The 55,250-nt window shown below is 72.8% G+C and carries 58 protein-coding genes and 1 tRNA gene (2 of these 59 cut by a window edge); 19 read left to right on the top strand and 40 right to left on the bottom strand.

What is annotated here, in order from left to right:
- On the top strand, positions 1–52 hold the final stretch of the coding sequence (locus M3185_RS09700) for an amino acid permease (RefSeq protein WP_251333463.1). 1,400 nt of this gene lie to the left of the window's left edge; the window shows 52 of its 1,452 coding nt (coding positions 1,401–1,452); the start codon falls outside the window, past its left edge; the stop codon is at positions 50–52.
- A gap of 86 nt (positions 53–138) precedes the next feature.
- Here the strand turns inward: M3185_RS09700 and M3185_RS09705 are convergent, their stop codons facing one another.
- The 3 genes from M3185_RS09705 to M3185_RS09715 all read right to left on the bottom strand — a co-directional run bounded on the left by M3185_RS09705 (position 139) and on the right by M3185_RS09715 (position 3,027).
- The gene (locus tag M3185_RS09705) at positions 139–666 is read right to left on the bottom strand and encodes a peptidase A24 (protein ID WP_374238491.1); all 528 of its coding nucleotides are present in this window, start codon (positions 664–666) and stop codon (positions 139–141) included.
- A 90-nt stretch (positions 667–756) separates the two neighbouring features.
- Positions 757–2,136, bottom strand: coding sequence for a PhoH family protein (locus tag M3185_RS09710; protein ID WP_251333465.1), 1,380 nt, complete (start codon positions 2,134–2,136; stop codon positions 757–759).
- 129 nt (positions 2,137–2,265) lie between these two features.
- Positions 2,266–3,027, bottom strand: coding sequence for an isoprenyl transferase (locus M3185_RS09715; RefSeq protein WP_251333466.1), 762 nt, complete (start codon positions 3,025–3,027; stop codon positions 2,266–2,268).
- 162 nt (positions 3,028–3,189) lie between these two features.
- On the opposite strand from M3185_RS09715, the gene trhA reads away from it, so the two are divergent.
- Positions 3,190–3,900 (top strand): PAQR family membrane homeostasis protein TrhA, encoded by a 711-nt coding sequence (gene trhA / locus M3185_RS09720; protein ID WP_251333467.1) that lies wholly within the window; start codon positions 3,190–3,192, stop codon positions 3,898–3,900.
- Here the strand turns inward: trhA and M3185_RS09725 are convergent.
- From M3185_RS09725 to mca, 3 genes are read right to left on the bottom strand one after another with little or no spacing between them, the layout of a single operon-like run.
- The gene (locus M3185_RS09725) at positions 3,890–6,049 is read right to left on the bottom strand and encodes a thioredoxin domain-containing protein (RefSeq protein ID WP_251333468.1); all 2,160 of its coding nucleotides are present in this window, start codon (positions 6,047–6,049) and stop codon (positions 3,890–3,892) included. The genes trhA and M3185_RS09725 overlap by 11 nt on opposite strands.
- 59 nt (positions 6,050–6,108) lie before the next feature.
- Positions 6,109–6,489: a hypothetical protein gene (locus M3185_RS09730; RefSeq protein WP_251333469.1), complete on the bottom strand. Its 381-nt coding sequence runs from the start codon at positions 6,487–6,489 to the stop codon at positions 6,109–6,111.
- A gap of 8 nt (positions 6,490–6,497) precedes the next feature.
- Positions 6,498–7,376, bottom strand: coding sequence for a mycothiol conjugate amidase Mca (gene mca / locus M3185_RS09735; protein ID WP_251333531.1), 879 nt, complete (start codon positions 7,374–7,376; stop codon positions 6,498–6,500).
- A 204-nt stretch (positions 7,377–7,580) separates the two neighbouring features.
- On the opposite strand from mca, the gene M3185_RS09740 reads away from it, so the two are divergent.
- The 3 genes from M3185_RS09740 to M3185_RS09750 all read left to right on the top strand — a co-directional run bounded on the left by M3185_RS09740 (position 7,581) and on the right by M3185_RS09750 (position 8,997).
- Positions 7,581–8,006: a DUF4307 domain-containing protein gene (locus tag M3185_RS09740; protein ID WP_251333470.1), complete on the top strand. Its 426-nt coding sequence runs from the start codon at positions 7,581–7,583 to the stop codon at positions 8,004–8,006.
- 270 nt (positions 8,007–8,276) lie between these two features.
- Entirely contained in the window at positions 8,277–8,780 is a 504-nt protein-coding gene (gene greA, locus M3185_RS09745; protein ID WP_251333471.1) for a transcription elongation factor GreA, read from the top strand.
- A 7-nt stretch (positions 8,781–8,787) separates the two neighbouring features.
- Positions 8,788–8,997: a hypothetical protein gene (locus M3185_RS09750; protein ID WP_251333472.1), complete on the top strand. Its 210-nt coding sequence runs from the start codon at positions 8,788–8,790 to the stop codon at positions 8,995–8,997.
- Positions 8,998–9,082: 85 nt separating this feature from the next.
- Here the strand turns inward: M3185_RS09750 and ilvA are convergent, their stop codons facing one another.
- Both ilvA and M3185_RS09760 read right to left on the bottom strand, forming a co-directional pair.
- Positions 9,083–10,330, bottom strand: a complete 1,248-nt coding sequence (gene ilvA, locus M3185_RS09755; RefSeq protein WP_251333473.1) for a threonine ammonia-lyase — start codon at positions 10,328–10,330, stop codon at positions 9,083–9,085.
- Between the two features lie 97 nt (positions 10,331–10,427).
- Positions 10,428–11,849: an AI-2E family transporter gene (locus M3185_RS09760; RefSeq protein ID WP_251333474.1), complete on the bottom strand. Its 1,422-nt coding sequence runs from the start codon at positions 11,847–11,849 to the stop codon at positions 10,428–10,430.
- 103 nt (positions 11,850–11,952) lie between these two features.
- Between M3185_RS09760 and M3185_RS09765 the strand changes: the two genes are divergently transcribed.
- Complete coding sequence (locus M3185_RS09765; RefSeq protein WP_251333475.1) at positions 11,953–12,549, top strand: nitroreductase family protein; 597 nt, start codon at positions 11,953–11,955, stop codon at positions 12,547–12,549.
- Between the two features lie 130 nt (positions 12,550–12,679).
- Here the strand turns inward: M3185_RS09765 and M3185_RS09770 are convergent, their stop codons facing one another.
- The 4 genes from M3185_RS09770 to M3185_RS09785 form a co-directional block, all read right to left on the bottom strand.
- On the bottom strand, positions 12,680–13,579 hold the full coding sequence (locus M3185_RS09770; RefSeq protein WP_251333476.1) for a Bax inhibitor-1/YccA family protein: 900 nt from the start codon (positions 13,577–13,579) through the stop codon (positions 12,680–12,682).
- 383 nt (positions 13,580–13,962) lie between these two features.
- Complete coding sequence (locus M3185_RS09775) at positions 13,963–15,063, bottom strand: FAD-dependent oxidoreductase (protein ID WP_251333477.1); 1,101 nt, start codon at positions 15,061–15,063, stop codon at positions 13,963–13,965.
- Between the two features lie 255 nt (positions 15,064–15,318).
- A complete protein-coding gene (locus M3185_RS09780; protein ID WP_251333478.1) occupies positions 15,319–15,846 on the bottom strand; it encodes a hypothetical protein in 528 nt (175 codons plus the stop codon).
- A 521-nt stretch (positions 15,847–16,367) separates the two neighbouring features.
- Complete coding sequence (locus M3185_RS09785) at positions 16,368–16,829, bottom strand: ester cyclase (protein WP_251333479.1); 462 nt, start codon at positions 16,827–16,829, stop codon at positions 16,368–16,370.
- Between the two features lie 263 nt (positions 16,830–17,092).
- Between M3185_RS09785 and M3185_RS09790 the strand changes: the two genes are divergently transcribed.
- Entirely contained in the window at positions 17,093–17,677 is a 585-nt protein-coding gene (locus M3185_RS09790; RefSeq protein WP_251333480.1) for a cupin domain-containing protein, read from the top strand.
- A 56-nt stretch (positions 17,678–17,733) separates the two neighbouring features.
- Here the strand turns inward: M3185_RS09790 and M3185_RS09795 are convergent, their stop codons facing one another.
- Together M3185_RS09795 and M3185_RS09800 are read right to left on the bottom strand one after the other, a co-directional pair.
- Positions 17,734–18,432, bottom strand: a complete 699-nt coding sequence (locus tag M3185_RS09795) for a hypothetical protein (RefSeq protein WP_251333481.1) — start codon at positions 18,430–18,432, stop codon at positions 17,734–17,736.
- Between the two features lie 65 nt (positions 18,433–18,497).
- Positions 18,498–18,848: a hypothetical protein gene (locus M3185_RS09800; RefSeq protein WP_251333482.1), complete on the bottom strand. Its 351-nt coding sequence runs from the start codon at positions 18,846–18,848 to the stop codon at positions 18,498–18,500.
- 532 nt (positions 18,849–19,380) lie between these two features.
- Between M3185_RS09800 and M3185_RS09805 the strand changes: the two genes are divergently transcribed.
- The gene (locus tag M3185_RS09805; RefSeq protein WP_251333483.1) at positions 19,381–20,418 is read left to right on the top strand and encodes a Fic family protein; all 1,038 of its coding nucleotides are present in this window, start codon (positions 19,381–19,383) and stop codon (positions 20,416–20,418) included.
- A 30-nt stretch (positions 20,419–20,448) separates the two neighbouring features.
- Here the strand turns inward: M3185_RS09805 and M3185_RS09810 are convergent, their stop codons facing one another.
- The 4 genes from M3185_RS09810 to M3185_RS09825 form a co-directional block, all read right to left on the bottom strand.
- Positions 20,449–20,856: a hypothetical protein gene (locus M3185_RS09810; RefSeq protein WP_251333484.1), complete on the bottom strand. Its 408-nt coding sequence runs from the start codon at positions 20,854–20,856 to the stop codon at positions 20,449–20,451.
- Positions 20,853–21,305, bottom strand: a complete 453-nt coding sequence (locus tag M3185_RS09815; protein WP_251333485.1) for a hypothetical protein — start codon at positions 21,303–21,305, stop codon at positions 20,853–20,855. The genes M3185_RS09810 and M3185_RS09815 overlap by 4 nt, the downstream gene beginning before the upstream one ends.
- Before the next feature lie 378 nt (positions 21,306–21,683).
- Entirely contained in the window at positions 21,684–21,971 is a 288-nt protein-coding gene (locus tag M3185_RS09820; RefSeq protein WP_251333486.1) for a hypothetical protein, read from the bottom strand.
- Between the two features lie 422 nt (positions 21,972–22,393).
- On the bottom strand, positions 22,394–23,173 hold the full coding sequence (locus tag M3185_RS09825; RefSeq protein WP_251333487.1) for a hypothetical protein: 780 nt from the start codon (positions 23,171–23,173) through the stop codon (positions 22,394–22,396).
- Positions 23,174–23,354: 181 nt separating this feature from the next.
- On the opposite strand from M3185_RS09825, the gene M3185_RS09830 reads away from it, so the two are divergent.
- The 3 genes from M3185_RS09830 (at position 23,355) to M3185_RS09840 (ending at position 25,833) form a co-directional block, all read left to right on the top strand.
- Complete coding sequence (locus M3185_RS09830) at positions 23,355–24,188, top strand: hypothetical protein (RefSeq protein ID WP_251333488.1); 834 nt, start codon at positions 23,355–23,357, stop codon at positions 24,186–24,188.
- Positions 24,189–24,364: 176 nt separating this feature from the next.
- Entirely contained in the window at positions 24,365–25,183 is an 819-nt protein-coding gene (locus tag M3185_RS09835) for a hypothetical protein (protein ID WP_251333489.1), read from the top strand.
- Between the two features lie 221 nt (positions 25,184–25,404).
- Entirely contained in the window at positions 25,405–25,833 is a 429-nt protein-coding gene (locus M3185_RS09840; RefSeq protein ID WP_251333490.1) for an Hsp20/alpha crystallin family protein, read from the top strand.
- 355 nt (positions 25,834–26,188) lie between these two features.
- Here the strand turns inward: M3185_RS09840 and M3185_RS09845 are convergent, their stop codons facing one another.
- Positions 26,189–26,383 (bottom strand): hypothetical protein, encoded by a 195-nt coding sequence (locus tag M3185_RS09845; protein ID WP_251333491.1) that lies wholly within the window; start codon positions 26,381–26,383, stop codon positions 26,189–26,191.
- A 111-nt stretch (positions 26,384–26,494) separates the two neighbouring features.
- On the opposite strand from M3185_RS09845, the gene M3185_RS09850 reads away from it, so the two are divergent.
- From M3185_RS09850 to M3185_RS09870, 5 genes are all read left to right on the top strand, one after another.
- The gene (locus tag M3185_RS09850; RefSeq protein ID WP_251333492.1) at positions 26,495–27,070 is read left to right on the top strand and encodes a hypothetical protein; all 576 of its coding nucleotides are present in this window, start codon (positions 26,495–26,497) and stop codon (positions 27,068–27,070) included.
- 145 nt (positions 27,071–27,215) lie between these two features.
- Positions 27,216–28,055, top strand: a complete 840-nt coding sequence (locus M3185_RS09855) for a hypothetical protein (RefSeq protein ID WP_251333493.1) — start codon at positions 27,216–27,218, stop codon at positions 28,053–28,055.
- Between the two features lie 251 nt (positions 28,056–28,306).
- Positions 28,307–28,579, top strand: coding sequence for a hypothetical protein (locus M3185_RS09860; protein WP_251333494.1), 273 nt, complete (start codon positions 28,307–28,309; stop codon positions 28,577–28,579).
- 93 nt (positions 28,580–28,672) lie between these two features.
- On the top strand, positions 28,673–29,335 hold the full coding sequence (locus M3185_RS09865; RefSeq protein WP_251333495.1) for a pentapeptide repeat-containing protein: 663 nt from the start codon (positions 28,673–28,675) through the stop codon (positions 29,333–29,335).
- Positions 29,336–29,379: 44 nt separating this feature from the next.
- A complete protein-coding gene (locus M3185_RS09870; protein WP_251333496.1) occupies positions 29,380–29,610 on the top strand; it encodes a hypothetical protein in 231 nt (76 codons plus the stop codon).
- Positions 29,611–29,641: 31 nt separating this feature from the next.
- Here the strand turns inward: M3185_RS09870 and M3185_RS09875 are convergent, their stop codons facing one another.
- The gene (locus tag M3185_RS09875; protein WP_251333497.1) at positions 29,642–29,821 is read right to left on the bottom strand and encodes a hypothetical protein; all 180 of its coding nucleotides are present in this window, start codon (positions 29,819–29,821) and stop codon (positions 29,642–29,644) included.
- A gap of 2,445 nt (positions 29,822–32,266) precedes the next feature.
- On the opposite strand from M3185_RS09875, the gene M3185_RS09880 reads away from it, so the two are divergent.
- Complete coding sequence (locus tag M3185_RS09880; RefSeq protein WP_251333498.1) at positions 32,267–32,485, top strand: hypothetical protein; 219 nt, start codon at positions 32,267–32,269, stop codon at positions 32,483–32,485.
- Positions 32,486–32,595: 110 nt separating this feature from the next.
- Here the strand turns inward: M3185_RS09880 and M3185_RS09885 are convergent, their stop codons facing one another.
- Positions 32,596–32,829 carry a hypothetical protein gene (locus M3185_RS09885; RefSeq protein ID WP_251333499.1) on the bottom strand — a complete coding sequence of 78 codons (234 nt, stop codon included), beginning with the start codon at positions 32,827–32,829 and terminating at the stop codon, positions 32,596–32,598.
- A 531-nt stretch (positions 32,830–33,360) separates the two neighbouring features.
- The gene (locus M3185_RS09890; RefSeq protein WP_251333500.1) at positions 33,361–33,612 is read right to left on the bottom strand and encodes a hypothetical protein; all 252 of its coding nucleotides are present in this window, start codon (positions 33,610–33,612) and stop codon (positions 33,361–33,363) included.
- A gap of 135 nt (positions 33,613–33,747) precedes the next feature.
- Here M3185_RS09890 and M3185_RS09895 point away from each other — a divergent pair, with 135 nt between their 5' ends.
- Positions 33,748–34,014, top strand: a complete 267-nt coding sequence (locus tag M3185_RS09895; protein ID WP_251333501.1) for a hypothetical protein — start codon at positions 33,748–33,750, stop codon at positions 34,012–34,014.
- A 592-nt stretch (positions 34,015–34,606) separates the two neighbouring features.
- Here M3185_RS09895 and M3185_RS09900 read toward each other — a convergent pair.
- The 18 genes from M3185_RS09900 to M3185_RS09985 form a co-directional block, all read right to left on the bottom strand.
- Positions 34,607–34,680 (bottom strand) — tRNA-Leu (locus M3185_RS09900).
- 70 nt (positions 34,681–34,750) lie between these two features.
- Positions 34,751–36,160 carry an NAD(P)/FAD-dependent oxidoreductase gene (locus M3185_RS09905; protein ID WP_251333502.1) on the bottom strand — a complete coding sequence of 470 codons (1,410 nt, stop codon included), beginning with the start codon at positions 36,158–36,160 and terminating at the stop codon, positions 34,751–34,753.
- 105 nt (positions 36,161–36,265) lie between these two features.
- Entirely contained in the window at positions 36,266–37,693 is a 1,428-nt protein-coding gene (locus tag M3185_RS09910; protein WP_251333503.1) for a S8 family serine peptidase, read from the bottom strand.
- A 39-nt stretch (positions 37,694–37,732) separates the two neighbouring features.
- Positions 37,733–38,683, bottom strand: coding sequence for a Ppx/GppA phosphatase family protein (locus tag M3185_RS09915; RefSeq protein ID WP_251333504.1), 951 nt, complete (start codon positions 38,681–38,683; stop codon positions 37,733–37,735).
- 53 nt (positions 38,684–38,736) lie between these two features.
- Positions 38,737–39,339 (bottom strand): DUF501 domain-containing protein, encoded by a 603-nt coding sequence (locus M3185_RS09920; protein WP_374238492.1) that lies wholly within the window; start codon positions 39,337–39,339, stop codon positions 38,737–38,739.
- 8 nt (positions 39,340–39,347) lie between these two features.
- Positions 39,348–40,001, bottom strand: a complete 654-nt coding sequence (locus tag M3185_RS09925) for an FtsB family cell division protein (RefSeq protein WP_251333505.1) — start codon at positions 39,999–40,001, stop codon at positions 39,348–39,350.
- Positions 40,002–40,113: 112 nt separating this feature from the next.
- Positions 40,114–41,397, bottom strand: coding sequence for a phosphopyruvate hydratase (gene eno, locus M3185_RS09930; RefSeq protein WP_251333506.1), 1,284 nt, complete (start codon positions 41,395–41,397; stop codon positions 40,114–40,116).
- 114 nt (positions 41,398–41,511) lie between these two features.
- A complete protein-coding gene (locus M3185_RS09935; RefSeq protein ID WP_251333507.1) occupies positions 41,512–42,252 on the bottom strand; it encodes a MazG family protein in 741 nt (246 codons plus the stop codon).
- Complete coding sequence (locus M3185_RS09940) at positions 42,249–43,373, bottom strand: adenosine deaminase (protein ID WP_251333508.1); 1,125 nt, start codon at positions 43,371–43,373, stop codon at positions 42,249–42,251. The genes M3185_RS09935 and M3185_RS09940 overlap by 4 nt, the downstream gene beginning before the upstream one ends.
- Before the next feature lie 7 nt (positions 43,374–43,380).
- On the bottom strand, positions 43,381–44,835 hold the full coding sequence (locus tag M3185_RS09945; protein WP_251333509.1) for a hypothetical protein: 1,455 nt from the start codon (positions 44,833–44,835) through the stop codon (positions 43,381–43,383).
- Positions 44,836–44,948: 113 nt separating this feature from the next.
- Positions 44,949–46,256 (bottom strand): thymidine phosphorylase, encoded by a 1,308-nt coding sequence (locus M3185_RS09950; RefSeq protein ID WP_251333510.1) that lies wholly within the window; start codon positions 46,254–46,256, stop codon positions 44,949–44,951.
- 20 nt (positions 46,257–46,276) lie between these two features.
- Positions 46,277–46,642: a cytidine deaminase gene (locus M3185_RS09955; protein WP_251333533.1), complete on the bottom strand. Its 366-nt coding sequence runs from the start codon at positions 46,640–46,642 to the stop codon at positions 46,277–46,279.
- 94 nt (positions 46,643–46,736) lie between these two features.
- Complete coding sequence (locus tag M3185_RS09960; protein WP_251333511.1) at positions 46,737–48,101, bottom strand: ABC transporter permease; 1,365 nt, start codon at positions 48,099–48,101, stop codon at positions 46,737–46,739.
- Positions 48,098–49,348 carry an ABC transporter permease gene (locus M3185_RS09965; protein WP_251333512.1) on the bottom strand — a complete coding sequence of 417 codons (1,251 nt, stop codon included), beginning with the start codon at positions 49,346–49,348 and terminating at the stop codon, positions 48,098–48,100. Before M3185_RS09965 ends, M3185_RS09960 begins: the two co-directional genes overlap by 4 nt.
- Positions 49,345–50,898 carry an ABC transporter ATP-binding protein gene (locus tag M3185_RS09970; protein WP_251333513.1) on the bottom strand — a complete coding sequence of 518 codons (1,554 nt, stop codon included), beginning with the start codon at positions 50,896–50,898 and terminating at the stop codon, positions 49,345–49,347. Before M3185_RS09970 ends, M3185_RS09965 begins: the two co-directional genes overlap by 4 nt.
- A 118-nt stretch (positions 50,899–51,016) precedes the next feature.
- Positions 51,017–52,123, bottom strand: a complete 1,107-nt coding sequence (locus M3185_RS09975; RefSeq protein WP_251333514.1) for a BMP family lipoprotein — start codon at positions 52,121–52,123, stop codon at positions 51,017–51,019.
- A 143-nt stretch (positions 52,124–52,266) separates the two neighbouring features.
- Entirely contained in the window at positions 52,267–53,526 is a 1,260-nt protein-coding gene (locus tag M3185_RS09980) for an amidohydrolase (protein ID WP_251333515.1), read from the bottom strand.
- Between the two features lie 50 nt (positions 53,527–53,576).
- Entirely contained in the window at positions 53,577–54,692 is a 1,116-nt protein-coding gene (locus M3185_RS09985; RefSeq protein ID WP_251333516.1) for a mannose-1-phosphate guanylyltransferase, read from the bottom strand.
- Between the two features lie 235 nt (positions 54,693–54,927).
- Here M3185_RS09985 and sdhC point away from each other — a divergent pair, with 235 nt between their 5' ends.
- Positions 54,928–55,250, top strand: partial view of a succinate dehydrogenase, cytochrome b556 subunit gene (sdhC, locus tag M3185_RS09990; RefSeq protein WP_251333517.1) — the 5' portion only. Its footprint extends 70 nt past the window's final position; the window shows 323 of its 393 coding nt (coding positions 1–323); it begins with the start codon at positions 54,928–54,930; the stop codon falls past the right edge of the window.

Raw genomic sequence — 55,250 nt, forward strand, 5'->3', positions numbered from 1 at the left:
GCTCAACCCCGACAGCCCCAACTACCAGCACGACCTCGCCTCGCGCGGCTGATCCGCCCCAGCCCGCCCGACCCGGGCTACGGCCCGGCGCACCCCGTGCGCCGGGCCGCGGCCGTCCCCGCGACGCCGCCGCCGCGCTCACCGCACCAGCAGCAGCACCCCGAACGCTCCCGCGAGCATGGCCGGGCCGAAGGCCACCCGGGAGTCCGGGCCCGCCCGCCGCAGGGCCAGCAGCACGGCCGCCGCCAGCCCGCCCACGACGAAACCGGCCAGGGCGCCGAGCACGGCGTGCCCCACGGAGACGAAGCCCAGGCACAGGCCCAGCAGCCCGGAGAGCCGCACGTCGCCCATCCCCAGCCCGGCGGGGTGCAGCACCCGCAGCAGGACGTAGGTCCCGCCCACGAGCACCAGTCCCCACAGCATCCACAGCACCCGCACCGGCTGCCCGCCCAGCAGGGCGCCCGCCCCCAGCAGCGCCCCGCACACGGGGTAGAGCGGGCGGACCACCCGGCCCGGGAGCAGGTGCTCCCGCACGTCCACCGCCCACAGCCACGCGCCCGCGACCGCCAGCACCACGAAGCCCGCCGCCGCGAGAACCCCGGCGGCCCACCCGGCGGCGTCCCCGCGGGCGAACTGCTCGCTCAGGAAGGCCGTCACACCCGGCATCGTAGCGGCCGCGGCCGCCGCGGCGCCCTTCCGCGCCCGGTCCTGGGGAGGCCGCCGGCGCAGTGCCCGCCGGCGGCCCCCGGCCCGCGCTCAGCCGTCCAGGTCGCCCAGCACCTCCGTGACGAGGGCCGCGATCGGCGAGCGCTCGGACCGCGTGAGCGTGACGTGCCCGAACAGGGGGTGGCCCTTGAGCGCCTCAACCACGGCGGTCACGCCGTCGTGGCGGCCGACCCGCAGGTTGTCGCGCTGGGCGACGTCGTGGGTCATGACGACCTTCGAGTTCTGCCCGATCCGGGACAGGACGGTGAGTAGCACGTTCTTCTCCAGCGACTGCGCCTCGTCGACGATCACGAACGCGTCGTGCAGGGACCGGCCGCGGATGTGGGTCAGCGGCAACACCTCAAGCATCCCGCGGTCGAGCACCTCCGCGACGACCTCCTGCGAGACGAGCGCGCCCAGGGTGTCGAAGACCGCCTGTCCCCAGGGGTTCATCTTCTCCTCCTCGGAGCCCGGCAGGTAGCCGAGCTCCTGCCCGCCCACCGCGTAGAGGGGCCGGAAGACCATGACCTTGCGGTGCTCGCGGCGCTCCATGACCGTCTCGAGGCCCGCGCACAGGGCGAGCGCGGACTTGCCCGTGCCGGCGCGCCCGCCCAGCGACACGATGCCTACCTCGGGGTCGAGCAGCAGGTCGATCGCGAGCCGCTGCTCGGCGGAGCGGCCGTTGACGCCGAAGACGTCCCGGTCCCCGCGCACGATCCGCGACCGGCCGTCCGCGCGCACCCGGGCCAGGGCGTTGCCGCGCACCGAGTGCAGGGTCAGGCCCGTGTTCGCGGGCATCCGCTCCGTGCCGGGCACCGGGACGGGCTCGCCGTCGTAGAGGCGGGCGACGACCTCGTCGTCCACGTCGAGCTCCGCGGTGCCGGACCACTCGACGTCCGAGCCGACCCACTCGGCCCGGTACTCATCGGCCTCCAGGCCCAGGGCGGAGGCCTTCACCCGCATGGGCAAGTCCTTGGACACGACGCACACGTCCCTGCCCCCGTTGGCGAGGTTCAGGGCCACGGACAGGATCCGGGAGTCGTTGTCCTTGAGCCGGAAGCTCACCGGCAGCACGGAGTCCGAGGAGTGGTTGAGCTCGACGACGAGGCTGCCGCCCTCCTCCCCGATCGGCACCGGCCGGTTGAGCCCGTGGTGCTCCAGGCGCAGGTCGTCCAGCAGCCGCAGCGCCTGGCGGGCGAAGTAGCCGAGCTCGGGGTCGTGGCGCTTGCCCTCCAGCTCGGTGATGACGACGACGGGCAGCACGACCTCGTGCTCGGCGAAGCGCAGGATCGCCCGGGGGTCGGAGAGCAGGACCGACGTGTCGATCACGTAGGAGCGCACCCCGGTGCGGGGTTCGGCGTCCGCGCTGACCTCGGCGCCCAGGGGGGAGGCGATGTCGACGATGCGCTCCGGGTTCTTCGAGATGCTCATGGCGGCCCTTCCGACTCGGTCCGGCGGGCGGCGTCCTCGCCGTCCGCCTGAGGCCAACGTACGCAGACGGGACCCGCCGCGCGAGGGGAAACGGCGAACAGCGGGGAAATTGGCCGTGACCTGAGAGGGTCAGCCGCCGAAGCGGCGCTGCCGGGAGGCGTAGTCGCGCAGGGCCCGCAGGAAGTCGACCCGGCGGAAGGCCGGCCACAGGGCCTCGCAGAAGTAGTACTCGCTGTAGGCGGACTGCCACATCAGGAAGCCCGAGAGCCGCTGCTCCCCGGAGGTGCGGATCAGCAGATCCGGGTCCGGCTGGCCGCGGGTGTAGAGGTGCTGGGCGATGTCCTCGACCGACAGGCCCTGCGCGAGCTCCCGCAGGTCGGCGCCGGCGTCGAGGGCGTCGGTGAGGACCTCCCGGACGGCGTCGACGATCTCCTGGCGGCCCCCGTAGCCGACCGCGATGTTCAGGTGCGGGCCGGGATTGTCCGCCGTCCGGGCGGTGAGCTCGGCGAGGCGCGCGGCGAGCTGCGGGGGCAGCAGCTCGAGGGCCCCGACCGGCTGGACCCGGTACACGCCGGTCTCGGTGAGCGTGTCCATGAGGTCGGAGATGATCTCGAGCAGCGGCTCCAGTTCCGCGGCCGGGCGCTTGAGGTTCTCGGTCGAGAGGATGTAGAGGGTGACCACCTCGATGTCGAGCTCCCGGCACCAGCCCAGGAACTCCACGATCTTCTGGGCGCCCGCCGCGTGCCCGGCCGCGGTGGTCGTGCCGCACTGCCGGGCCCACCGGCGGTTGCCGTCGACGAGCACCCCGACGTGCTTGGGCAGGGTCCGCGGGTCGAGGCCGGCGGCGAGACGGCGCTCGTAGAACCGGTAGAGCGGATGCGGCTTCGCCATCCGTGGTTCCTCCCGTGCTGTCGGTGGTGGGGGCGTGGTCCCCGGCGCCGGGGCCGGCGGGGGCACGGCGTCCAGCGGGCGGTCGGGGACCTCTCCTAAACTACCCGGTGGACGGTGCGGAGGACTGACACCGGGCGCAGGCACAGGAGGCGGGCGGGCACCATGGAGCGCAGGCAGGGCACGGTCGGGCGGGCGGTCGAGCACCTCGAGGGCGCCGTCGAGCAGCGGATCGAGGACTTCCTCGAGCGCAAGCCCGCCTGGCGGGGATGGATCCACGCCAGCTTCACGCCCGTCGTCGTCGTCCTGGGCCTCGTGGCGATCCTCGTCGCCCCGACCACGGAGCTGCGCCTCGCGGCCGCCGTGTACGGCGTGACGGGGATCCTGCTCTTCGGCGTGTCGGCCATCTACCACCGCGCCTACTGGCCGCGGCGGCTGCACATGGTGCTGCGCCGGATGGACCACTCGAACATCGCCCTGCTGATCGCCGGGACCTACACCCCGCTGGCGGTCGCGCTGCTGTCCCCGGGACAGTCCCGGGTGCTGCTGACCGTGATCTGGGCCTGCGCCGCGGGCCTCGTGCTGTTCCGCCTGCTGTGGACCCTCGCGCCCCGCTGGCTCTACACCCCCCTGTACGTGGTGATGGGCTGCCTCGCGGTCGGCTACCTCCCCCAGTTCTGGCAGGCCAGCCCCGCGGCGGCCGTGCTGACCGCCGCCGGCGGCGCCGCCTACATCGCCGGGGCGGTCGTCTACGGCACGAAGCGGCCCCGCCTGCTGCCCGAGGTGTTCAGCTTCCACGAGGTCTTCCACGCCTGCACGGTCGTGGGCTTCCTCCTGCACTACGCGGCGATCCTGCAGGCGGTGCTCAGCCGTTGACGCCTCCGCCGGTCCCTCCGCCGGGCCCGTCGCCCGGAGCCCCGCGCAACTGCGCCGTGAGCTCCCCCACGCTGTGCACGGGGGCCCGGCAGGCGAAGTCCCGGCACACGTAGACCGTGAACCGCCCGCCGGGGGCGTCCTTGCCCCGCGCGCAGCCGGGAGCCCCCGGCGCGTCGGCGTCCACGACGTACGCGTCCAGCACCGCTGCGGCCCCGACGGCCCGGCGCGCCTCCAGCTTGTCCTCGGCGGTCCCGCCCGCGAGCACCACGTGCCTGGGGGACGTGTCCAGCGCGGCCCGCACGGTCAGTCCCCACCCGGCGCTGCGCGGTGCGCGCCGGGCCAGCAGCTCCAGCGGCCCGAGCAACGACGGCACGAGCTGCGCCCAGCGCTCGTCCTCGTCCAAGGCCCACAGGTGCGCGAGCACCGCGGCGAGCACGGACGTGCCCGCGGGGGTGACGCTGTCGAGCTGGTCGGCGCGCCCCGAGCTGCCGGCCGCGAGCAGGGGGGCGGGGACGTCCGCCAGGTCCGACCAGAGCCGCTGCGCGGTCCCCTGCCCGGTGCCGTCCCCCGGGCCGCCGCCCGGTGCCGGGCGCGAGAAGCGCTCCGCGGCGACCTCGGCCAGCCGGCGGGCCCGCTCGTACCACGGTGCGGCCCCGCCGGCCCGGTAGAGGGCGAGGAAGCCCTCGGCGACCATGGCGTAGTCCTCCAGCAGGCCCTCGATCGAACGCTCCGCCGACCCCCCGTGGCTCGTGCGGGCCAGCCGGCGGCGGGCCCCGTCCCAGTGCACCTCCCACAGGTGGGCGGCGGCCTGCTCGGCGGCGAGCGCGAGGGCGGGGTCCTCCAGCAGGACGCCCGCCTCCGCGAGGGCCGCGACGGCCATCCCGTTCCAGCCGGCCACGACCTTGTCGTCCCGCGCCGGCGCGGGCCGGCCGGCGCGGGCCGCCAGCAGCTCGGGGCGCAGCGCGTCCCACAGGGCCTGCTCCTCCTCGTCGAGGACGCGGCCCGGGTGCAGGGGCTGCGCCGCGCCCGCGGCGACGCCCATGAGGTCGGCGGCCGCCGTCCCGCGGTCGGGGCCGAGGACCTCCCGCAGCCCGGCCCGGGTCCACACGTAGAAGGCGCCCTCGCCGCTGTGCACGTCGCCGCCGGCGGCGGGCGTGTCGGCGTCGAGGGAGGACGCGAACGCCCCGCCGGGCAGGCGTAGCTCGCGCAGCAGGAACGCCGCCGTGTCCGCGGCCGCGTGCTCGTAGCCCCGGCCCGGTTCGACCGCCGCGGCGCGCGCGTACGCGCGCAGCAGCTGGGCGTTGTCGTAGAGCATCTTCTCGTAGTGGGGCAGGGACCACTCCCGTGTCACGGAGTACCGGTAGAAGCCCCCGCCGAGCTGGTCGAAGAGGGCGGAGCCGCGCATGGCGTCCAGGGTGCGCACCAGCAGCCTGCGCGCCCGCCGGGCGGCCTCGGACCCGGTCCCGGCCGCGAGCCGCTCGAGCAGGGGCAGCACGGTGGAGGGCGGGAACTTCGGCGCCCCGCCGAAGCCGCCGTGCCGGGGGTCCTCCTCCTGCGCGAGGACGTCGAGGGCCGCGGCCACGAGGCCGTCCTCCTCCTGCGCGGCCGGCGCCACGGGCGGGGTCCCGAGCGCGGCGCGCAGGTCCTCGGCCTGCCCGGCGACGGCGCGGGCGACCGCGTCCGCCGCCTGCTCGAGCTCGGGGCGGCGGGCCGCCCACGCCTCGGTCACGGCCTCGAGCACCTGCCGGAAAGACGGCATGCCGTGGGCGGGCCGGGGCGGGAAGTAGGTCCCGGCGTGGAAGGTGCGCCCGTCCGGGGTGAGGAACGCGCTCATGGGCCAGCCGCCCTGGCGGGTGAGCAGCTGCGTGGCCGCCATGTAGGCGGCGTCCACGTCGGGGCGCTCCTCGCGGTCCACCTTGACCGGGACGAAGTGCTCGTTGAGGTAGGCCCCGATCGCGGGGTCCTCGAAGGACTCGTGGGCCATGACGTGGCACCAGTGGCAGGCGGCGTAGCCCACGGAGAGGAACACCGGGACGTCGCGGCGGGCGGCCTCGGCGAAGGCCGCGTCGTCGAAGGGCTGCCAGTCCACCGGGTTTTCCGCGTGCTGGCGCAGGTAGGCGGAGGACTGTCCGGTCAGGCGGTTGGGCACGGGGCGCTCCTTCGGGCTCGGGTCCTGCTCGCGGGCCCCCGGGGCGAGGGCCCCTCGTCTCAGCGCTGCCGGTCCCGCTCCTCGGGCCCGGCGGGTCCGGCCGCCTCGCCGGGTCCCGCCGGTGCAGCGGGCGGCGCCGGGGCGGCGGGGCCGGCGGGGGCCGGGCCCGCCCCGGCCCCCGCACGGCCGCCCAGCCCCTCCTCGGCGGCGCGGCGCTCGGCGTACTCCGCGCGGTAGCGCAGCCGCCGGTTGCGGCGGTTGAAGTCCAGGACGAGGAGGATCACGGCCACGGCGAGCAGCAGCGACATCAGGAACCCGACCAGCCCGGGCGTCACCTGGCTCGGGTCCAGGCCGGGCCGCAGGGTGCCCTCGTCGACGGGGTTCGGGGCGATCGCGGGCACCAGGGCCAGCAGGGTCATCGGGATCGGCACGGCGGTCATCTCCTCGCTCAGCCCACGATCCCGGCGAACAGGTCGCTCTCCGGCAACTCGGTCGGCACCCGCGACTCGGCCAAGACGTAGTCCTCCCACGGCCAGACCTCCGCCTGCAGCTCGGCGGAGACGGCGAAGAACATCCCGTCCGGGGCGACCTGGGTGCGGTGGCTGCGCAGCGCCTCGTCGCGGTGCCCGAAGGTGTGGGGGCACTCGATCTTGGTGGTGGTGTCGTGGCGGGGCACCGGCGGGCGGTGGCCCTCGGGATCGCTCTCCTGCTGGGCCGCGAGCCGCGCGGCGTACGGGGACTGCAGGCCCCGCTCCTCGAGCGCCTCGTGCAGGGCGACGAACCGCTCCAGGTTGAACGCCCGGTCGTAGTAGAGCTTCAGCGGGGCCCAGGGCTCCCCCAGCCCCGGGTACTTCCCGGGATCCCCGGCGGCGCGGAACGCCTCCGCCGAGACGTGGTGCGTCTGGATGTGGTCGGGGTGCGGGTAGCCGCCGTTCTCGTCGTAGGTGAGGATCACGTGCGGGCGGAACTCGCGCACGAGCCGCACCAGTGGCGCCGCGGCCCGTTCCAGCGGCTGCAGGGCGAAGCAGCCCCAGGGCAGGGGCGGCAGCGGGTCCCCCTCCGGCAGGCCCGAGTCCATGAACCCGAGCCAGCGGTGCCGGATGCCGAGGGCGGCCGCCGCCTGCGCCATCTCCAGCCGGCGCAGGCCGGTCAGGTCGCGCTCGGCGTACGGATGCCCCTCCATCTCGGCGTTGAGGATCGACCCCCGCTCCCCGCCGGTGCACGTGGCCACCATGACCTCGACCCCCTGCCGGACGTAGTGGGCCATGGTCGCGGCGCCCTTGCTCGACTCGTCGTCGGGGTGGGCGTGGACGGCCAGCAGACGCATCTCTGACAGGGAGGTCACTCGGGAGGTCCTCTCGGGAACGGACGGGGAGGTGGGGCACCGGCCGTAGGCACGGCCGCACACCATTTTACGCGTCCGCTCCTGCCCCCCGCGCCCGGGAGCCTCCCAGACGGCTCGGCTACAGTGGACGGGCGGCTGCCGCCCCCGGCGGCCGCCCGTCGACGCTCCCGAGACCCGAGGCCCGCTGTGTCCACCGACTCCCCAGACCTGCTCCGGAACCGCTACGGGACCCCGGCCCGCCCCCGCCGGATCGGTCCGCGCGGCTGGCTCGGCATCACCCTGGCGGCGACCCTCGTCACCGCCGCGTTCGTGGCCTGGGTCGTCACCTCCGGCCGCGCGGAGCCCACCTTCAAGGACGTCAGCTTCCAAGTGGTCTCCGACGCCCGGGCCACGGCGGACTTCGACCTCACCAAGCGCCCCGAGGACGTCGTGACGTGCGCCGTCCGTGCCCTCAACGAGGACTACGCCGTGGTGGGGTGGAAGGAGGTGACCGTCGGGTCCGTGCCCCCGGAGCAGCTCGGCGACGGCGGGACCAGCTCCCACCGGGTGGCCCTGCGGACCACCAACCGCGCGACCACCGCCGTCGTCGACTCCTGCTGGGTCGAGGACTGATCGGGGCCGGACCGGCGGCGGAGCGGCTGTGACACATCACTCACGCTGCTTTGGGGTTGCCCCCCTGCCGTGCCTAGACTTGCCGACAGGACTCCCCGTCCCCGGCCCCGGCCGCCGTCCGCACGGACGGCCCGGCACCGGGGCGGGGTCTTTGCGTTCGCGGATCCCCGCACCGGACGACGGCGCCGCGCCGTCGCCCCGGCCCGCCGCCCACCGCCCCCGACGACCCGGGAGCGCCGCGGCGTCCCGCCCGCCCACCGAGGAGAGATTGTGACCAAGACCGACAAGCACAGCGCCTGGCTGACCCAGGAGGCCTTCGACCGCCTGAAGAAGGAGCTCGACTACATCTCCGGCCCGTACCGGCAGGAGATCGTGGAGCGCATCGACCAGGCCCGCTCCGAGGGCGATCTCAAGGAGAACGGCGGCTACCACGCCGCCCGTGAGGAGCAGGGCAAGAACGAGGGCCGCATCGCCCACCTGAAGGCGCTGCTCGAGAACGCGCACGTCGGCGAGGCGCCGGCCGACGACGGGGTCGTCGAGCCGGGAATGGTCGTCACGGCCGAAATCGCCGGGGAGCAGATGACCTTCCTCATCGGCTCCCGCGAGGTGGCCGAGGACCTGGCCGCGGGCAGCGACCTGGAGGTGTTCTCCGAGAAGTCCCCCATGGGCGCGGCGATCTCCGGGCACAAGGTCGGCGACGAGCTGGCCTACACCGCCCCCAACGGCCGGCAGATCCCGGTGCGGATCCTGGACGCCAAGCCGTTCCAGGGCTGAGCCCGCCGTGACGTCCCACTGGCTGCGCACCCCCGGTCCCGGCACCCGCGTGATGCTCGTGGTCACCGCGGTGCTCGCGGTGGTCGCGGTGGCCCTGCACGTCGCCGGCTGGGGCGACCCGGCGGCGAGCGCCCCGGGCAGCCCGCGCAACATCGCCGTGTTCGCCACGTTCGTCAGCGGGTTCGTCACCTACCTGACGGCGCGCGGCCGGCGCTGAGCGCCCGGCCCGCGCGCGACGGCGCCGGCCCCTCCCGCCCGGGAGAGGACCGGCGCCGTCGTCGTCCGGCCCTCCCGCCCGGGGCTCAGTGCACGACGACGGGGTGGTAGCCCTCGGCCTCGAGCGCCCGCAGGATCTGCCGGCAGTGCTCGTGGCCCTTGGTCTCCATGTCGATGGTGATGGAGACGTCCCCCATGCTCAGGGAGCCGCCGATGCGGGTGTGGTCCACCCCGGTGACGTTGGCGTCCTGGACGGCGATGATCCTGGAGATCAGCGCGAGCTCGCCGGGACGGTCGGTGAGCATCATCTTGATCGTCATGTAGCGCCCGGCGGCGGAGAGGCCCCGCTGGATCACCTTCAGCATCAGCATCGGGTCCACGTTGCCGCCGGAGAGCACGACCGCCGTGCTGCCCAGGTCGGGGTAGGCGTCCCGCAGAGCCCCGTCGAGCAGGGCGGCGACGCCCACAGCGCCGGCGGGCTCGACGACGAGCTTGTTGCGCTCCAGCAGGAAGACCAGCGCCCGCGCGAGCGAGTCCTCGGAGACCGTCACGACGTCGTCGGCGAGCTCCTTGATGATGCTGAACGGCAGCTGGCCGGGCTTGCCCACGGCGATGCCGTCCGCGATCGTGGAGACCCGTTCCAGCGTCACCAGGGCGTCCCCGGCGAGCGAGGGCGGGTAGGCGGCGGCGTTCTCCGCCTGGACGCCGATCACCCGAATCGGCCGGCCGAGCTGCTCGGCGCGGGCCTTGACGGCCACGGCGAGGCCCGCGAGCAGGCCTCCCCCGCCCACGCCGGTGATGACGGTGTCGACGTCGGGCACCTGCTCCAGCAGCTCCAGCCCGAGGGTGCCCTGCCCCGCCACGATGTCCGGGTGGTCGAAGGGGTGGACGAACACGGCGCCGGTCTCCTCGGCGTGGCGCTGGGCCTCGGTGAGGGCCTCGTCCACGGTGGAGCCGTGCAGGACGACCTCGGCGCCGTGGTCCTGGGTGGCGGCGACCTTGGGCAGGGCCGCCCCGTGGGGCATGTAGATCCGGGCGCGGATGCCGAGCCGGTCGGCGGCGAGGGCCACGCCCTGGGCGTGGTTGCCGGCCGACGCGGCGACGACGCCCTGCGCCTTCTGCCCGGCCGTGAGCTTCGCCATCCGCACGTAGGCGCCCCGGACCTTGAAGGAGCCGGCGCGCTGTAGGTTCTCCGCCTTGAGGTTGACCTCCGAGCCGACCAGGCGGGACAGCGCCCGGGAGTGCGCGATCGGCGTCCGGTCGATGACCCCGTCCAGCAGCGCGGCGGCGGCCTCGATGTCGGAGAGGCGGACGGGCAGGTCGGCCAGGCTCACAGCGGTCCTTCTTTCCCGGTGGGGGCGTGCGGCGGGCCGGGACCCCGGCCCCGGCCCGCGCGAGTCGCGCCCGCCAGCGGCAGGCACGCGCTCCATCCTAGTCGTTGCGGAGGACACCCTGATCGTCGCGGGAGGCGCCCCGGTCCTCGCGGGAGACGCTCTGGCCCCAGCCCCCGGTGCCGGGGTGCGGATCCGCCGCGATGCTGGAGTCGTGCTCGGTGTCCTTGTGGTGCTTCGCCTCGCGCTTGAGGGCGGCCCGCAGCCGCTCCTGCGCCCGGCTGCGGCGGAAGCGCACCAGCAGGGCCATGACCTGCTCCCGGGTCAGCTCGTTGCGCTTGGCGTGCTTCTTGATCTCCCACGGGAAGAAGTAGGGCTGCCAGGCGATCTCGTCGTCGTCGCGCCACTGCCGGTTCACGAGGTAGCGCAGCACCGTGTTGAGCACCGCCATGATCGGCACCGCGAACAGGGCGCCGGCGATCCCGAACAGGATGGAGCCCGAGGCCACCGCCAGGAACACGGCCAGCGGGTGCAGGGAGACCGCCTTGCCCATCACGAGCGGCTGCAGGATGTTGGACTCGACCTGCTGAACGAGCAGCACGAAGGCGAGCATGGCCAGGGCCTTGCCGAACCCGATGGCCACGAGGGCGACCAGGACGGCGACCGCGCCGGTGAGAACGGCGCCCACGATGGGAATGAACGAGCCCAGGAACACGAGGATGCCGATCGGCAGGGCGAGGGGCACCCCCAGGAAAAAGGCGGCCAGGCCGATGCCCGCGGCGTCCACGAACGCCACGAAGCCCTGGATGCGGGCGTAGTGCACGAGCGAGGTCCAGCCGCGCCGGCCGGCCCCGTTGACGGCCCGCCGCGCGGTGGACGGGAAGAGCCCGACGATGAACAGCCAGATCCGCTCCCCGTCCATGAGGAAGAACAGCAGGGTGAAGAGCATGATCACGGTACCGGTCAGCAGGTTGCCGGCGGTGGACCCGAAGGACATCGCGCCCGAGAGGATGGCCTGGCTGTTGTCCTGGACGGTCTCGCCGAGGTCGGCCACCCAGTCGTTGAAGGTCTCGGCGCTGATGTTCAGGGGCCCGTCCTCGAGCCAGCCCAGCAGCTGCTGGGTCCCGACCACGACGTTCTGCGACAGCTGGGCGAAGCCGAGGACGACCTGCCGGCCGGCCAGCACCAGCAGGCCCACCACGAAGCCGATCAGCCCCAGCACCGCGAGCCCCGAGGCCGCCCCCGCGGGGACGTGCTTGCTGCGCAGCCACTTCACGAGCGGGAAGAGCAGGCCCGCGAGCAGGGCCGCGATCAGCACGGGGATGATGACCACCGTGACGGTGGACAGCATGTACCCCAGCAGCCCCACGGCCGCCAGGATGATGATCAGCCGCCACGACCACGCAGCGGCCACCCGCACCGGGATCGAGACGCCACCGGCGGCGTTGCCGTGCAGCGGCGGGAGCTCGCCGCTGCCCCCGGAGTCGGCGGGGCGCTCGGCGTCGTGCGAAGTCGAAGGCATGGTGCCATCCTCCCACGCACCTCCGCCGCGAGACCCGGACGCGCGGGGGCCGGCAGCGGCTCTGCTGCCGTGCACGCCGCCCGCACGGTGGGAGACTGGGGCCATGTCGCGCACCTTCCTCCGGATCCTCGCCCAGCGCCGTCCGGCGCCCGCCCTGACCCCGGACGCGCCTCCGCGCGAGGAGCTGGAGGCCGTGCTCCGCGCGGCCGCGGGAGCCGGCGGGCAGGGACTGACCTGGCGGGTGGCCGTGACGACGCGCCGGTCCGCGCCGGAGCTGGCGGCCGCGATGGCGGGCCTGCGGCGGGTGCCGGACATGACGGAGCCGGTCCAGCGGCTCAAGGGCAAGCAGCTGCGCCGGCTGGCCGCGTTCCGGGGCTCGCTGAAGTGGGCGAGCACGGGCGGGATGTGCTGCGCCCTGATCTTCAGCCCGGACTCCGGCCTGCCGGCTCCGCGCAAGGAGCAGCGGGCCTCGGCGTACGGGGCCCGGGCCCTGCTCGAGGCGGCGTTCTGGGCCGCCGGGTGGGGCACCGTGTGGACCCCCCGGGACGGTGGGGACGAGGCCGCGGTCCGCGCCTTCTACGCGCTCTCCGAGGAGGAGCGGATCCTGGGCTGGCTGTTCGTGGGGCACCCGCCCCGCGGGGCGGCCGCGGACCACGCGGCGACCCTCCCGGTCGTCGATCCCCCGGTGACCTACTTCTGAGGCCCCGCCGCCCGCATGGGCCGCGACCCGTCGGCCGCCACCGCGTGCGTGCCGGCCGGACAGGCCGACGGCCCGGACCCCCTGCGGGGTTCCGGGCCGTCGGCTGGTGCGAGGAGCGGTGAGGCGGGGATCACTCGGAGGTCATCTGGCGGATGATGGCGAGCACGCGCAGGATCTCCACGTAGGTCCACACGAGGGTGACCGTGAGACCGAACGCGGCGGACCAGGCGGCCCGCTCCGGGACGCCGGACTCGACGCCGTGCTTGATGTTCTCGAAGTCCATCACGAAGCTGTACGCGGCGAGCAGGATCGCGATGGCGCCGATCGCCAGGCCCAGCCACGGCCCCAGCGGGCTCTCGGTGCGGATGTCGAAGCCGAACAGCAGGACGGCGCCGAGGTTGACCAGCGCGAAGATGGCGTACGCCATCAGCGCGACCATGAAGATCCGGGTGGCCTTGGCGGAGGCGCGCAGCTTGCCGGAGCGGAACAGCACCAGCACGGAGGTGAACACCGCGATGGTGCCGATGACCGCCTGCACGACGATGCCCGGGAAGTTCAGCTCGAACATGCCGGAGATCCCGCCGAGGAACATGCCCTCGAAGAGGCCGTAGGCGAGGATCAGCGCGGGCGAGGGCTGGCGCTTGAACGCGTTGACGAGCCCGAGCACGAAGCCGATCAGGGCGCCCGGCAGGGCGAGGACCGGCATGACCCACCCGGCGAGGGCGCCGAGGACGACGGCGCCCAGCACCGTGGCGGTGCGCATGATGACGTCGTCGTAGGTCATCCGCCCGGTCTGATTGGTGCCCGCGGCCGGCGCGTTGTAGAGCGCGTCCAGGGGCTCGGCGGAGTACGCGGCGTTGTGCGGACGGCCGTAGCCCTGGCCGTAGCCGGGCTGTCCGTAGCCCTGGTTGTAGCCGGGCTGCTGGTAGCGGGGCCCGTGGGACGCCTGTCCGTACTGGGCCCCGTAGGGCTGGGCGCCACCGGCGCCCGACTTGGTGAGATCGCGGAGGAGCGGGTTTCCGCCGGGCATGTGTCGGTCCTTCCCTGGCACTGAATGTGCGTGATGTGCCTCCAGGGTAGCAACGCCACCCTCGCGAGAGCAGGAGATCTGCTGTGCTTAAGCCGTGGGCGTGCGCGCCCGGCCCGCCGGCGGGGGCCGGGCGCGCCCCGGCACCGGAGCGGAGCGCCCACCGCCGACTGTTTGCTATAGCACGTTTATGTGTCGCCCGGGCACGGCCACATGTCGGAGACCCTTGTGCGTGCGGCGTGCATGGACGAAGGTATCGGTCACGGGGAGACCCGGGGGTCCGGCGACGGATCCCGTGGCACCGGTTCTGTGACACCGACGGGGGGTCGGACGAGCCGGCACCGGTGCAGTGCTGAGGCCGGGACGGCTGGGGGGCCGTCCCGGCCTCAGCGGCATTCCTGGAGACCGGCGGTCCGCGGCCGCGGCGCCGGACCGGCGCCGTCGCGGAGGGCGCGCACCGCTTCGAGGGCCGCGGCCCGCCCGGCCCGGGTCGCCCCGAGGGTCGAGGCGGACGCGCCGTAGCCGACCAGCAGCACCCTCCTGTCGCGCAGCACGCGCACGCCGTCCGTCCGGATGCCGCCGCCGGCCTCGCGCAGCCGCAGCGGGGCGAGGTGGTCGAGCGCGGGCCGGAAGCCCGTGGCCCACAGGATCGCGTCGGCCCGGACCCGGCGGCCGTCGGCGAGGAGGACGCCCTCGGGCGTCACCGACCGCAGCGGGCCCGCCGAGACGAGGATCCCGGCCTCGATCCCGGCCCGGTAGGGGCCGGTCAGGGGCAGGCCGGTGGACGAGACCACGCTCGCCGGCGCCAGGCCGGCCCGCGTCCGCTCGTCCACCCGCCGCTCGACGTCCCGGCCCCAGTCCGCGTCGAACTCCCGGGCGGTGAAGCCCGGGGGCCGGCGCGTGACCCAGGTGGTCGTGGCCCCGGCCGCGGCCAGCTGCAGCAGGAACTGCACGGCCGAAGTGCCACCGCCGACCACCACCACGTGCCGGCCGCGGAACTCCTCGGCGGTGCGGAAGTCGTGCGTGTGCAGCTGCCGGCCGCGGAACGACTCCCGGCCGGGATAGTAGGGCCAGTACGGGCGGTCCCAGGTCCCGGTGCCGTTGATGACGAGGGCGGTCTCCCGCACGGCGTCGTCGGCGAGCACCTCGAGCGGGCCGTCGGCGGAGGAGGCGAGCACTCGCCGCACGGCCGCCGGCCGGTGGACGGGCAGACCGAAGCGCTGCTCGTACTCGCCGTAGTACCGGGCGACGACGGCGGAGGCCGGCTCGGCCGGGTCGGCGTCGCCGAGGGCCAGGCCGGGCAGGTCGTGCACGCGGTGGGCCGCCCCCAGGGTCAGCGACGGCCACCGGTGCCGCCACGCCCCTCCCGGCCCGGGGTTAGCGTCGAGGACGACAAACTCCTCCTCGGGCACCAGCCCCTGCCGCCGCAGGTGGTAGGCGGCGGACAGGCCGGCCTGCCCGGCCCCGATCACCACGACCTTCAACACGACGCCTCCATGGTTGACGTTTCAACAATCAGTCAACGGGAAGGAGGCCCGCGGTATTCCGGCCGATGCCCCCGCCGCAGTCCACGGCGTGGGCGCCGGTGGCGGCCGACCAGCAGCTCGCTATGGTCCTGCCGCCGGCGAGCAGGACGTTCTCGACCTGGACCGCGACGTGTTCCTCCGTGCATCTCGTGGTGGCTGATGGACGCCTCTCCTGGCGGTGGCGGGACCATTCCTGCTCCGCGGGATTCGCCCGGCCTAGCCGGTGGGCTGTGTCAGGTCGGGCTGCTCACCGGTAGCGGCCCGGTCGAGCAGGTCGCACACGTCGAAGACGTACTCGGTGGTGTTCTCCACGATCTCCACCTCGGCAATCACCGGTGGTTCCCCGCCGGGCTCGGGGACGGACTCCAGGGTGGCCGTGCTGACGAGGCGTCCGGAGAGGTAGAGGAACGCCGGTGGCAGCCCCTCCTCGACCAGGGCCTGGATGTCGCCCTCCTCCTGGGCGAAGACCATCGCGGGGCCGGGGTAGTCGAACGTGGCGGAGAGACCGTCGGCGTAGTAGGTCTCCACGGGGGCGGAGTCCAGGAGGATGTCCTCCAGCGTCGCCCCGTCCGAGGCGCGAGTGATATCCAGGGCGATCGACCCGCCGTACTCCACGACGGTGTCGCCGTCCTCGGTCACGAGGGCGCGGTACGTGGCGGGCTCGACGTCCTCCTGGGTGATGGTGACCTCCGAGTCGCACAGCGGCAGGGTCACCGGCGCGTAGAACTCCTCGGGCAAGGGCACGAGCTTCCCGTGGGTGCTGGCCGGCGGCCACTGGAGCTCGCCGGGCTACTCGGGCGGCGGGGCGGGCTCGGTCGGGCCCACGGCGGTGGACGGGGCGACGAGGGCGAGACAGACCACGGCGCAGGCAGCGGCGAGCCGGTGGGCGGTGTTCATGGCTGCTCCTCGGGGCGTGGTGCCAAGGACGGACCGGGCGCAGTCCACGGCTGGTGCAGTAGATGGATGCGGAAGCGCGGGCAGCATCGAAACCGCCCCACGGCTCCAGTGTCCACACCGGGCTAGAACGGAGGGCACCGAGCAGGAGTTGACCATCTGATCGTTATCCCCCTGCTCCCAGAACCGTCACAATCGGCGCGGAGCACGCGCACGACCGGACGCCCCGGCGTCCACGACGAGGACCGGGGCGTTCGTGCTGCCTGATGCCCCGTGCCGGGCTAGCGGTCACGGCCGGCCGCACCGGGGGATCGTCGGCGCGAGGCCTCGGCCTGCGCAGCCGAGCCGTCCGTGACCCCGGCCTCCTCGGTTCAGGCCAGTCCGAGCTGCTGGGCGATGCTCATCATGTCGAGGTAACGGTGGTCCTCCGCGGTCAGCCCGTCCTCGCCCTCCCTGCTGAAGACGGCCATGGGGACAGACAGCCGTTGCCCGGTGGGCGGCACTTCCCCGGCCGGCGTCGTCAGCGGCCCGGTGTGGGTGCCCACGAACAGCACCCGGGAGGCGGCCTTGGGCCCGTCCACGACCACCTCCTCCAGCTGCAGCACCATGTCCGGCATCGCGGTGAACCACTGCTGGATGTCCTGCTGGATCGCAGCCCGTCCGCGCACCGGCTCCGGGGAGGCGGTGGTGTAGACGACGGCGTCCGGGCTGTAGAAAGCGGCGTAGGCGGCGGCGTCGTGGGCATTGAGCGCGGCAATGATCTTTTCGGCCTTCTCGCGCTGATCTCCGGCGCCGGGCACCGGCCCGGCGACCGACGTGGGGATGTCGCTCATGGTGTCCTCCGATTCCTGCGTGTCCGGCCCGGATCCGGGGCCGGTGTCTCGACGGTAGGCACCGGCCGGCGACGACCCCAAGGGAACCAGCCGGATCGTCGCCGGCCCGTGACTCCTGGCGGATCCGTGACGGTGGCCGCCATGTCCGGCACCGCCCCGGCGCTCCATCACGGAGGCCGGGGCGTTCACATTGCCGGGCCTTCCGCAGGCACGGGAGCCACCGTCGAGGACCCGTCCTAGACTGGGTGGCGGGGGCGATGGTCATGGACTGGACCGAGGACCAGATTGCGCAGATGCGGCAGGGACGGACCGTCTACCGCGACGAGTCGCAGAGCACGTCGCTGGTTTGGCTCCGGACCGGCGCAGAGACGGGCGGGGAGTACGGCCTCATCTACGCGGAGTACGCCCCGGGAGGCCGGGTGTTTCCCCATTTCCACACGCTCTACGTGGAGACGTTCCACGTCTTCGACGGACTCGTCGAGGGCAGGGTCGCCGGTCGGGAGGTGCATCTGGAGACCGGGGACGAAGCCGTGGTGCCCAAGCGGGCGGTGCACGAGTTCCGCATCTCCGGTGACCGGGTGGGACGTGCCGTGGTGGAGCTGCGCCCGGCCCACCCCGGGTTCGAGAAGTGGGTGGTCGCCCTGCAGAACATGGCCGCCGACGGTCTGACCCACCCGGACGGGCGTCCGAAGAACCTCTATCACCTGGCGCTGATCCTCGTGGAGTCCGACATCCACCTGCCCGGCGCAGGCCGGGCCATGACGCCGGTGTTCCGTCTGCTGGCCGCGGCGGCCCGGCGCAAGGGCATCGACCGACAGCTCGAGCAGCGGTACTACCGCCGGACCTGACAACGCCCCGGCACTGCACGAGGGCGGCCAAGGCGTTCGCACTGCCCGCGAGAGGGTCAGGGGCCGAGGTACTCCCCGGTGGTGTAGCCCACGGTGCCGGCGTTGATGCCCTCGCACTGGGCGACCCCGCCGTCGGTGACGGGAGTGTAGTTCACGCAGAACCCCTCGTAGTAGGGCATCCCGTTATGCCAGGCGGCGTAGGCCTCCTCGTAGGCGAAGGGGGCATCCGGGTCCGGGGCCGACACGACGGGTCCGCCGTCGGGGGTCTGCGTCGGGCCCGGCAGCGGCGGTGCGGTCTCCGGTTCGGTCCCCGCCGTCGTGCACGTCCCGGGGTCGCCGTTGGTGGTCGCCAGGAACATCTGCTCGGCGTCCAGTACGTTGATCTGCTCCTGCCCAGTGGTCATGGCCGACTGGTAGGCCTGGCAGAGTTCCACGGCCCTCTCCCGGTCGGTGAGGTCCGTGTCGAGGCGGTGGACGCGGATCCCGCCGTTGGTCCCGCCGAGCTCCTGGACGCCGGTGACCGTGCCGGTGTACCGGGCGCCGGCGTCGGAGGCCAGGAAGGACGCCAGCGGGTCGGTGCCGTCGGTGCCGTTGCGCGGCCCGGCCTGGCCGCCACCGGGCGAGGACGCGGCCGGCTCCGCCGAGGCGGCAACGGAGGACGAGGCGCCGGCCTCGTCGGGCTGCGCCGAGGAGCAGCCGCTCAGGGCGAGCCCCAGTCCGAGCAGGGCGGGAGCGAGCCGGACCTTCATGGTCATCGGGTCCTGTCGATGGTGGGCGCACGGTGTCGCCTTCAGAGTAGTGGCCGGCACGACGGGGCAGGCTAAGGGTGCTGCCAGCCCGCCAGTGCGTGCTGCAGCAGAGCGTGTGCCGCGGCGCGCTCGCGTGTCGTGCCCCGCTCCGCCAATTCCGGGGCGGTGGAGAGCGGTGGGGCGACCGGAGGGTGGTCGATGCGGTGGCGGAAGGCCTCTCCCCTGGCGTCGGCCACCGGCCCGGACCTCTCCTGGACGGACACCAGGGCCTCCTGGTGCAAGCAGCACTCGAGGAGGCCGGTGTCCCCGGCGGACAGTCCCAGGCGTGCGGCCGCCGCCGGGGTGGCCGGCGCGGAGCGGCCGGACAGCACCAGGAAGCCCTCCAGGGCGCTGCGGCGCCGGCGGGTCCGGGTCAGGCACACCGTGCGGCCTGCAACGGGCCCGCGCTGCGGGTTCCATGCAGCGAACGACGCATCAACGACGCATCGCCCCTGGAGCTGGCGCGAAAAGCCGGCCTACCGGCGCGGAATACCGCGGGCGCCCAGGGCGAAAAAGGACGCCGTCGAGCCCACCAGTGAAATTTGGATCTGCGGGCTCCGGCCGCCTTCCAGGCGCTAGAAAGCCTGAAACGAGGAATCACTTATATAACTTTATACCTTGAACGTTGGGTAGAGTGGTGGCATGGCCATCCCAGTGGACCCACTTTCATCCTCTCACCGGCAGGAGTCCGCTTCCGCGCCGGGGTCGGCGTCCTGGGAAGGTCGGCAGGCTGGCGATCTGGCCGTGGGGTGGGAGGAGCATTCCTGGGATAGTGAGCCGGTGGTGGCCGGGGCGATGTCGCGCCGGGCGCGGATGGCTGCCCGCGGCCCGTACCGGGCGGCCGTGCCGGCAAGGATCGCCGACCTGGGTGTCGTCCTGCCCCCGGCGGTCGCGACTGAGGCGGAGGACGCTTTGATGGAGATCGCCCGCTTCGACGCCGAACTGACCTCCGCGTTGCCAGGCGTCGGCGGCGAGGACCAGGAAGAGCACGGGGAGCTGGCCCCGCTGGCGGCGGTGCTGCTGCGCACCGAGTCCACCTCCTCCTCGCAGATCGAGGACATCACCGCGGGTGCCAAGGCCCTGGCGCTGGCCACGGTGGGCGAGAGAACAGGACCGAACGCGGCGATGGTCGCTGCCAACGTCACCGCCATGCAGGCCGCGGTGGCGATGTCCGAGGACCTGTCGGTGGACTCCCTCCGGGCCGCCCATGCGGCGCTGATGGCCGGTCAGGACTACGCCGCACCGGGGCGGTTCCGCACCCGGGCGGTGTGGATCGGCGGAATGGCCCCAACCCCGCACACCGCCACCTTCGTGCCCCCGCACCCCTCCCGGGTGCAGGCTGCGATGGACGACCTGATCGTCTTCTGCCACCGCACCGACGTGCCGGTGCTGGCCCATGCGGCGATCGCCCATGCCCAGTTCGAGACCATCCATCCCTTCGCCGACGGCAACGGGCGCACCGGACGGGTGCTCGTCCACGCGATGCTGCGCGCCGCCGGCGCCACCCGGGCGATGACGGTGCCGGTCTCGGCCGGGCTGCTCACCGACACGGGCTCCTACTTCGACGCCCTGACCGCCTACCGCGACGGGGACCTCACCCCGATCGTGAGTCGGTTCGCCCACGCCGCCTTCACCGGAGTCACCAATGGTCGCGTCCTGGCCGAGCAATTGCGGGGCCTCTACGCCACCTGGCAGCAATCCCTGCACGCCCGCCGGGACGCTGCCGCCTGGACGGTGCTGCCCATGCTGATCCGCCAGCCGGCGGTGACCGTGCGCTGGGTCGCCGACCACGCCCGGGTTTCCCAGCCGGCCGCCCAGCGGGCCATCGACCAGCTGCTCGCCGCCGGGGTGCTTGCCCCGGCCACCGCCAACCGCCGCAACCGCGTTTGGATCGCCGAGGACGTCACCGCTGCCCTCGACGACTTCGCCGCCCGCGCCGGCCGCCGCGGCTGAGCACCCCTGTCCTGCCAACGTCGGCGGGGCTTAACCGGCGTGCCGGTCCTCAATCATGGCCCGGGCAGCGCCGAGCACCGCCTGGGCTCGCCCCTGGGCGATGGCTTCCACCGGGGAGATCCCGTTCAGCCAGGGATTGGTCCCGAGGAACCACAGGCGAGCCACCTCATCGCCTTCCGCTGCCGAGAGCCCGGTCCACACTCGGTGCACCAGTCGCAGCTTTGACTCCGCCGGCGGGTCGGGGGTGAGCCCGTCGTCCCCGGCCCACTGGACGACGATGCCGGGGTCCTGGTTGCCGGCCATCACGGTCACCAGGGTCGGGCCCAGGTGGCCGGTGAGGTCCCGGACGACCTCCCGGATGCCCGGCTCGGCTGCACCGGTGGGCGAGGCGCCGGCGTGGGCATCATTGTTCATCTCGTTCTCGTCGGGCTCCTTCATTGCTGCTCCTGAGTGCCAGCAGTGTCCTCGTGGTCCGGCGGGGTGAGCGCGGCCAGCATGGAGGAGACCCAGGCCCGGTCCCTGCGCGGGATACCCCGGGTGTGGGCGAGGTCGGCCAGCACGTTGCGACCCAGTGCCCGGACCACCTCTGCCTCCTCCATGGCGGCCTTCAAGGCCGAGAGGACCTGCTGGTTCCACTGCGTGAGGCGGTGCAGGCGCAGGAACAGCCACGCGACCCCGACCCAGGACAGCGCTGTCACGGCCCACAGCAGCTCGGAGTACCGTCCCAGGTGATCCACTCCCTCCCAGAACGCATCGAGGGCCGTGACGACCCAGGGCACTCCGGCCACGTACAGGCCCATCAGTGCCACCGGCAACACCACCAGAACGGAGATCAGCGGCAGGCGGCGGGAGGGCAGACGGGGCTTGCGTCTAAAGGAAGTGGTCATCGGTGTCCTTCTGTGGCTCATGGTGCCGTCCTCGTCGCTTCCATCCCTTCGGTAGGGGTGGAGACCGTGACAGCCGGTGGTCATTCCCCATGTGTGCGGCACCGGCCCCAGCGGATGCACTGCCGGCACCGGGCCGGTCGCCCGCAACGAGGTTGCAGCATCCGCCTGTCCCGTGGGTGGTAACCGTTCGGGGGCAGGCACGGGGGAACCGTGCCTGCCCGGGACCGGCTCAGGCCGTGGGGCCAGGCTTCGGAGCGATGACCACTTCCAGGGCCGTGTCATCGTCGGCGGCGACCTCGGAGTCGGGGGCGTGGAGAGAGACAGGCATCGCCTGGTCGAAGGCCTGCTTGATCTCTCGGGCCTCTCGCACCGGGGAGGTCAACCGGTGCGAATACTCCTTCCGCTAGTGCCCCAAGATTTCGTGGTCGAGGGCCAGTGGTGGTCGAAGCGCACAGGCACGATCCACCACCGGTGGAGCCGGGTCTTCGGCAACCTGGTGAAATCCTTTTCGACGGCCTTCTGCGGCCGGTCCAGGGCCAGGTAGGCCTCCACCTCTGTTCCATCGGCCCGAGCGGCCCCAGCCCGCCGCTGCGCCCCGTACAGTGCCGCGTCGGAGCGGTTGTAGACCACCTTGCCGGTCGCGACCTTCTGCTCGAGTATCTGCACCAGCGCGACCTCGTGACGGCGGTCGGCGATCCGCCAGCCCCGTCAGCAACTGGTGGTCATGGTGGGACGGATTGGCGACCACGTCTGCGCGCCAGGAGGCGAGCATCCGTTCCCCGGCGTCCTTGGCCGACCGGGACGGCACCCGCAGGTGGGTGTAGGCGAAGCGCACGCACTCCACGGTCACCGGCTCCTCGGTCGAGTGCTGGGCCTGGGCGGGCACGACGAGGCCCTCCACGGAGGCCACCAGGTTCTCCGTCCCGGCATCGTCCTTCAGCCGCACCAGCCACCGCGCCAGCGACGCCTCGGCCGCGGAGTCGGTGACCAGCCGCGGGTGCCGCCCGTGCCCGGTGACGAAGTCGCGAGAGGCCGCAGCCCGGCGCCGGTGGTGGGTGGACACGGCGGCGGCTCGGGGAGCCATCGCCCTACCTCCGGCCGGCCGTCGCCAGGACCTTGTTGACCTGGCTGGCGTAGAGGCGGGTGGAGTCCTTGCAGTAGTCCAGCGCCCACTTGGCCAGCTGGGCCTCCCTCTCGTCGGCAGCGTTCGGCTGCGGCGCCCGGCCGGTTTTCGCCACGAACGCGACCAGCCCGTTGAGCCGCCCGACGGCGATGCGCTGGGCGTAGTGCTGGTCGACGCGGTGCGTGCGGTAGATGGGCTCGACCTCCCGCGCCAGGTAGGACTTCGCCTGCACGTTGATCCGCACCCACTCGGCCAGATCCCGCTCGTGCTTGTCCGCCGACTGCGGCGAGGGCGGACGCCGATGGGTCTTAGCGAAGAGCTCCAGCTCCCCCAGCTTCTCCCGCTGGATGGCACCGGGCGTGGAGACCCGGCACCGGGCACGTGCCTCGGCGATCGCCGCAACCGTCTCCGGGTCGGTCTGCATCCGGGCCCACTCCCACAGCGCCTGCTCGCGGGCCACACCGGTGGCGGCCATCGGCGCACGCATGTGCTTGGCGCAGAACTTCTGGTAGTCCTCCAGGTCGTTGACCGCAGGTGCGGCCAGCGCCCCGCCGGCCAGCAGCTCGCGCACTGCCTCCCCGGTGCGGGTGTTGGAGTTCTTGTGCTTGGCGATCCACTCGCCGAGCGACTTCTCTTCAGGGCCCCCGACGCTCCGGGACGGCGGCCGCTCGTGCGAGGCGACGAAGTCGCGCAACTGCTCGAGGCGCTCGGTGGCGCTCATGCGGCGGTGAGTCGTGGTGGTCATGGACATCATGTGTGCGGACTGCGTGTCAGACGGACGCACTGCCGGACACAGCCTTCGTCACACCCTTCGGGAGCGAGTTCCCCGCGCGCAGCCAGGCCGCGACACGACGGTCGCTCCGCGCCCTCCCACCGGCCGCCGACCGTTCTCCTGGCGGCGTGCGGCCCGGGCGTAGAGTCGCCCCATGGGAGATCAGCCGTATGAGTTGATGACCGGGGCCCAAGCTGACGACGCCCTGGACGTCTACCTGGCCGAGCGCGACCCGGCGCTGCAGCGCCTGCGCGGGTCACTGGCCGGCCACGGCCTGGATCCCGCCCAGATGCTCGATCGCTCCGTCTACTCCGTCTCCCCGTTGTGGGCGTGGATCACCACCCGAATCACCGACCTCGGCGTCGCTCCGATGTCACTAGCCGAGGACCCGACCCGGCCCACCTGGCCGTCCTGGGCCCGCCACGGGCGGCTCGTGGACCCGCACCCGCCGGCCGAGTCCATCGCGCTGGTCGACGGCTTCACTGCTTACCTCGGGCAAGTGATCTCCGCCGGCGCCCCGGAGGCCCGGTGGGAGGTCGGGGAGCATGTCATCGCCGACCACCCGCTGCTGAACTACCCGGTGCTCGCCTCGGACCACCACCAGGTCTTCGTGCCGGCGATGCCGCTGTTCAGCGCCTACCAGTCTGCTCACGGCCGCATCCCGATGAGCGGACCCGAGATGCTCGCCCACACGCGCCGCACCATCGACGCCCTCAACGGGGAGGGCCCGGAGGCCGCCGCGATCGAGGAGCCGCTGGTGACGGTGGTCGCCGAGCTCGACTGCTTCGACGTCGGCCTGCGCGAGGACATCCCCACCGAGCACCCCGGCGTGGTGGAGCACCTGATCGCCGAACTGTGCGACCGTGACGGCGTCAAGGCGGTACACCGCTACGGGCCCGCCGCACTCATCGTCGACGTGCCCGACTGGGACGAGCTGCGGCTGAAGCTGTGGATCACCCTGTGGCTGCAGCGCCACCTCCCCCGATGAGCCGCCACCGGCTGCTCACTGCTGCCGTGATCGCCGCCGCCGTGCTCGGCGCCGTGCGCTCCAGCGCCACCAGGCCGCGAAACGCCAGGGCCGCCGCGGCCTCGGACCGGCGAGTGCCGTCCCCGTAGTGCACACGCCCCGCTCAACAGTCACCCGCTACCCGTAGAGTCCGCCCCATGGCGATGACGCACTACCTGAAGATGACCAAGCGCCAGGCCGCGAGGGCCCTGGAGGAGTACCTGGCCGAACGCCCCGCCGCGCTGGCCCGGCTGCGTGCCGAGCTCATCGCCGACGGCCGGGACCCGGAGGTGATGCTCGACGGCACCCCGGCCTCGCTGACGGCGCTGTGGGTGTGGGTGGCCGGCCGGATCACCGCGGTCGCCGACGGGGACCTCCCCTGGCTTCCGGGAGCGCCGGCTGAGCCGTGGTGGCCGTCGTGGGCGCGCTACGGCCACAAGTTCCGCCACGGCACGCGGCCCGAGGTCGTGACCCTGCTGGACGGGTTCGTCTCCTACCTCGGCGACGTCATCACCGCGCACGCCCCGGACGCGGAGTGGCAGGCCTGCCACCACCGGATCAAGCGCTACCACCTGCACAACCACCCAGTGCTCAACAGCCCGCTCAGCGACTCGAACATCTACCCTCCGGACATGGTGGCTGTCGAGGCCAACATCATGCGCCACCACAGCGAACCGTTGCGCGAAGACCGCTTCACCGACTATGCGACCACCGTCATCACCGACCTGCGCGGGCAGAACGAGCCCGTTCCGGTGGTGGAAGAGCCGCTCGTGGAGGTCGAGTACGAGAACGGGGTCTTCGACGTCGGTCTGCACGAGGAGCTGGCGCACGAGCACTCCCGCAAGGTTGATCGGATGGTCAAGGACCTCACCACCCAGCCGGGCATCACCTCCGCCGTCCGGGAGGACCGCGAGGTGCTCCTGGTGACCGCCCCGGACTGGAACTCCCAGCAGCTCCAGCAGTGGCTCACCGACTAGATCACCCGCCACGTCCCCGCCGTGGGCTGACCTGCCGAACCCCACGATCACCGGTCCTCTTCGTTAAGCCGACGCCAACGGTCGGTGCTCTTTTGTGCTGCGCGGCCGGTGCTTATCCTGGAATGGTCACAACAAGAGCAGTTCCGGTCCCCTTGACGGGTCCACGGCCTCCGGTTGACGGCCGCCCCGACGGGGTCGGCGCACAGGAGAGGAGGTCCGTGATGGCTGGACTGATGCGCAGGGACTCCTTCGACATGCTGGAACCGTTCCGTCGGCTCCTGGAGGGTGACCCGCAGTCCGGGGCGGCAGTGTCCTGGCCCAGGGTCGAGGAGTTCCAGGATGGCGAGTCCATGGTGATCCGGGCGGAGCTGCCCGGCATCGACCCGGAGCAGGACGTGGAGCTGACCGTGGTCAACGACACCCTGCAGCTGCGGGCCCAACGCCGGGAGCAATCTGAGCACAAGGACAAGGACAGCTACCGATCAGAGTTCCGCTACGGGTCTTTCGTCCGCACCCTGCCCTTGCCGGCCGGGACCAAGGACGAGGACATCACCGCCAGCTACTCCGACGGGGTGCTCGAGGTCAGGGCCCCGATCCGCAAGCTCGACGAGCTGCCCCAGCACAAGAAGATCCCCATCACCCGTGGCTGACCACCACGAGAATCAGGGCATGTAGAAGGGCGGTGGCCTGTATTGCACGGGTCACCGCCCTCCCCGTGCCGAGGCCACAACCCGCCGCGGCCCCACCTGCTGACCCCCCAACCTTCCCCCTGCTGCACCGCTTCGCCGCGCTGCCGGCGCCGGGCCTTCCGCTTCTCGTGCAACCGGTTCCCCAGGAGCGAGCCGGCCATCAGCCCGATCGCCAGCAGCACGTTGTCGGTCGCCACGGCGAACCACACGTAGGCCGTAATCATGACGACCAAGCCCAACAGGACCAGCACGACCTGGGCATCTCGCCACCGGGCCGCCGGCGTCTTCTCCCCGCGGTGCCGCGAGGCCCGGGCGTTCACTTCGGATGCTGTGGATCCCGACGCGGAGCACGACGCTCCGCTCTGACCGACCCGATCAGGTAGATCCACACGGCGGCCGACATCAGCAGGAAGGCCCAACCGATCGGACTGCCGTCCATCAGGCGCGCCACGCCCCAGTACAGGAACGCCACCGCCCCGAGAACGGAGAACCAACGGACCGCCTTCGACACGCTCTCCTCCTACCGTTCGCCTCGGTCCTCGCATCCTGACACGCCCACTCCGGCTCCGTCGTTCCCCACATGTGCGCCACCACGTTCGGGCCCGGCGGTAGCGTCGGGGTCATGGACGAGGACACACCCCGCACTGCTGACACCCGCCCAGCTGGCGACCTCCTGGCGCCCGGCTCCCCCACCACGGTGCCCACCGCCCGCCAGACACTTCTGCGCTGCCTGGCGGTGTCCCCGCTGCTGATCGCCGGCCTGCCGCTGGTCCCCTGGCTGTTCCTGGAAGTCCTCATCGGCGTGCGCCGCTCGGAGTGGCTACCCGCCTTCTGCGGCTACGTAATCGTGGTCGCCGTCGCCGCCCACCTGGCCCACGGGCCGCGTCCCCGGCTCGCACCCCGCACCGACCGGGTACCGCTCAAGCACGCGATCGCAGTTGCCCACCGAACAGGAGAGTTGCCGGCCGATCCCGTCCACCGCACCGCCGCCGGCGCACTGGCCTGCCAGCTGGCCGAGTCCGCGGTAATGGGCACTGCCGGCGCCATCGGCCTGGGGCTCACCGCACTCGGCCGGCCCCTGCTGCCGTGGGCCGCGGCCGCCGCGATCCTGGCGATCGCCGCCGTCATCCACATCGTTCGGGCCCGGCCCGGATGGCGCTACCTGCAGCTGCTCCACGGGGACTCGCGCACCGGCTGAGCACTCCGTCGCGGGCCGAGGCCGCGGCCTGTGCTGGCGCACATTCCTCTAACGGCGTCGCCCCGATTACGGTGGAGTCTCCCCTCCCGTCTCCTCCCGCTCGGGCGCTCGACGGGCCCTACCTCGCTCCCCACAGGACCGCACCATGCCGATGACCCACTACCGGCGGATGAACCCCCAGCAAGCCACCGCCGCTCTGGAGGAGTTCCTCGCCGAACGCCCCGCCTCGTGGACCCGACTGCGCGCCGAGCTCGCCGCCCAGGGGATGGATCCCGACGCGCTGCTGGACGGCTCCCCGGCCTCGTTGACCACGTTATGGCAATGGATCGTCAGCCGGCGCGGTGAGCTGATCGGAGACCCCGCGGACACCGCCTCGCACGTGCCCCGGGAGCAGTGGCCCTCCTGGGCCCGGCACACCGTAACCCGCGCAAAGTTCCCGCTGCGCACCGCGATCGTGCTCACGGACGGGCTGGTCTCCTACCTCGCCATCGTCATCATCACCGGCGCCCCCACCGCCCGCTGGGCGCTGGGCTCCCCGGAGGACCCGGGCCATCACCTGCACCACCACCCGGTCCTCACCGGCAACGGCCACCAGGTCTTCGTCCCCACACTGCCCCTGGGCGGCATACTCCGGCTCCAGCGCGGGGAGAAGCCGCTGCACCCCACCGAGCTAGAGCACTACGCCAGAGCGGTCATCGCCGATCTGCCCACCACCCCCGAACCGGTGCTGCACCCCACGGACTCCCCCGTGGAGGTCGTGGCCGAGCCCGAAGGCTTCGACGTCGGCGTCCACCCCGTCATCGCCGCCCGCGGCGCCGCCATCGTGGACCTCATGGCCGCCGAGCTCACCCGCCTAGGCGGGATCGACGCCGTTCACCGCCGCGCCCCCGACGCCCTGCAGGTCCACGCCCCGGCCTGGCACGCCGATGACCTGGAGGCGTGGCTGGACACCTGGATGAAAGCCCACGGCCCGTTCATCCGCTGAGCACGACCGTCCCGAAGCAGCACCCGAGTCCGCGACACACCGCGCCGCTCCGCGGCCCCCGTCTCGCACACCCGCTGTCTGCTTCGGCCGTGGACCGGCGGCCACGGCGACGCTGTCCTCCTCCCCGCAGCGGCTGGCCTCGCCGGTGCGACCGGCACGTCCCGGATGCCGATGCCCCACCGGTGTACCGTCCACCCCAGGGCAAGCATCCCTGTTTGCAAATGGTGCCGTGATCGTCCAGGAGGAACACGATGCAACTCGTACGTCGAGCCATGTTGTCCGCAGCACTCGCCGTGGGGCTGGCGGCTGGGGTGATCGCCCCGGCGGAGGCCAGCTACACCAACACGATGACCAACTACTTCCTGACTCTGCAGGGGTGCCAGACAGCCCTCAAGAGGGATGCCGCCTCCGTCGAGGCAGGAGCGACGACCTGGTACATCTCCTCGAAGCCCTGCACAGCGATCAAGCCTTTGTACGGCGGAACCGTGAAGTACCGATACGTCATCGTGTACGGCTACAACTGAGCTCACCCGCAGTGCGCGGCCGCGCCGATCCGAGGCCACGGCTGACAGTCAGGCAGCAGATCTTCCTCGTCGCCCACGGCTACCGTGGAGCCCATGCCTTCCCGCCCCACCCCCACTCCCCCACGGATTCGCGAGCTTCGCCTGCCCGACCTGTCACCCGGCGCCGGCACGGAGATCCACCCGCACGGCAGCTACGAGGCCCTGGCCTTCACTGGTGACGACCTTACCGGGGTGGATCTGTCCGAGGCCCACTTCACCGACTGCTCGTTCACCGCGCTGAACATCCACGAGCTCGAACTCACCGGCACCCGGCTCACCGACTCGATGCTCACCCGCCTGGACATCCCCACAGCCCTGGCCACCTACGCCTCCTGGCGCAACGTCGTGCTCGAGCACTCCCGTCTCGGGGTGCTGCAGAACGTGGAAGGCGCCTGGGACACCGTCCACGTGCACGGGGCCAAGCTCGGGTATCTGAACCTGCGCGGCTCCACCGTGCGTGACGTCATCTTCACCGACTGCGTGATCGAGGAGCTGGACCTGACCGCCGCACAGGTGGAGCGCATGGCCTTCACCGACTCCAAAGTGAGCGTCCTCGACGTCTCCGGCGCCACCCTGGCCGATGTTGATCTGCGCGCCCTGGACCTGCCCGACATCACCGGGCTGGCCCACCTGCGTGGTGCGGCGATCACCCACCTGCAGCTGCAGCAGCTGGCCCCGGCGATGGCCGAGCACCTGGGCCTCTACGTCGAGGACTGACCGGTCTGCTCTACGCTCAAGGGAGCAGACCAGCGGGAGGTCACGTGGCCACAGGCAGGGCGCCAGTCAGCGGCGGCTTCGCGATCGTCTGCGGCCTGCTGTTCGTCACCGCCGTGGTCCTCGCACTCACCACCTCGCTGTCGTGGCTGACGGTGGCGAGCACTCTCCTCACCCTGATGATGTCGGTGTTCAGCTGGCGGCGGTTCCAGCGCAACGACCGTGAGTACCAGCAGCGGTCGGAACGCCTGGACCAGGAGCTGGGGCGCGAGCCATAGCGTGCGCCAGCGTTCCGGATCCCTCCCCGGGCTACCGGGCGGCGGCGATCGCCTGCGTCTGCCGCACGTCCACCCCGACGCCGGCCACCGCGGCCAGCATGGCGGCGGTGAGGAACTCGGTCTCCGCCATCACGACAGCCGTCGCGAGCAGCGCCGCGACGAGCACGGCGAAGACGCATCGCATGATCGTGCGCGCTCTCGTCGTCGTCATGGGGTTTCTCCTGGTGTCGCGGTCGTGTCGGCCGTCATCGAGTTTGCCACCCGGTCGCTGTGCCGCAGCTGAAGCAGCGGCCCGTGCCGCCGGTGCGGCTCCCCTCTCCTTCGCCGCGCGCCTGAGCGGCGCGCCCGATCGGGCCGATGCGCCGGCAACCTTCACGCACGAAGTGCGTCATGCGCGAGCCCGTCAGGGCGAGCAAGCCGCCGCGATAGCGGAGGTGTCGGGGTCGCGGGGGTAGAGGCGGTGGAGGCTATGACGAGGAGCGGGGCGGCGAGGGGAGGAGGAGGTTGGGCGCGGGCGGGGCGCGAGAAGAAGAGGTGGTTGGTGAAAAAAGTACGAGACAATCCGACTCGCCCATAGGGCATCTCCCACGCGCTGCCCGACTCGGCGCTGGCACGCCTCCTCGCTCGCGCTCGTGGATTCTCTGCGCTCTCCGATTCCTCATCCCTGGATCTCACTCTGTCTGGAAGTCCTGGCTTTCCGAAGGCGGATCGAGGCACGGGGGGTGCGACGTGGCGGGGCCGCGACACGGGGGCTGCCGACGTCGTCGGCTCACCCGCTGGCGCGGCCCCGCCGTCTCGTCGCCGAACGTGTCGGGTCCACTGCGTGGACCGGTCCGCCCGTACGCAGGTGCAGTCCCTGCGGGTGGAACTGTCCCGGCGGCTTCGCCGCCTGCGCCGGGGCGTCACGGGTGACGGCATGATGTTTGCGCGCGTTCCGCGCGCGGCGGCTCCCACTGCTCCGACTCCCTCACGGTGATGAACTTCCCGCTCTCCCCGGGGCTCCGCCCCGGCCCCATCGGGGCGGCACGGTGGGCGTCATGACGCTCGGGGCGTGCGGCCTCTCGTGTCTCGTCTCGGGCCCGGCTGGCGCCGGTCCAACTTCACGAAGACTCCACGGCTGCGCCGTGACTCCCTGCGCTACGCGCTCCCCAAGGACTGGGGCGTTTCGGCGTCGGTGTGTGGGCGCTACGCGCGGGCGGTTCGGCGTAACGACTCCGGCTCGGGTGGCGGGGCGTGTGGCGTCCCGGTGGTCGTGTCGCACCCGGCGGAGCCGGGTGGATCTCCGCGAGGGTCACTGCTGCTGAGGGTGTTCCGTGCACGCGGGCGTCTCAACTCCGTCATGGATTCTGGCGACTTCGCCGCCCTGCGTCTGCGCTGCGATGGGGCGTCTCGGGAGACGGGGCGGGTGACGTCTCGTCCCGGCTGCGCCGGTCCATGCTGAGGGAATTCCCTGCGCTACGCGCACCCCCTGCACTCGGGCGTCTCGGTGTCCGGAATGGTGTCTGGCGCTACGCGCCGGGCGGCACGTTGGGCGTCCCGGTGTCCGTCATGGGGTCGGGGCGCTACGCGCATCGTGGGGCCTCTCGGCTTCCGAGATTCCTGCTACTGCGGGGCGCTGCGCGCACGGGGGGTCACTGTCTCGGTGCACGGTCCGGATGGCGTCGCGGGAGGCGGCTCGATGGGCCTGCGGCTTCGCCGCGTCACGGGTCTCCGCCGCGTAGCGGCAACTCGGGAGACGTGGTGGTTCCCGTCTCGCAGGAGTCCCCACCGACGGCGTAGCCGTTGCCCAGGGTGACCGGATCACGGTGGTGACCACGGTCGGCGTAGCCGATGCAGAAGGTGACCGTCCTGCAGGAGGTGACCGGGGAGCGCGTAGCGCAGATGGGACTCTGTGGCGCGAGAGTCTGCACGTGTTCCGCACGCATCATGACGTCGATGCGACGTGAGAAATCCCGGCGATCCGTCACGTGCTCTGCACGGTGTCGCGGCTTGTGCGGCGCACCGGATGAGCACCGGATGCGGGATTCATCAGGGGCTTCGCACCGTCTTGGACGCAGAGCGCACACAGCCTTCGGCGCAGCTGGAACACCGGGGTGTGTGCGGTTTCCCAAGTAACGTGATGCACGCGAACACGCGGCCTCGAAGCCGTACAAACTACGGGTGCACCACCATGTACCAGGCACCATCCGACCCCGTCGCGGCCCACCGCTCCGCGACACGAAGAGCACTCGATCCGCACGCATCGTCGATGCGACACCAGCAAGCGCCGACCCCTAGACTCGACGCCGAAGGCGCCGCATAACTGCACCGGGACACCAGTGGAAAGCGCAGCGCGCAGCGCTCCGCGCCGCACACCGTGCTACGCGTCGTGAGCCACCTGCCGCGTAGCGGCCACCACCGACGTGGAATGGTCTTGAACAGAGCCGGCAGTTTCCGTCACGCACGCCATCAGTGCCACGCAACGAGGACGAGCGGAGCGAGGAATCGGTGCGACAGGCATGACGGAAGGGCTCTGGACACCATGTAACGAATATCGGGGGTAGAGGGGGCCGGCGATCCGAACACAAATTCGGACATTACCGGTGTAAAAATTTTTCTGCTCATGTGAAAAGTACACCGGTGATCTCCGGATTCGGTTCGACGCATGATGCGCGATATGAGCCACAAGGCCTTCCTCCTGACCCGCGCTTCCGAGGCCGAGACGAACGCTTCCCAGTTCAGCAATCTCGCCAACATGTTCGCGGCCGCGTCCAAGTCCACCTTCACGCCGCTCGTGACCAAGGAGGACGGCGCGATCCGCGACTACCTCCACCTCGACGAGACGGCCGTTCCCGGCAACGCGCACGGTCACGCTATTCAACCCGATCCACATTGACAGCACCGACCGTCAATGGACCGTCGTGATGTGCTGAGTTGCTATTCCGCCTTGCGCCAAGACCTCACCTCCACCGCGCCTGTCCACACGTGTTGACGCCGCACGGCATGTCAGATTCCGCAGACGGATTCGAACGTTTCCTCACCGGTCATCGTCGCAGCCTGCGCCTCTTGCTCGACGGCCTTCGTGGTCAGCGCCGTGCCAGTTTCCGGATTTACAGGCCCGAAGCGGGGCAGTCCGAAGTCGCACACGGTCTCCGGGTTGATCTCGGTGACCCGGCGCTTCCGGCCGGTGTTCACTGCGGCGACCGCGGTGGTCAAAGGGCCGCCGTAGGCGTCGGACACGGTCTCTCCTGGCAGAGTGGAGGCCAGGATGATCGTCTAGATCAGCCCCGCCGGGTTCGGGGTAGCGAAGCCGGTCTCGGTGCGGGCGACCTCATTGGTCGGCGTGCCATTGATCTTGTTGGACAGCAGCGTGGTCATCGGCTTGCCCTTGACCTGCCGGGCCAAGTAGTACGGGCGCAGTGGCAGGCCCCGCGAGCCCTCTTCGCCGTACCGGCGCCGTGCCCTAGTCTGCGTCGCTGCGCTGCCTGGTGCGCCTTCGCCTTCCGAGTCCTGACGGTGTCCACCGCGTGCGCCCGGGGGGCGGGGTTCCCTAGTCGGCCCCGCTGCGCTGAACCCGGGGTCTCCTCGCTTTGCGTCCCCTCGCGTGGCCGCCGGCTGCTCGCCGGGGAGGGGTTCCCTAATCGGCCCCGCTGCGCTGAACCCGGGGCCTCCTCGCTCTGCGTCCGCTCGCACGGCCGCCGTACCCCCGTGCCGGTCGCGGGTAGGTCCTGGCCCGTTCCCCTGTTCCTCTTCTCCGCCGTCTACCCTGCGCTATCGCGCTGCTCGACCATGCCGGCCAGCGTGCGCGGCCCGCGCTGCTTGGATGACCGCGAAGGCGCCGTCGCTGCGTGCGAGGTCCTGGGCCTTCTCGTTCGACTGGACGTAGATCGTCGCGCCGCCGAGGAGGTTGAGGGAGACGGGGACGGTCCGCGCCGGGGACGGTCGGAGAAGCTGGCGGAAGATGCTCGGGTCGATGTCGAGCTCGCGCGAGGCGGTCTCGATGTCGTCGTCGGTGGCGTCCATGACGTCGATGATCCTCGGCGCCGGTGACATCGTCGAGGGGCTGCGGAACTGGGGACGCGTGGCGTCGGTGCGCGTGCATAGGCTCGGGCTCGAACGGCTCGCGCGTGCGCGCGGGAGCTCGACGAGGGGGATTCGATGACGATGACGGCGAACGAGATGCGGACAACGACCGACGCGGCGGAGGAGCTGCGCGAGGGCGGGCGTTTTGATGCGCTGCTCGGTGTCCGGGCCGCGGAGCGGGACCTCGGCCGGCAGTACTCCCAGACGGTGCTGCGCGGTGACCGGATGATCGCCGAGGATCTCGACGCCGGCGTCTCCCCGGCCGTGCTGGGGGTTGCGCTCGGGCTGTCGGTGGCGTTGAGCGAGGAGCGCGCCGGCTGGCACCGACGGCTGCCCGGGTAGGTGCTCGGAGTGGCGGACGAGCGAGGTCCGGAGTCTTCGGCCGAGGAGTTCGCCCGCCGCTCCGTCGAGGCGTCGAAAGCCGGGAACGGTTTGCCCGAGTCGCTGGCGAAGTCGCTACGGTCCTCGAGTCGCCCGGCGCCCGATCGCCCGCACGCGGTGACGCTCGACTCGGTGGGCGGGCTGACAGTCTACGTCGGCGCGGAGGGGTTCGCGTGGTGGCTGACGGTGTGGGACTCCGCGCGCGCTACGGCCGGGGTGTGCGAGGAGCTGCCGGCCGCTGCCGACGAGTCGTTGCCGGAGCGCGGTGACGATGCGGCTCCCGATCCCTGGCGATCTCGGCGACGGTGGTGGCGTCGATCGTGAGGGTGCCGGCGTGCGAGGGGCGGGTCCGGAACTGTTCCGGGTCCGCCCCTCTTGCGAGTCCGTCGGTGGGAAGTCCTCCGGGGCGTCCCCTCACTCGTGGGGTGTCTCGGAAGGGGCCGGCCACCCTGCGGCGGACTTCGTTGGTCGTATTCGTTGGCTATTCATTGACCGGCCCGATCGCGTTGATCGAGCCGGCCTCCGTGTTCCGCAGAATCTCGCGGAAGTAGCGTGCCCCCAGTCAGATTCGAACTGACACTGAGCGGATTTTAAGTCCGCTGCCTCTGCCGATTGGGCTATGGGGGCCGGTGAACGGCTCAACCCCGCCGTCGGACGCTGCCCGGGGCGGGGTTGAGCCGGTGGACGGGAGGTCCCGTCAGAGGCTGGCCTTGCTCGAGGCCGGGGCGCTGCCCGTGGCCTCCTGGAAGTTCAGCCGGGGCTCGCGCGCGTGCCGGATCGGCGCGGTGTCGCGCCCGAACACGGCGTTGAGGACGTACTCGGAGAACACCCGCACCTTGCGCTCCACGGTGGGGATGGCGTAGCCGTGGTAGAGCCGGTGCATCATCCAGGCCGGGAAGCCGGAGAACTCGATCCCGTTGCCCTTGATGCCGGGCAGGTTCTTGATGCTGGCCACGCCCTTGCCCAGGCCGAGCCCGGCGACCGCACCGAGGTTCTCGTGGTAGTAGTCCTCGAGCGGCTGGCCCGCGCGGGCGGCCAGGATGTTCTTGGCCAGGACGCGGGCCTGGCGCACGGCGTGCTGGGCGTTGGGCACGCAGAAGCCGCCCACGCCCCCGCCGGTCAGGTCCGGCACGGCCGCGACGTCGCCGGCGGCCCAGGCGCCCTCGACGGGCCCGTCGTCGCCGGTGATCCGCAGGTCCGCGCCGGCGCGGACGCGCCCGCGCTGGTCCAGAGGGAAGTCCGTGCTCTTCACCAGCGGGTTGGCCTGCACGCCGGCGGTCCAGATGAGGGTGTCCGTGTCGATCTCGCCGGCCGGGGACTTGTCCTGCATGTTGATGAGCTTCAGGTGCTTGTCCACGGCGGAGGCCAGGGAGGTGTTCAGCAGGACCTCGATGCCGCGGCTGCGCAGCTGGGCCACGACCTTCTCGGCACGGTCCTCGGAGACCTCGGGCATGATCCGGCCCATGGCCTCGATCAGGACGAAGCGCAGGTCGGAGACCTCGAGGCGCTCGTTGCGCTCGACGGCGCTGCGGGCCATGTCCTCCATCTCGGCGAGACCCTCGGTGCCGGCGTAGCCGCCGCCGACGACGACGAAGGTCAGCGCACGGCGCTTCGCGTCCTCGTCGGAGGTCAGGGAGGCGAACTCGATCCGCTCGAGGACCCAGTCGCGCAGCGCGACGGCCTCCTCGACGGACTTCAGGCCGATGCCGTTCTCGGCGAGGCCCTCGATCGGGAACGCGCGGGTCACGGAGCCGCCGGAGATGACGACCTCGTCGTAGGCCAGCTCGAAGGTCTCGCCCTCGTCGACGCCCTGGACGGTCGCCGTGCGGTTGGCGTGGTCGATGCCGACCACGCGGCCGCCGACGAGTTCGCAGTCGCGCAGGTGCTGACGGTGCGGGACCACGGCGTGGCGGCCCTCGATGTTGCCGGCGGCCACCTCGGGGAGGAACGGCAGGTAGGTCATGTACGGGTTCGGGTCCACCACGGTCACGACCCCGCCGGCGTCCTTGATCCGCTTCTGCAGTTCCTGCGCCACGGTGAAACCGACGTAGCCGCCGCCGACGATCAGAAGGCGCGGTCGATCCTTAGCGAGTTGAGTAAAAGACATGACCCAGAGTCTACTCAGAAAGCTGACGGCGCCGCGGCCCGGCCGGGACCCCCGGTACCGTGTTCCGCCCCCGGCCCGTCCGGGTGCCGGGCCTGCGCGCCCGGTTCATCCGTTGCGGCCGGGCCCGCCGCGCACGATGTGCCGGATGTGCACCACGGCCCCGGCGGTCAGCCCGAGCACGAGCAGCCCGAAGCCCGAGAGCACGAACAGGGGCAGCAGCCCCGTCTCGTCGATCGGCGGCACCGGCTCGGGCGGGGCGGCCTCGGCCTCGACCTGCTCGGTGACGGGCTCGGCGCTCCGCGTGGGGGTCGCCGTGGGTGCGGCCGAGGCGCCGCGGCGGTGCACGCGCACCCACTCGCGCATGCTCCCCAGGGGGTTCTCCGTGACCTCGGGGACGTCCTCCGTCAGTGCGGCCTCGACGTCGAGCACGCCGTAGCCGTAGAGGGGGTCCTTGCCCGGTGCCCCGGTGTCCCGGGCGGTGGAGACCAGGCGGTTGGCGATCTGGGCCGCGCTCATCTGCGGCCACTTCGCCTGGATCAGCGCAGCGGCGCCCGCGACGACGGGGGCGGACGCGGACGTCCCGGCCCACGTGGCGTAGCGGTCGCCGGGGATGGCGCCCACCATGTCCTCGGTGGGCCCGGCGACCGCGATGGAGATGCCCTGCGAGGAGGACTCCCAGCTGGCCTCGCCGTTGCGGCCCACGCCGCCCACGGTGAGCACGCCCGGGATGGTGGCCGGGGCCCCCACCTGGACCAGCCCGGAGCCCCGGTTGCCGGCGGAGGCGACGACGAGGACGTCCTTCTCCTCGGCGTAGAGGAAGGCGTCGTCCCAGCTGCGCGGCCAGGACGTGCTGTTGGAGCCCACCGACATGTTGATGATGTCCGCTCCGTTGTCCACGGCCCACCGGACGGCGTCGGGGATCTGCTCGTCGACGCTGCGGATCTCCGGGGTCTCGTTGCCCAGCCACGTGGAGACGGCGAGCACCTGAGCGTCCGGGGCCACGCCCACGATCCCGGCGGGGCGGCCGGGGGCGGCGTCGTCGTCGCCGCCGTCGGGCACGTGGCCGCGCCCTGCCGCCACGGACGCCACGAGGGTGCCGTGCTCGGGCTCCGCGCCGAGGCCCTCCTGGCCGTCGGGCGCCCCGCCCCCGGAGACGTCGGTGCCGCCCGCCACGGCGCCCGCGAGGTCCTGGTGGGCGCCGTCGACGCCGGTGTCGATGACGGCGATGCGCACTCCCTCGCCCGTGGACTCCTTCCAGGCGTCGCGGATGCCGTACTCGTCCAGCCAGTACTGCTGCGCCCGGATCCCGTCCGCGTCGATCCGGGAGGTGTCGGGCGCCTCGGGCGGTTCGGTGACGGGGTTCTCGATCGGGATGCTCGGGGCGGGGGCCGGCGGACCGGGCTGGGCCCGGGCGGGCTCCGCTCCCGGAAGGCCCACGGCGGCGGCCGCGACGAGGACCGCCGCGCCGAGGGCGCCCCGGCGCGGGACGCCGCGGGGACGGGCGGGACGGCGACGGGCGGCGGTGGGGTGCATGGGTCCTTCGGGGTGAGGTCCGAGTGGGACGAGCGCGGGTCAGCCGACCTGCGAGAGGGCGATCCCGTCCAAAATATCGTGTTCGCTGGCGATCGCCGAGCGCACCCGGCCACCGGTGGCGGAGGCGACGCGCTCCACGATCCGCCGCCACACCAGGGCGCCGGCGCCGATGACGTCCACGCGCCCCTCGTGCATGTAGGGCAGCTGCGCTCGCTCCTCCCGCGTCATGGCGGTGAGCTCCCGGCAGGCCTGCTCGATCCGCTCGGCGGGCAGCTCCGCCCCGTCGATGGCCTCCGGGTCGTAGCCGGGCAGGCCGAGCGCGTGGGCGGTGACGGTGGTGACGGTGCCCGCCACCCCCACGAGGTGGGTCGCCTCGGCCAGGGGCACGGTCTGCAGGACGGTGTCCACGGCGCGGTCGACGTCGCGCAGCACGGCCTCCTGCTGGGGAGCCGTCGGCGGGTTGGCGCCGAGGTGGCGCTCGGTCAGGCGCACGCAGCCGATGTCGACGCTGCGCTCGGCGCGCACGCCGTCCGCGTTGCCCAGGACGAACTCCGTGGACCCGCCGCCGAGGTCCACCACGAGGACCCGGTCGTCGGGGTCGGCCCCGCCGACCGCGGCGGAGGCGCCCAGGAAGGACAGGTCGGCCTCCTCGTCGCCGGTGATCACCTGAGGCTCGACGCCGAGCCGCTCGCGGATGCCGCGGAGGAAGACGTCCCGGTTGCCGGCGTCGCGGGTGGCGCTGGTGGCCACGAACCGCAGGTGCTCCACCCGGTGCTGCTCCAGCAGCCGGGCGTACTCGTCGGCGGCCGCGAACGTGCGCTGCAGCGCCGCCTCGGCGAGCCACCCGGTGGCGTCCACGCCCTGGCCCAGGCGCACGACGCGCATCTCGCGCACGACGTCGTCGAGCACGACGCGCCCGTCCTCCTCCCGCGCCTCGGCGATGAGCAGTCGGATGGAGTTGGTGCCGCAGTCGATGGCGCCTACGCGCATGGGGACGTCCTCAGGGGTGGGGGGTGCGGGCGGGGGTGGTGGCAGGGGCCGGCTCAGGCGTCGCGCCAGGCGGGGTCGCAGTGGCAGGCCTGGGGGGTCCACCACTGCGCGATGGCGTCGAGGGTCTCGTCGCCGAGGGGGTTCACGCCCCGGCCGGCGGCCAGCGCGTGCCCGGCGAGCACGTGCAGGCACTTGACCCGCACGGGCATGCCGCCGGCGGAGATGCCCTCGATCTCGGGGACCGGGCCGGTGCCGGCCTTCGCCCCGATCCGGGCGCGCTCCGCGAGGTAGTCCTCGTGCGCGGCCCGGTGGCCGGCGGCGAGCCGCTCGTCGGAGCCGAGCCGGTCGGACATCTCGTACATCAGCCCGCCGGCCTCGAGCCGGGAGACCGCGGACGTGACCACGGGGTGCGCCAGGTAGAAGACCGTGGGGAACGGGGTCCCGTTGGCCAGCCGCGGCGCGGTGGCCGCCACGAGCGGGTTGCCGCACGTGCAGCGGGCGGGGATCTCGACGACGTCGCGCACCGGGCGCCCGAGCTGGCGGGAGAGCACCTGCAGGTCCAGGGGCGTGGGCTCGACCGTGCCGGCCGTCACCCCGAGGCCCCGGGGGGCGGGGGCCGCACCGTCGCCGGTCTCGTGTCCGTGCTGGTCGTTCACGCCGTTCCTCACTCCGCGGCCGTGCCGCGGCTGTCCGTCGCCGCGTCCTGCGGCTGGTCGTCGGCCCCGGTGGTGGCCTCCGGGGCGGTGCTCGCGGAGCTCCCGGTGCCGCCGGTGCTCTCGCTCTGCTGGGCGTCCCCGGTGGCTCCCGGGGTGCCGGGGGTGTCGTCGTAGGCGGAGGCCACGACGGACTGCCACAGGGCGTCGACCCACGCGGGCTTGTCCGCCTCGACCTGCGCCGCGGAGGAGTCCACCACGGCGCCCTCCATCTCCTCGGCGCCGACCACGAGGTAGGAGCGCTCCCCCGGCATGACGTAGAGCAGCCGGTCGCGGGCCTGCTGCTTGACGTAGGTCTCGTCCGACCACTGGTCCACCTGGTGCTCCAGGGACGCCTGCTCCGCCTGCATGTCCGCGATCGAGCGCTCGAGGGCGGCGATCTCGGCGCGCTGCTCGAGCCAGATCTTGGTGGTCGGCGCCGCGAGGAAGACGATGAGCACCGCCACGAGCGTCAGGGCGAGGAACCGGCCGCTGAAGGTCCGGGCGGGGGTCGGCGTCCCCACGGCGGTCGAGCCGGTCTGCTGGCGCGGCGCCCGTTCCGCCCGGCTCCGCGCGGCGTCCCGCCCGCCGAGCAGGCGGGTGGTGGGAGGGCGGGAAGCGGGCATGCGGACCTCACGGGGCGGGATCGGGGACGGGCACCAGTGTAGCGCCCGTGCGGGCCCGGCCGGCCGGGGGCCGGGCCCGCACGCTCGGGACCGCCCGTTCAGGCGGCCGCGGTCACTTCGCGGTGTAGCGCGGGAAGGCGGAGGCGCCGGCGTAGCGGGCGGCGTCCCCGAGCTCCTCCTCGATGCGCAGCAGCTGGTTGTACTTCGCCACGCGCTCGGAGCGGGCGGGCGCACCGGTCTTGATCTGCCCGGCGTTGGTGGCCACCGCGATGTCGGCGATCGTGGTGTCCTCGGTCTCCCCCGAGCGGTGGGAGATCATGCAGTGGAACATGTGGCGCTGGGCGAGGGAGATCGCGTCGAAGGTCTCCGTGAGCGAGCCGATCTGGTTGACCTTCACCAGCAGCGCGTTGCCGGCGCCCTCCTCGATGCCGCGCGCCAGGCGCTCGGGGTTGGTCACGAACAGGTCGTCGCCCACGAGCTGGACCTGCGTGCCCACGGAGGCGGTCAGGGTCTTCCAGCCCTCCCAGTCGTTCTCGTCCAGGGGGTCCTCGATGGACACCAGCGGGTAGTCGCGCACGAGCTCCTCGTAGTACGCGGCCATCTCGTCGGAGCTGAGCTGCTTGCCCTCGAAGTTGTACTTGCCGTCCTCGAAGAACTCGGAGGAGGCGACGTCGAGGGCGAGCGCGACGTCGGTGCCCACGGTGTAGCCGGCCTTCTCGATGGCCTCGGAGATCAGGTCCAGCGCGGCGCGGTTGGACTCGAGGTTCGGGGCGAAGCCGCCCTCGTCGCCCAGGCCGGTGGACAGGCCGCGGTCGTGGAGCACGGACTTCAGCGAGTGGTAGACCTCCACGCCGGTGCGCAGGGCCTCGGAGAAGGTCGGGGCGCCGATGGGGGCGATCATGAACTCCTGGATGTCCACGTTGGAGTCCGCGTGGGAGCCGCCGTTGAGGATGTTCAGCATCGGGACGGGCAGCACGTGGGCGTTCGGGCCGCCCAGGTACTTGTAGAGCTCGAGGTCGGCGGCGTTGGCGGCGGCGCGGGCCACGGCGAGGGAGACCCCCAGGATCGCGTTCGCCCCCAGGTTGCCCTTGTTGTCGGTGCCGTCCAGGTCCAGCATGGTGCGGTCGATCAGGCGCTGGTCGGTGGCGTCGAGCCCGATGACGGCCTCGGCGATCTCCTCGTCGACGGCCTTGACGGCGTCGAGCACCCCTTTGCCGAGGTAGACGCTCTTGTCGCCGTCGCGGCGCTCGACGGCCTCGAACTCACCGGTCGAGGCGCCCGAGGGCACCGCGGCCCGGCCGTAGCTGCCGTCCTCCAGCAGGACCTCGACCTCCACGGTCGGGTTGCCGCGGGAGTCGAGGATCTGGCGGGCGTGCACTGCGGTGATCATGGCCATGAAAAGCTCCTGACGTCGTGGTGGGAGGGCGTGCTGGCCCCAGCGGGTCCAGCCTAGCGAGTCGGCGGCGTCCTGCGCCGCCCCCGGGCGTCGCGGAGCGCCCCGGACCCGGGTTCAGCCGCCGTCGCGTTCGCGCACGTACGCGCGGGTCGCCCCGCGCAGGGCGCGCTCGGCGTCGAGGCCGTGCGCCGAGCCCGAGCGCACGAGCGCGAACAGCGCCTCGCCGAGCTCCTCCTCGGTGCGCGGTCCTGCGGGGTCCTCGGGGCGGGCGGGCTCGAGCCCGTTCTTGCGGGCCCGGGCCAGGGTCTTCTCGGCGAGGGCCAGGGCGGGCAGGTGGGGCGGGATCCCGTCGAAGGGCCCGGTGCGCTCGGGCTTCTCCTCCTTCTTGAGGTCCTCCCAGCGGGCGTGCAGCTGCTCGAGGGTGTGCTCCCCCGCCACGTCGCCAGCCGCGCCGGCCCCGAAGACCTGGGGGTGGCGGCGCACGAGCTTGCTGGTGATCGCCTCGAGCACGTCTGAGACGTCGAACCCGCCCGCCTCGCGGGGCCGCTCCTGGGCCACGCGGGCGTGGAAGACGACCTGCAGCAGCACGTCGCCGAGCTCTTCGACGAGCAGCTGCGGGTGGGCCGCCGGGCCGCCTTCGGCCTCGATCGCCTCGACGACCTCGTAGGCCTCCTCCACGAGGTAGCGCACGAGGGACTCGTGGGTCTGCTGCCCGTCCCACGCGCAGCCGCCCGGGGAGCGCAGCCGGTCCATCACGGCCACGAGCTCCGCGAACCGCTGCCCCGTGCGGTCCGGGACGCCCAGGGCGGTCCCGCCGACGTCGTCGGCCCCGTCGGTGCCGTGTCCCTGGCTCATGCGGAGAGCCCTTCGAAGCCCTCGGTGATCAGCCCGTCCAGCGCGCTGCGGTCCTCGAGCGGCAGGAACGCCGCGGCGGCGGCGTTGCGCTGCAGCCGCTCCAGGTCCTCCAGCCCGTAGCCGAAGTGCTCGACGAGGAAGCCGAGCTCGTCCGTGACCGATGTGCCGCTCATCAGGCGGTTGTCCGGGGAGATCGTCACCGTGAAGCCCGTGCGGTAGAGCATGTCCACGGGGTGCTGGGTGGGGGCGGAGCCGAAGGCGGCGACCGCGCCGGTCTGCAGGTTGGAGCTCGGGCAGACCTCCAGCGCGATCCCCCGGTCCCGCACCCACTCGGCGGTCCGGCCCAGGTCCACCACGGCGACGTCCTCCAGGTAGTCGATGTCGATGTCCTCCGCGATGCGCACCCCGTGGCCCAGCCGCAGGGCGCGGCCCGTGGCGAGCGCGTCGCGGATCGAGCCGATCCCCGCCGCCTCCCCCGCGTGCAGGGTCACGGGCATGAGCTCGTCCGCGAGCAGCTCGAGGGCCGCCCGGTGGCGGGCGGGCGGGAACCCGTCCTCGGGGCCCGCGAGGTCGAAGGCCACGACCCCGCGGTCGCGGTTGTCCACGACGAGCCGGGCGACCTCGAGGGAGCGGTCCCCGTGGCGCATCGCGCACAGGATCTGGGTGACGGACACGATGTGCCCGGCGTCCTCGGCCGCGAGCACCCCCTCGGAGAGCCCCAGCCGCACGGCCTCCACGGCCTCGGCCATCGACAGCCCGCCGGCGGTGTGCTGCTCGGGGGCCCAGCGGACCTCGGCGTGCACCACGCCGTCGGCCACGAGCTCCTCGACGTACTCCCGGGCGCAGCGCACGAGGGCCTCGGGGGTCTGCATGACCGCGACCGTGTGCTCGAAGGTCTCGAGGTAGCGCTCCAGCGAGCCCGAGTCGGCGCTCGTGCGCATCCACCGCCCGAGGGCCTCGGGCGCCTCGACGGGCAGGCGGTGCCCGGCCGCGGCGGCGAGCTCGACGACCGTGGCCGGGCGCAGGGCGCCGTCGAGGTGGTCGTGCAGGCACACCTTGGGCAGGTCGCGGAGGATGCCCTCCGGCACGCGGGCGGGTGGGTGCTCGGCGGAGGTCAGCATCGTGGTCTCAGTAGTTCCAGTCCTGCAGGGCCTCGTTCATGTGCTGCGGGATGTTCGCCCCGGTGCGGGGGTACATCCGCAGCTCCTCGAGATAGTTCTGCGCGGGCAGGCGCTCCTCGTAGCGCACGAACGCCTCCTCGTCCGCGTAGTCGAAGGACACCTCCGGCGGGATGCCCGGGCGGAAGCGGAACATCATGGCCACCGGTGCCCCGGCGCCTTCCACGTAGGACGCGTCCTTGAGCTCCTGCACGTGCAGCAGCTCCTCGGGGACGAGGTCGAAGGTGCGGCGCTGGTCCCAGAAGCCGTTCTTGCGCACGTGGGTCAGGGCGTCGTAGTAGGTGCCGAGGGCGCGCACCCGCACGAGGACCGTGGAGACGTCCATCGCCGTGCCGTCCTCCCCGAACAGCCGCCGCTGGGCGTCGGCGAGCCGGCGCAGGACCTCGACCTCTTTGAGCACGAGGTTGCCGTCCGCCAGCTTCTCCGGGGAGGGCCGGTCCAGCAGCTCGGCGGGGGCCCGGTAGGACGGGGAGACGTCGGTGGTCACGGCGGTCTCGGGGGCGGACGTGTCGTGGTCCTCCCCCGCGGCGGCGGTCCCGGCGGCGGCAGCGGCGGCCGTCGCCGCGGCCGGGCCCGTCGGGGCGGCCGGCTCGACGTCCTCGTGCCACTCCTCGTGGTCGACGTGGTCGGGGACGCGCTCCCCGCCGGCGTCCGGGGCCGGGGCGGCCGGCGCGGTCGCGGCGGCGGCCGTGGACCCGGCGCTGTCCTCGACCTCGGTGATGACGGGGACGCCGGAGGTCACGGGCGCGGGCTCGGCGTCGGGGACGGCTGCGGGGGCGGTCACCGGGTCCCGGTCGGCCGGCGGCTCGGCACCCGGCTCATCGGCGCCCGGCTCATCGGCGCCCGGCTCATCGGCGCCCGGCGGCTCGTCGGCCGGTCCGGCCGGGGCGTGGCGGTCCTCCGCGGCGTCCTGCGTGCCCACGGCGCTGGCGGGCGCCTCCGGGGTGGGCCGGCCGGAGTGCCAGGTGTCCACGGTCTCGGCCCCGTCGGCGAAGCCGTAGGTCGTCACGACGGGACGGACCCCGTCCCGCTCGGGGCCCACCTCGATCCGCGCGCGGTGCCAGGCGCCGCGCGGGGAGGTCATGGCCTCGCTGTAGAGGTCCGCGACCGCGTCGAAGAGCGGGGAGTCCTGGTCCACGGTGCCCGACTCCACCGACGGCGCCACGTCGCCCACGGACTGCTCGGTCTGGTGGGTCATGGTGTTGCCGCGCTGGACCAGGGTGAGCACCGCCCGGTCGGCGCCGCGCGCGGTGAGCCGCTCCACGATGGACGCCAGGGGGCCCTCGCCCGGCAGCTCCCGGGCCTCGTCCGCTCCCCGCTCGGTGGGGGCGGCCGGGGCCGCGGAGCGCTCCGGCTCCCCGGCCTCCCGGCCGGCCTCCTCGCCGGCCGAGTTCTTCCGGAACATTCCTCGCAGACCCACCTGGACCCACCCTTCTGAGCGCGTGCGCACGCCCTCGGTTCTCGTTTCGCTGGTGCTCTCCGCAGTATAGGCGCGCCCCTCGGACGCGCTGCCGGTGCTCAGCGCACGGTCTCGAGCACCACCGCGCGGCGCGGCCCGTCCGCCGGGGCGCCGGGGGAGACCACGGCCGCGCCCTCGAGCACCTCCCGGGCGCGGGCGAAGCGCTCGGGGGTGTCCGTGAGCAGCGTCATCAGCGGCTGGCCGGCGCGCACGGGCTCGCCCGGCTTGGCGTGCAGGACGATCCCGGCCCCGGCCTGCACCGGGTCCTCCTTGCGGGCCCTGCCCGCGCCCAGGCGCCAGGCCGCGACCCCGACCTTGTACGCGTCGAGCTCGGCCAGCACGCCGTCGGCCGGCGCGGTGAGCGTCTCGGACTCGCGGGCCTGCGGGAGCGGGGCGTCGGGGTCGCCCCCCTGCGCGGAGACCATGGCCCGCCACACGTCCATCGCGCGCCCGTCCCGCAGCGCGTCGGCGGGGTCCACCCCGGTGATGCCGGAGGCCTCGAGCATCTCGGCGGCCAGCGCCACGGTGAGCTCGACGACGTCGGCCGGTCCGCCCCCGGCGAGGACGTCGACCGACTCCTGGACCTCGACGGCGTTGCCCACGGTCAGGCCCAGGGGCGTCGACATGTCGGTGAGCAGCGCGGTGGTGCCCACCCCGGCGTCCGTGCCGAGGTCGACCATGGTGCGGGCGAGCTCGCGGGCGGAGGCGAGGTCCTTCATGAACGCGCCGGAGCCCACCTTGACGTCCAGCACGAGCGACTGGGTGCCCTCGGCGATCTTCTTGGACATGATCGAGGAGGCGATCAGCGGGATGGACTCGACCGTGCCGGTGACGTCCCGCAGCGCGTAGAGCTTCTTGTCCGCGGGGGCCAGGCCGGAGCCGGCCGCGCAGATCACGGCGCCGACGTCCCGCAGCTGGGCCAGCATCTGCTCGTTGGACAGCGCCGCCCGCCACCCGGGGATCGACTCGAGCTTGTCCAGGGTGCCCCCGGTGTGCCCGAGGCCGCGGCCGGACAGCTGCGGCACGGCGACCCCGTGGACCGCCACGAGGGGGGCCAGCGGGAGGGTGATCTTGTCCCCCACGCCGCCGGTGGAGTGCTTGTCCGCGGTGGCCGAGCGCGCCCCGGAGCGCACGAGCTGCGAGAAGTCCATCCGCTCCCCCGACGCGATCATCGCCTGCGTCCAGCGCGCGATCTCCTCGCGGGCCATCCCGCGCAGGAACACGGCCATGGCCAGGGCGCTCATCTGCTCCTCGGCCACGACGCCGCGGGTGTAGGCGTCCACGACCCACGCGATCTGCTCGGGCGAGAGCGTGCCGCCGTCGCGCTTGGTCCGGATGACGTCGACGGCGTCGAACTGCTCGGTCATGGGGGTCCTTTCGAGGGGTGCTAGAGGTTCTCGGGGCCGAAGGCGTCGGGGAGGACCTCGGCCATCGTCCTCACGCCGGAGACGGTGAGCAGCTGCAGGCCCGGGGCCCGGTGCTCGTGCAGCAGCTGCCGGCAGCGCCCGCAGGGCATGAGCACGTCGCCGCAGCCGTCCACGCACACGAACGCGACGAGCCGCCCGCCGCCGGACATGTGCAGGGCGGAGACGAGGGTGCACTCGGCGCACAGCGTCAGCCCGTAGGAGGCGTTCTCCACGTTGCAGCCGGAGACCACCCGCCCGTCCTCCGTCAGCGCGGCGGCGCCCACGGGGAAGCGGGAGTACGGGACGTAGGCGTGCTCGCGGGCGGCCACGGCGGCCTCCCGCAGCAGCTCCCAGTCGACGGCGCCGGCCGTGGTGCCGGCGGGGTCGCCGCCGGGGGCCGCGGCCGGCGGCCGGGGGGCGGGGTCGGTGCTCACGGGGCGCTCACTCCTTGGTGTAGGGCTGGCCGGAGGCCGCGGGCGCGCGCGAGGCGCCCACGAGCCCGGCCACCGCCAGGATCGTCACGATGTACGGGAGCATGGCGAGGAACTGGCTGGGCACGGGGGTGCCCAGGAACGACAGGATCGACTGCAGGTTGGAGGCGAAGCCGAACAGCAGGGAGGCGAGCAGCGCCCCGATCGGGTTCCACCGACCGAAGATCAGCGCCGCCAGGGCGATGTAGCCCGCCCCGGAGGTCATGTCGCGGGTGAACGCGGAGACGGAGACCAGGGTGTAGAAGGCCCCGCCGATGCCGGCGACCATGCCGCCGAGCACCACGTTGCGGAAGCGCAGGGCGTTGACCCGCACGCCGAGGGTGTCGGCGGCCTTGGGGTGCTCGCCCACGGCCCGGGTGCGCAGGCCCCAACGGGTCCGGTAGAGGGCGAACCACACGAGCGCGACCGCGGCGTACATGAGGTAGCCGATCACGGACTGGTCGAAGAGGATCGGGCCGACCACCGGGATCTCCGAGAGCACGGGCACCGCGAAGCGGGGCAGCCGCGGCGGGGCGTTGAAGACGCTCGCGTTGGGCTCGAGCACCGTGGCGAAGAGGAACCCGGTGAGCCCGGAGACGAGCACGTTGAGCACCACACCCACGATGACCTGGTTGACCTTGTAGCCGATCGAGAACACCGCGAGCACGAGCGAGACGAGGGCGGCGCCCAGGACGGCGGTCAGCAGGCCCACCCAGGCGCTGCCGGACAGGGAGCCGGCCACGGCCGCGGCGAACGCCCCGAACAGCAGCTGGCCCTCGATCGCGATGTTCACCACGCCGGAGCGCTCGCACAGCAGCCCGCCGAGGGAACCGAAGATCAGCGGGATCGCCAGCGCCACGGACCCGGCGAGCAGCCCGGACAGGGACACGTCCGGGGTGCGGGAGCTGCCCACGACCCACACGAGGAAGCCGGTGACGAAGAAGAAGCCGAAGGCGGCCACCGCCCACCGGGGCAGGTGCGCCCCCGCCCGGGCGCGCAGGAACGCGAGGACCGTCACGGCGGCCAGCACGGCCACGGCGAGCCAGCCCCACAGCACGCCGTTGACCGCGAGGTCCGGCACGCGGAAGAGGTCACCCTCCTCGGAGACGCGGAACGCCACCCGGGTGTCCGGGGCGCTGAGGCCGAACAGGACCAGGCCGACCAGGCTCAGCAGGGCGAGGACCACGGGGGTGCGCCAGCTGCGCACGCCCACGACCTCGTTGGCCGCGGCGGTGGACAGCTCTGACTCGAGCGGGGGCGCCGCGGCGCCGACCGCGGTGCTGCCGCCGGCCCAGGGCGCCGCGTCGGGACGCCGTGACTCATGGTGCGGGCTCATGCCTGGACCCCCTCGGTGGCGGCGGTGGCGCCCCGGCCGCGGCGGGGCCGGGCGCGGCCGCTGCCGGTCTTCAGCAGCGGCGGAAGGGCGATGAACAGGACGATCAGGGACTGCACGACGAGCACGATGTCGATGTTGGTCCCGGTCATGGACTGCATGGTGACGCCCCCGGCGCGGAACGCCCCGTAGAGCAGGCCGGCGAAGAACGTGCCCCACGGCTTGGAGCGGCCCAGCAGGGCCACGGTGATGGCGTCGAAGCCGAATGACGCGGCGACCCCGGAGGTGAGGGCCCGCTCGGTGCCCGCCACCTGGGCGACGCCGGCCAGGCCGGCGAGGGCGCCCGCGAGCACCATGACCACGACGAAGCCCCGGGTCACGGAGATGCCGGCGGTCCGGGCGGCGCGCGGGTTCGCACCGACGGCGCGCAGCTCGAAGCCGACGGTCGAGCGCTTGAGCAGCCACGCGACGAACACGGTCGCGAGCACGGCGAGCGCGAAGCCCCAGTGCAGGCGGAACTGCTCGCCCAGCAGCTTGGGGAACATCGCGGTGTCCGCGAGCTGGGGGCTGATCGGGTTGGACGACCCGGGCCGTAGGAACGCCGGCTGCGTGAGCAGCCAGGCGACGAGGTTCAGCGCGATGTAGTTGAGCATGATCGTCAGGATCACCTCGTGCGCGCCCGTGCGGGCCTTGAGCAGCCCGACGACCGCCCCCCACAGCGCCCCGCCCACGGCGCCGGCGACGACGACGGCGAGCAGGTGCAGGCCCGTGGGCAGCTGCCACGCGAAGCCCACGTACGCGGCCAGGGTCGCGCCGACGAGCAGCTGGCCCTGGGCCCCGATGTTGAACAGGCCCGCCTGGAACGCCACGGCGACGGCGAGGCCGGCGAGGACCAGGGGGGTGGCCACGGTGAGGGTCTCGGTGAGCGGGTAGACCCGCTGCGCGAACGTGTCGCCGCCGGGGTTGTAGACCGCGCCGTAGAACATGGCCTCGTAGGCCGAGGACGCGGCCGCCCACATCGCGGAGAGCGTGTCCCCGGGGCGGGCGAAGAAGTAGCCCGCGGCCTCGGAGACCGCCTCGTCCGTCAGGGCGATGAGCAGCCCGCCGAGCACGAGCGCCGCGACGATCGCGAGCACGGACTGCAGGGCCGCGCCCGTCCAGGTGCGCCGCGCGGCGTCGGGCGTGGTGGCCGTGGGCGGCGGCGCCGCCTGCTGGTCGGGGGCCGCCGCGGCGGCCTCGGTGGCACTCATGCCTGCTCCTTCGTGTGCTGCGCGGTGGACTCGTGGGCGGCCGCGGACGCCTCGTGGGCGCTCGCGCCGGCCATCATCTGCCCGAGGACGTCCCGCGGGGTGTCGGGCCCGACGATGCCCATGATCCGGCCGTGGAAGAACACGGCGATGCGGTCGGCGAGGGCGTAGACCTCGTCGAGCTCGGTGGAGACGATCAGCACGGGGACGCCCTTGTCCCGCTCCGCGACGATCTGCTCGTGGATGAACTCGATGGACCCGACGTCGACGCCGCGGGTGGGCTGGGAGGCGATGAACAGCTCGAGGGGCCGCGAGAGCTCCCGGGCGATCACGACCTTCTGCTGGTTGCCGCCCGAGAGGGTCTGCACGGGCGCGTCCACCGACGGGGTGCGCACGTCGAACTGCTCGACGGCGCGGCGGGCGTTGGCCTCGACCTCGCCCAGGCGCAGGGACGGGCCCCGGGAGAAGCGGTCGTCGCCGTAGAGGTCCAGCACGAGGTTCTCCGCCACGGTGAACGGACCCACGAGCCCGTCGGTGGAGCGGTCCTCCGGGACGAAGCCGACGCCGGCGTCGAGGACCTGGCGCACCGAGCGGCCGAGCAGCTCCTTGCCGTTGAGGCGCACCGACCCGGTGGCGCGCTCGCGCAGGCCCAGGACGGCCTCGGCGAGCTCGGTCTGCCCGTTGCCCTGCACGCCGGCCACGGCGAGGATCTCGCCGCGGGCGACGGTGAAGCTGACGTCGTCGAGCAGCTTCACGCCGTTGTCCCCGACCACGGTCAGTCCGGAGACGTCCAGGGCGCACTCCCCCGGCTCGGCCTCGTCCTTGGTGACGGTCAGGGACACGTCGCGGCCCACCATCAGGGCGGCGAGCTCGGAGGTGGACGCCTCCGGGGAGGTCTGGCCCACGACGCGGCCGCGGCGGACCACCGTGATGACGTCGGAGACCTCCTTGACCTCGCGCAGCTTGTGGGAGATGAAGAGGATGGACTTCCCCGAGGCCCGCAGCTGGCGCATGATCGCGAGCAGCTCGTCGGTCTCCTTCGGGGTGAGCACCGCCGTGGGCTCGTCGAGGATGAGCACCTGGGCCTCCCGCACGAGGGCCTTGATGATCTCGACGCGCTGCTGCACCCCCACTGGCAGGTCCTCGACGACCGCGTCGGGGTCCACGTGGAAGCCGTAGCGGTCGGAGATCTCCCGGATCCGCCGCCGGGTCGTCTCCAGGTCCAGGGTGGCGCCGCGGGTGCTCTCCGCGCCGAGGGCCACGTTCTCCGCGACGGTGAACACGGGCACCAGCATGAAGTGCTGGTGGACCATGCCGATCCCGGCGGCCATGGCGTCCGCGGGGCCCTTGAAGGACACCTCGGCGCCGTCGACGAGGATGCGTCCCTCCGTGGGCCGGTAGAGCCCGTACAGGACGTTCATCAGGGTCGACTTGCCGGCGCCGTTCTCGCCGAGCAGGCAGTGGATCTGCCCGGGCTCCACGACGAGGTCGATGTCCTCGTTGGCCGCGAAGGAACCGAAGCGCTTCGTGATGGACTGCAGTTCCAGCTTCATGGTCGGGTGGTCCTCCTCCTGGGCCGTGCGCCGGCCCCGGGCGGGCACGCCACCGCCGCCAGCGGCGGCCGGGGCCGTCGCTGGCGGCGGTGGGTGCGGTGGTCGCGGGTGGCCCGGATCAGGCCTGCGGCGAGTTCTGGGACTCGACGGTGATCGTGCCCGCGATGATGTCCTGCCGCAGCTGCTCGACCTCCGCGGCGAGCTCCTCCCCCACGGCCTCCTGCTGGTCGTGGAACGGGGCGATGCCGACGCCCTCGTTCTCGAGGGTACCCACGTACGGGGTGTTGTCGAACTGGCCGCCCGCGGCGGTCTCGACGACGTCCTGCACGGAGGTGCTCATCTGCTTGAGCACGGAGGTGAGCTGGTACTGCTTGCCCTGGTCGAGGGTCTCGTAGCCGTCGGCGTCGACCCACACGAAGCGGACCTCGCGGCCGCCGTCGTTGGCCTCCACCACGGCGTCCAGGGTGCCGAGGGCGGCCTGGCCGGCCACGGGGAGGACGATGTCGGCCCCCTCGTTGATGAAGTTCTGGGTGGTGGTCTTCGCGGCCGAGGTGTCGGTGAAGCTGTTGACGAAGGTGCCGTCCTGCGCGTCCTTGTCCCAGCCCAGCAGCCGGACGTTCTCGCCCTTGACCTCGTTGTAGTGGGCCACGCCGTCGGCGAAGCCGTCCATGAACACCGTCACGGTCGGGATGTCCATGCCGCCGTAGGTCGCCACGGTCCCGCTCTGGGTGCTGCCCGCGGCCAGGTAGCCGGCGAGGAACGCCGCCTCGGCGGTGTTGTAGACGAGCGGCTTGACGTTGTCGAGCTCGATCGAGGCGTCGTCCACGATGGCGAAGTGGGCCTCGGGGTTGGCCTCGGCGACGGCCCGGGTCGCGTCCGCGAGCAGGAAGCCCACGGACAGCGTGAGGTCGCACCCGGACTGCACCATGGAGTTGAGGTTGGGCTCGAAGTCCGTCTCGGCCTGGGACTCGGCCTGGTTGACCTCGATGCCCATGCTCTCCTGCGCGGCCTGCAGGCCCTCGTAGGAGTTCTGGTTGAAGGAGCGGTCCTGGAACCCGCCGGAGTCGGAGACGATGCAGCCCGTGAAGTCGGTGGTCTCGCCCGAGGCCTCGCCGCCCTCCTCGGGGGCGGCGCCGCAGCCGGCGAGGACGAGGGCGGAGACGCCGAGCAGCGCGGCGGCGGAGAGGCCGCGGGAGCCTCGGGACGTCCGGGATGACGTGGTCATGGTTCCTCCAGGAGACGGGGGTGACCCGGCGGCGGGCAACGGGTCTCGTCCGCGCGGGGACGCGCGGCGTGGTGCCATTCTACCCAGGGGTAGAAGCCGCCCCGCCGGAGCGGGACGTTAATTCGCGCTCACGCGGGCCCGGGTCAGGCCTGGTCCGGCACGGGGGTCCGGTGCGTCTCGCGGGCGTGCAGCCGGATGGCCCGCAGGGCGGTGCTGGCCATCACCTGCACCCCGCACCCGATGGCCGCCTCGTCCGCGACGTAGTCCGACTGGTGCAGGTCGTAGGTGTGCCCCCCGCGGGTGCGCGTGCCCAGCCGCATCATGGCGCCGGGCACCTCCTGGAGGAACCACGCGAAGTCCTCGCCGCCCATGGACTGGTGCACCAGCACCACCGCGTCCTCGCCGAGCTCGGCGCGGGCGGCGTTCTCGATCATGGTGGTCTCGACCTCCCCGTTGACCACGGGGGGCACGCCGCGGATGTGCTCGAGCGCCACGTCCACGCCGTAGGGCGCCGCGACCTGGTGGACGACCTCGTCGAGCAGCTTCCCGGCCCGGTGCCACGCCTCGGCGTCGAGGCAGCGCATCGTCCCGGACATGAACCCCGTGGCGGGGATCGCGTTGGGCGCCACGCCGGCGTGCATCTGGCCCCACACCACGGCCACGCCCGAGCGGGCGTCGATCCGCCGGGACAGCACCGCCGGGACGTTCACGGCGACCTGCGCCATCGCGTACACGAGGTCCTGCGTCAGGTGCGGGCGGGAGGTGTGGCCGCCCCGGCCCGCGAACTCGATCCGCACGGTGTCCGACGCGGAGGTGATCGCCCCGATCCGGGTGCCCACCTGCCCGACGTCGACCTTGGGCTCGCAGTGCAGGGCGAACATGCGCGGCACGCCCTCGAGCACGCCCTGCCGGATCACCCCGAGGGCGCCGCCCGGCAGCTGCTCCTCCGCGGGCTGGAAGACGATCCGCACGGTCCCGGCGATGTGGGCGGTGCGGTGCAGGTCGGCGAGCACCTTGGCGACGCCGACCATCACGGTCGCGTGGATGTCGTGGCCGCAGGAGTGGGCCACCCCGTCGTTGACCGAGGAGAAGTCGAGGCCGGTGGCCTCCTGGATGGGCAGGGCGTCGATGTCCGCCCGCAGGCCCACGGCGATCGGCCCGTGCCCGATGTCCACGTAGCACCCGGTGTCCGCGAGCCGCTTCGGGGCCAGGCCCATGTTCTCCAGCGCCGCCACGATCCGGTCCGTGGTGCGGAACTCCTGGTAGGACAGCTCCGGGTGGCGGTGCAGGTCCCGGCGGAACGAGACGAGGTCCGGCAGGTACCGCTTGAGCAGCGGGCCGATGGCGGGCGGCAGCCCGGCCTCCACGGAGGCGGGGGCGGTGGCGGGGGACGCGTCAGGCATCTGACCAGGATACTCCCGGGTCCGGTTCCCCCTGCGCGCACCCGCGTGCCTCAGAGGACGTCCGTGTCGCCGTTCTGCTTGAGGGCGCTGACGGCGTCCTTGACGCGCTGGGCGTGCTCACGGGTGGTCACCAGCAGGGCGTCGGCGGTGTCGACGACGACGATGTCCTCCACCCCGATCAGGGCCACGAGCCGGCCGGTGTCCGAGACGACGATGCCCGTGGAGCTGTCCGCGAGCACCCGGCTGTTCTCCCCCAGGACCGCGACGTCGCAGTCCGCCTCCGGGTCGACGCGGTTGAGCCGCCGGATCGCCGCGAAGTCCCCGACGTCGTCCCACGTGAAGGTGGCGGGCACCATGGCGACGTCCCCGGCGGCCGCCGCGGGCTCCGCCACGGCGTAGTCGATGGCGGTCTTGGGCAGCCCGGGCCAGACCCGGTCGACGACCTCCTCCTGCGCGGGCGTGCCCCAGGCGTCGGCGATCTCCGCCAGCCCGGCGTAGAGCGCGGGCTCGCCGGCCTCGAGGTGGCGCAGCATCAGGGCGGCGGGGGCCACGAACATCCCGGCGTTCCACGTGTAGTCGCCGCTCGCCACGTACGCACGGGCGGTCTCCTCGTCGGGCTTCTCGACGAACTGCTCGACCTGCAGGGCGTGCGGGGCGCCGGCCAGCCCCAGGGGCGCCCCCGCCCGGATGTAGCCGAAGCCGGTCGCCGGGGAGCTCGGCGGGATGCCGATGGTCACGATCCGCCCCGACGCTGCCGCGGTGACGGCCTCCCGGACCACGTCGTGGAAGGCCTCGGCCGGCTCGATGACGTGGTCGGCGGCGAAGGAGCCGACGATCGCGTCGGGGTCGCGGCGCTGGATCAGCATGCAGGCGAGCCCGATGGCCGCGGCGGAGTCCTTGGGGGAGGGCTCGAGGACCAGCTCCTCCTCCGTGAGCTCCGGCAGCTGTTCGCAGACCGCGGCGGCGTGGGTGCGGCCGGTGACCACCATGACCCGGCCGTCGCTGAGCCCGGCGAGCCGGTCGTAGGTGGCCCGCAGCAGGGACGAGCCCGACCCGGTGAGGTCCAGCAGGAACTTCGGGGCGTCGGCCCGGGACAGCGGCCACAGGCGGGACCCGACTCCGCCGGCGGGGACGAAAGGGTGGAAGTGCGCGAGGGGAGTGGTCACGCTCCTCACCTTACGGCCTCGGCGCGGCGGGGTCCGAACGGCCCGTCCGCCGTGCGCGATATCGGCGCCACGGAGGGGGACAGGGTGTCAGTAAACATCGTCCGTACTGGTATCGTGGAAGGGAACTCGCGCAATATCCGACACAGAGTCCGCAGGGCTCCGCTCCCGTTGTGCGCAGTGCGAATTCCCGGTTTTCAAGAGCGCACGACGGCGAGCGACTCAGGGAGGTTTTTCAGTGGCGAAGACATCCGAGGGCACCTTCAGGGGCACCTTGTACCGCGGCCAGGCCCACGGCCAGTGGTCCTGGGTCGCTCACCGCATCACGGGCGTGGCCATCTTCTTCTTTCTTCTGGTCCACGTCCTCGACACCGCGCTCGTGCGGGTCTCGCCCGAGGCCTACAACGCGGTCATGGCGACCTACAAGAACCCGATCATGGGCCTCGGCGAGGCCGGCCTGGTCGCCGCCATCGTCTACCACGCGTTCAACGGCCTGCGCATCATCCTGATCGACTTCTGGCGCTACGGCACCAAGTACCAGAAGCAGATGCTGTGGGGCGT

The organism is Kocuria rosea, from assembly GCF_023715525.1.
GTDB classification, from domain to species: Bacteria; Actinomycetota; Actinomycetes; order Actinomycetales; family Micrococcaceae; genus Kocuria; species Kocuria rosea_A.

Coding starts and splice junctions, on each gene's coding strand:
- M3185_RS09705 (WP_374238491.1), bottom strand. CDS start 666: ATGCCGGGTGTGACGGCCTTCCTGAGCGAGCAGTTCGCCCGCGGGGAC.
- M3185_RS09710 (WP_251333465.1), bottom strand. CDS start 2,136: ATGAGCATCTCGAAGAACCCGGAGCGCATCGTCGACATCGCCTCCCCC.
- M3185_RS09715 (WP_251333466.1), bottom strand. CDS start 3,027: ATGGCGAAGCCGCATCCGCTCTACCGGTTCTACGAGCGCCGTCTCGCC.
- trhA (WP_251333467.1), top strand. CDS start 3,190: ATGGAGCGCAGGCAGGGCACGGTCGGGCGGGCGGTCGAGCACCTCGAG.
- M3185_RS09730 (WP_251333469.1), bottom strand. CDS start 6,489: ATGACCGCCGTGCCGATCCCGATGACCCTGCTGGCCCTGGTGCCCGCG.
- mca (WP_251333531.1), bottom strand. CDS start 7,376: ATGCGTCTGCTGGCCGTCCACGCCCACCCCGACGACGAGTCGAGCAAG.
- M3185_RS09760 (WP_251333474.1), bottom strand. CDS start 11,849: ATGCCTTCGACTTCGCACGACGCCGAGCGCCCCGCCGACTCCGGGGGC.
- M3185_RS09765 (WP_251333475.1), top strand. CDS start 11,953: ATGTCGCGCACCTTCCTCCGGATCCTCGCCCAGCGCCGTCCGGCGCCC.
- M3185_RS09770 (WP_251333476.1), bottom strand. CDS start 13,579: ATGCCCGGCGGAAACCCGCTCCTCCGCGATCTCACCAAGTCGGGCGCC.
- M3185_RS09785 (WP_251333479.1), bottom strand. CDS start 16,829: ATGAGCGACATCCCCACGTCGGTCGCCGGGCCGGTGCCCGGCGCCGGA.
- M3185_RS09790 (WP_251333480.1), top strand. CDS start 17,093: ATGGACTGGACCGAGGACCAGATTGCGCAGATGCGGCAGGGACGGACC.
- M3185_RS09795 (WP_251333481.1), bottom strand. CDS start 18,432: ATGACCATGAAGGTCCGGCTCGCTCCCGCCCTGCTCGGACTGGGGCTC.
- M3185_RS09805 (WP_251333483.1), top strand. CDS start 19,381: ATGGAGATCGCCCGCTTCGACGCCGAACTGACCTCCGCGTTGCCAGGC.
- M3185_RS09810 (WP_251333484.1), bottom strand. CDS start 20,856: ATGAAGGAGCCCGACGAGAACGAGATGAACAATGATGCCCACGCCGGC.
- M3185_RS09815 (WP_251333485.1), bottom strand. CDS start 21,305: ATGACCACTTCCTTTAGACGCAAGCCCCGTCTGCCCTCCCGCCGCCTG.
- M3185_RS09825 (WP_251333487.1), bottom strand. CDS start 23,173: ATGACCACCACGACTCACCGCCGCATGAGCGCCACCGAGCGCCTCGAG.
- M3185_RS09830 (WP_251333488.1), top strand. CDS start 23,355: ATGGGAGATCAGCCGTATGAGTTGATGACCGGGGCCCAAGCTGACGAC.
- M3185_RS09835 (WP_251333489.1), top strand. CDS start 24,365: ATGGCGATGACGCACTACCTGAAGATGACCAAGCGCCAGGCCGCGAGG.
- M3185_RS09840 (WP_251333490.1), top strand. CDS start 25,405: ATGGCTGGACTGATGCGCAGGGACTCCTTCGACATGCTGGAACCGTTC.
- M3185_RS09850 (WP_251333492.1), top strand. CDS start 26,495: ATGGACGAGGACACACCCCGCACTGCTGACACCCGCCCAGCTGGCGAC.
- M3185_RS09855 (WP_251333493.1), top strand. CDS start 27,216: ATGCCGATGACCCACTACCGGCGGATGAACCCCCAGCAAGCCACCGCC.
- M3185_RS09860 (WP_251333494.1), top strand. CDS start 28,307: ATGCAACTCGTACGTCGAGCCATGTTGTCCGCAGCACTCGCCGTGGGG.
- M3185_RS09865 (WP_251333495.1), top strand. CDS start 28,673: ATGCCTTCCCGCCCCACCCCCACTCCCCCACGGATTCGCGAGCTTCGC.
- M3185_RS09875 (WP_251333497.1), bottom strand. CDS start 29,821: ATGACGACGACGAGAGCGCGCACGATCATGCGATGCGTCTTCGCCGTG.
- M3185_RS09880 (WP_251333498.1), top strand. CDS start 32,267: ATGAGCCACAAGGCCTTCCTCCTGACCCGCGCTTCCGAGGCCGAGACG.
- M3185_RS09890 (WP_251333500.1), bottom strand. CDS start 33,612: ATGGACGCCACCGACGACGACATCGAGACCGCCTCGCGCGAGCTCGAC.
- M3185_RS09895 (WP_251333501.1), top strand. CDS start 33,748: ATGACGATGACGGCGAACGAGATGCGGACAACGACCGACGCGGCGGAG.
- M3185_RS09905 (WP_251333502.1), bottom strand. CDS start 36,160: ATGTCTTTTACTCAACTCGCTAAGGATCGACCGCGCCTTCTGATCGTC.
- M3185_RS09910 (WP_251333503.1), bottom strand. CDS start 37,693: ATGCACCCCACCGCCGCCCGTCGCCGTCCCGCCCGTCCCCGCGGCGTC.
- M3185_RS09915 (WP_251333504.1), bottom strand. CDS start 38,683: ATGCGCGTAGGCGCCATCGACTGCGGCACCAACTCCATCCGACTGCTC.
- M3185_RS09925 (WP_251333505.1), bottom strand. CDS start 40,001: ATGCCCGCTTCCCGCCCTCCCACCACCCGCCTGCTCGGCGGGCGGGAC.
- eno (WP_251333506.1), bottom strand. CDS start 41,397: ATGGCCATGATCACCGCAGTGCACGCCCGCCAGATCCTCGACTCCCGC.
- M3185_RS09935 (WP_251333507.1), bottom strand. CDS start 42,252: ATGAGCCAGGGACACGGCACCGACGGGGCCGACGACGTCGGCGGGACC.
- M3185_RS09940 (WP_251333508.1), bottom strand. CDS start 43,373: ATGCTGACCTCCGCCGAGCACCCACCCGCCCGCGTGCCGGAGGGCATC.
- M3185_RS09945 (WP_251333509.1), bottom strand. CDS start 44,835: ATGTTCCGGAAGAACTCGGCCGGCGAGGAGGCCGGCCGGGAGGCCGGG.
- M3185_RS09950 (WP_251333510.1), bottom strand. CDS start 46,256: ATGACCGAGCAGTTCGACGCCGTCGACGTCATCCGGACCAAGCGCGAC.
- M3185_RS09960 (WP_251333511.1), bottom strand. CDS start 48,101: ATGAGCCCGCACCATGAGTCACGGCGTCCCGACGCGGCGCCCTGGGCC.
- M3185_RS09965 (WP_251333512.1), bottom strand. CDS start 49,348: ATGAGTGCCACCGAGGCCGCCGCGGCGGCCCCCGACCAGCAGGCGGCG.
- M3185_RS09970 (WP_251333513.1), bottom strand. CDS start 50,898: ATGAAGCTGGAACTGCAGTCCATCACGAAGCGCTTCGGTTCCTTCGCG.
- M3185_RS09975 (WP_251333514.1), bottom strand. CDS start 52,123: ATGACCACGTCATCCCGGACGTCCCGAGGCTCCCGCGGCCTCTCCGCC.
- M3185_RS09980 (WP_251333515.1), bottom strand. CDS start 53,526: ATGCCTGACGCGTCCCCCGCCACCGCCCCCGCCTCCGTGGAGGCCGGG.